The organism is Pseudarthrobacter sp. NamE5, assembly GCF_005796225.1.
Classification (GTDB): Bacteria; Actinomycetota; Actinomycetes; order Actinomycetales; family Micrococcaceae; genus Arthrobacter.
This window is the reverse complement of record NZ_VAHO01000006.1, coordinates 113,863-169,531: the sequence shown is the minus strand read 5'-3', so window position 1 is coordinate 169,531 and position 55,669 is coordinate 113,863. Positions and strand designations below refer to the sequence as shown.

Genomic DNA, 55,669 nt, shown 5'->3' with positions numbered 1-55,669 from the left:
AGGCTGAAGGTAAACAGGGAAGACGCAAATATCTACGATACGGCAAAACAACCTACGTGTCTACCCCATGTCCGGCCGGATTGCAAGCACCGGTTTTTCCTGGGCTACAGCCTCAGGGCGACGCCTTACCGCTGTGCAGGTCCCGGCGTTGGTGAACACGGCGTCCCGGACTGCATCCCTGGACTCCTCGGCAGGATGCGCGCCGGCTTCCGCCGCCGAGCGGTTGATTGCCAGCTGATTGCTGCACCGCCGGTGGAGGGTAAGTATCCGGAGCCGGATTGGACATCGTAATCCTCACGGAGCTTATCCAGCCATTCCCTTCGCCGGCTTTCCGTCTCCCTGCACAACTGTCCACCGCCCCACCCTACGTAAGCCGCCGCCGTCGCGCCTTCCCGGATGATGGGGACCTCTCCCCTTGATCTTCCCCGGAATGCTCAAGGCAGCCCGTGCGTTTGAATAGTTAGGTGACCAGGGTCACGATAGCCTTGGTGGCTTACATCGGATCAGAGCGGAAGAGATAACCATGGGCAACTCTCCAGGCAACAGCGACGTTGTCATCCTTGCGGGCGCGCGGACTCCTACCGGGCGCATCAATGGCCAGCTGGCCAGCTTCACGGCGGTGGACCTTGGCGCACATGCCATCAAGGCCGCGCTGGCCGCCAGCGGCGTCGATGCTGCCGATGTTGAGGCAGTGATTATGGGCCAGGTCCTGCAGGCCGGGGCTGGCCAGAATCCTGCCCGGCAGAGTTCCATCGCCGCCGGAATCGGCTGGAATGTCCCTGCCGTGACGGTGAACAAGGTGTGCCTCTCCGGGCTGACGGCCGTCATTGATGCGGCAAGGATGATCCGTGGCGGCGAGGTTGCGGTTGTCGTGGCGGGCGGTCAGGAGTCCATGACCCGGGCGCCGCACCTCCTTCCCGGTTCGCGGCAGGGCTGGACCTACGGGTCCATCCAGGCCCTGGATGCCGCCGCGCATGACGGCCTCACCGACGCTTTTGACGGCCAGTCGATGGGCCTGTCCACCGAAACGCGCAACCTTACCCTGGGCATTGACCGCACATCGCAGGACAACGTGGCCGCCCAGTCGCACCAGCGCGCGGCGCTGGCAGCCAAGAATGGAACCTTCGACGACGAGATCGTCCCCGTCAGCGTCAAGCAGCGCAAGGGCGATCCCATCGTTGTGGACACCGACGAGGGCGTCCGCCCAAATGCCTCCGTTGAATCGCTGGCCGGCCTGCGCGCAGCCTTCGTCACGGACGGCACCATCACCGCCGGCAACTCATCCCCGCTGTCCGACGGAGCAGCCGCCCTGGTGCTCGCGTCGCGCGGTTACGCCGAAGAGCACGGACTGGAATACCTGGCAGTGGTGGGAAAGCCGGGACAGGTTGCGGGCCCGGATAACTCGCTGCATTCCCAGCCTTCCAACGCGATCATGAACGCGCTGGGCCGGGCGGGCTGGACCACGGCTGACCTGGACTTCATCGAAATCAACGAAGCCTTCGGGTCCGTGGCCGTGCAGTCCCTCAAGGACCTCGACTACCCGCTGGAACAATGCAACATCCACGGCGGTGCCATCGCTCTGGGCCATCCGATTGGGGCGTCGGGGGCACGCCTGGCCGTGCATGCAGCGCACGAACTCAAGCGGCGCGGAACCGGGAAGGCCGCTGTGTCCCTGTGCGGCGGCGGCGGGCAGGGCGAGGCACTCCTGCTGTACCGCGACTAATGGCGGGTGCAGCAACGGAGGGAACGGACGGCGTCGGGCGGGAACGTTTCCTGGCCGACGCCGCCGCCCGTGGTCTCCAGGTGGACGTAGTCAAAAGGCCTGCCGCCAGGAGCCTGGCCGAAGCCGCCGGCATCCTGGGCATCACCCCGGCCGATATCGTCAAGTCCCTGGTGGTCAAGCACAAGGACGGCACATTCCTGTTCGCGCTGATCCCGGGTGACCGCCAGATCTCGTGGCCCAAGCTCCGGGCCCTGGTGGGCGTCAACAAGCTGTCGCTGCCGCCAGCCAACGTGGCGCTCGATGCCACGGGCTACGAGCGGGGAACCATCACGCCCCTGGGCAGTACCACCAGCTGGCCGGTCTATGCGGACGCCACCATCACAGGCCGGCGGATCTCCATGGGCGCCGGTGCCCACGGCTACAGCGCGTTCGTTGACGCCGATACTCTCACCTCAGCGTTGGGGGCCGTGGTTGCGGACATCAGCGACCCCGCCTAGCCGCTTCCAGGCAGCCGCTGTTAAAGCAAAAGCCCCGCCCACAAACGTGGACGGGGCTTTCGAAGGAATAAAGCGCTGTTACTTGAGGGTAACGGTGGCGCCTGCAGCCTCGAGCTGCTCCTTGGCCTTCTCGGCAGCTTCCTTGTTGGCGCCTTCGAGGACAGCCTTCGGTGCGCTGTCAACCAGGTCCTTGGCTTCCTTGAGGCCCAGGGAGGTGATGGCGCGGACTTCCTTGATCACTGCGATCTTCTTGTCGCCGGCAGCTTCGAGGATGACGTCGAAGTCGGTCTTCTCTTCAACCTCTTCAGCAGCTCCGCCACCGGCGGGGCCGGCAACTGCAACAGCAGCAGCGGTAACTTCGAAGGTCTCTTCGAAGAGCTTGACGAACTCGGAGAGCTCGATGATGGTCAGTTCCTTGAAAGCTTCAATGAGCTCTTCGTTGCTGAGCTTCGCCATGGTAGGCGTCCTTCCTGTTGTGGTGTCCAGCGGCACGGGGCCGGGCAGCACACCTGAGTCTTGTGGGGTAAAGAGAATCAGTTCTCTTCGGCTGCGGGAGCTTCAGCGGCAGCTTCGGCTTCAGCGGCGGGAGCTTCTTCAGCGGCGGGAGCCTCGGCAGCTGCCGGTGCACCGTTCTCTTCTTCAAGCTTGAGGCGCAGTGCGTCGATGATGCGTGCAGCTGCGGCGGCGGGTGCCTTGAGGACGCCTGCAACCTTGGCGAGCTGCAGCTCGCGGGACTCGAGGGCAGCCAGTGCGGCGACCTCGGTGGCGTCCAGAGCCTTGCCCTCGAAGTAACCGGTCTTGATGACCAGCTGCTTGTTGGCCTTGGCAAAATCCGTCAGGCTCTTGGCAGCGGCAACTGCGTCACCCTTGATGAACGCAATTGCAGTGGGGCCGGCAAGCTGGCCGTCGAATGCTTCGACACCGGCTTCCTTGGCTGCAATGGCGGTCAGGGTGTTCTTGACGACCGCGAACTTGGTGTCCTGGCCGAGAGAAACACGCAGCTGCTTGAGCTGTGCAACGGTGAGCCCGCGGTATTCGGTCAGGACAGCGGCGTTCGATTCCTTGAAATCGTTAGTGATTTCAGCTACTGCTGAAACCTTAGTAGGCGTTGCCATAACCCTCCTTCCGGGGATAGTGCCGGTATTCGACGGTCCCCGCTCGGATGAGCTAAAACTAAAAACGCCCCGCGCAGATGCACGGGGCTTGGCTCAACATGAATAATTACATGGAGCTATGCTTCGTTCACCTGCGTTGGCCGCCCTGCGTTGAGGGTCCTTCGTCCGGAAAACCACTTCGGTCTCCCGAGCACAACTGCAGAGTTGAGCCATGATCAGGAGAGTGGGTTTCCAACAACCGACGGTCTTTGGTAGTTCAAGTCTACGGGAGGGCCCACTGTCCGCCAAATCGGTGCATCAGCTGGTGCTGGCGCGAAGCCGCGGGAGCTCCTTTTGCCAGATTCCGGTGACCCCGGCCGTCTGGAAGCCCAGTTGTTTGTTCACCGTCAGGAGGTACCGGTTCTCGGGCGCATTCCAGGTGTAGATGACCCTGGCATCTGGGAACTGCTCGCTGAGCCGTTCCATGTTGGCCACCTTAATCAGCAGTCCCAGCTTGTTCCCGCGGTGCTCCTGCAGGACCAGCGTGTCGTCCTGGAATACAACGTCGGTGCGGTGGGCCAGCACCGTGATCGTGGTCAGTCCCACGAGGGCCCCTGTGGCGAGGTGTTCGACGGCGGTGACCACCGTTCGCCTGCCCTGTGCGATCGCGACGTCTTCGGCCTCCCGCAGGATGTCGCCGTCGAACACCATGTCCTGCTCAACCGGCGCCTGCAAGGAGGGGTCGACGTCGGCCCCCGCCTGGTTCTCGAGGGCCGCGACTGCCTCGAGCCAGCGGTCCGGGCAGCGGTCCGTCCAGTGGTGCAGCCGGTACCGGCCGTTGTTGGCCTCCTCCGCCTCGGCCTGCAGGTCCGCCACCAGCTTGGTATCCAGCGGCAAGGTGCAGGAGCTGAACTGTTCGATGTGCTGCAGGGTGTATCCGGTCTTTTGCGCGAACTCCACCTCACGGCTCTCCAGCGGCACGAACCCCTGGCCGGAACCAGGGACAAGCTGGGCCCGCTCAAATTCGTGCAGCGAGGCGCCCGGGTGGTTGGTGTCCACGAGGATCATCGTCCGGCCTTCCGCACGGGCCAGCTGTTCCGCGGCCTGGAGCAGGCGCCTGCCGACGCCCTGGCGCTGGAATTCCGGCAGGATGTCGAGGGTGAACTCCGCGAGGTCCAGATTGTCGGTAAGGGGAAGGGCGATGTCCACCGTGCCCACAATCTCCCCGTCCACCTTGGCCACGAGGATCAGCTGCCGCTCATACGGGTCCGCGAATTCAAGGAGCTTTTCCTGCGGGCCGTAAGCGAGGTCGTCGCTCCCCCACGTATGCATCCGTACCTTGCGCCCCACCTCGACGGCGGCAAGGAAGTCCGCGGCATCGGGTGCCTCAAGTGAATCAGGGATCCACAGCTGCTCGATCTTGACGTCTTGTCCCATAGGCGCATCATCCCAGCCGTTTCTGCCATTCGCCTTCAAGGCCAGCGGGCCTGAATCCAAGGGCAACATTTATGGCCAGCATATGTTGGTTTTCGGTGGCATTCCATGTCAAAACACAGCGTGCCGACGGCCATCGTTCCTGGGCCTGCCGAAGATTGGCGACTTTGGTGAGCATGCCCAGCCGGTGTCCGCGGTGCTCCGCCGCCACGAGTGTGTCCTGCTGGGCGATGGACGCCGGAACCTCCGGCCGCCAGTTCAGGACCGTATAAGCAACCAGCTCCCCGGTGGTACTGTGCAGGGCGGCCGCCACCACTGTCTGCACACCGCCCCGGGCCAAGCTCGCCTCCTCTTCGCGGACCCGGGCCGCGTCCCAGTCCTCGAGCTCCCAGTCAAGGCCGGCAGTGGGGACATCGGTGCTCATCCTGGCCTTGAGCTCCGCATAGGCGTCCAGGAGGTGGTCGGGACAGCTGTCGCCCCAGCCGATGATCCGGTAGTCCCCTGCCCGCACCCGGGCCTCGGCCTCCAGTCGCTCCAGCAGTTCGGCGGGGACAGGAAGGTCAAGCCTGCTGGAGCGCTCCACCTGCTCCAGCTCATATCCGTTGGCGGAAGCGAAGGCGACGGCTGGGTGATGGAGCGGCAGGCCGCCAGCCCCTGATTTCGCTTCCATCAGGGCCCCGTCCGCGCCTTGCATTGGGATCTCGTGGTAGCCGTCCAAAGAGGTCCTGCCGCGTTTCCGGGCTACGGTTTCAGCGTGCGCCAGCAGTATCCGGCCAATGCCCTGCCGCCGGTGGGCGGGGGCGACGAGGACATCGATGCCGGCAGTGTGCGTGTTCTCATGCAGCGGGAGGGTCACCGAGCACATGCCTACAGGCTCGCGGCCCAGCCGGGCAAGGTACAGTTGCCGTTCCTCGTAGTCGTTGCCCCGCCAGTACTCCGCGGCCTCCTGCAGCGTGCGGCACCTGTCCATGGTGCCCCACAGGGCCAGTTCGTGTGCCACCCGCATCTTATGGCACAGCCTGAAGTCGGCTGTGGGGGCGGCAGAAAATGGCACTGCGCCCCTGCCTGGGAGCGCGCCGCCGTCGAAATGATTGAAGACGGCGACGGCGGAGATCGTCAGGGCAGCGGGCTTGCCTGTGGAGGCACCCGGCTCCGGTTCGGCCACTTGTACAGCTTAGGCAGGAACAGTCTTTCCGGGATAGCTTCTACCGGGTTAAAGGAAAGACCGCCCGGCACAGGCCGGGCGGTCTTTCCTGCTGCGGACGGGTCCGCGGCGGTTGCTTACACGAGGACTTAGGCCTCGATCAGAACCTTGGTGACGTTCGGGTCAACGGAAATGCCGGGACCGAACGTGGTGGCGACAGTAGCCTTCTGGATGTAGCGGCCCTTTGCAGCGGACGGCTTCAGGCGGAGAACCTCTTCCAGTGCTGCTGCGTAGTTCTCGGCCAGCTTGTTGGCGTCGAAGGAAACCTTGCCGATGATGAAGTGCAGGTTGGAGTGCTTGTCGACGCGGAAGTCGATCTTTCCACCCTTGATGTCGTTGACGGCCTTGGCGACGTCGGGGGTCACGGTGCCCGTCTTCGGGTTCGGCATCAGGTTACGCGGACCCAGGACCTTACCGAGGCGGCCAACCTTGCCCATGAGGTCAGGGGTGGCGACGGCGGCGTCGAAATCGGTCCAGCCACCGGCGATCTTTTCGATCAGATCGTCGGAACCAACGAAGTCGGCGCCGGCAGCGATTGCTGCCTCTGCCTTGTCACCCGTAGCGAAAACCAGGACGCGGGCGGTCTTACCGGTGCCGTGGGGCAGGTTGACCGTGCCGCGGACCATCTGGTCAGCCTTACGGGGGTCGACGCCGAGGCGGAAGGCAACCTCAACCGTGGCGTCGAACTTGGACGGGTTGGTGTCCTTGGCGAGGGTTATTGCCTCGAACGGCGCGTAAAACTTCCCCGCGTCGATCTTGGCGGCTGCTGCCTCATATGCTTTGCTGCGCTTTGCCATGCTGCTTATTTCTCCTTGTGCAGTTGTGGTCTGCGGACCGCGCTGGGCCCTGCCACAGTTGGTGCTCCGGCCCGTTATCCGTGCCGAATGCCCAACATTTCAATTTATGTGGTGCCGGTTGTCCCGGCGGTGCCGCCCGTCGTCGTGATTTCACGAACACGGAAGGCTGCGGGGGCAACTAGCCCTCGACGGTGATGCCCATGGAGCGGGCGGTGCCGGCGATGATCTTCGCTGCGCCTTCGAGGCTGGTGGCGTTAAGGTCTTCCATCTTGGTGGAAGCAATCTCGTTGACCTGGGCCTGGGTCAGCTTGGCAACCTTGACGGTGTGTGGGGTAGCCGAACCCTTGGCAACGCCTGCAGCCTTCTTGATCAGCTCTGCAGCCGGCGGGGTCTTGGTGATGAACGTGAAGGAACGGTCCTCATAGACGGTGATTTCCACGGGGATGACGTTTCCGCGCTGGGCTTCCGTCGCAGCGTTGTACGCCTTGCAGAATTCCATGATGTTGACACCGTGCTGGCCAAGCGCAGGACCGATCGGCGGAGCCGGGTTAGCGGCACCTGCCTGGATCTGCAGCTTGATGAGGCCGGTGACCTTCTTCTTGGGAGCCAATGTAGGGTCCTTCTCTCAATAACGTCCTGGGGCACAGGAGCGTGCCTCAGGTTTTTGGCCGCCATGGCAAGGCGGCCGGCCGTTCCGGTACCGCTAAGCGGGCAGCGCCGGGACGAATTCTTGGGGTTGTCAGATCTTGGTGACCTGGTTGAACGCCAGGGTGACGGGCGTTTCGCGCTCGAAGATGGAGACCAGCACCACGAGGGTTTGGGACTCGGGCTTGATCTCGGAGATCGTGGCGGGAAGGGTCTCGAACGGGCCTTCCTTGACGATGACGGACTCGCCAACTTCGAAGTCGACGGCCACGGGAGCCTGGTTCTGCTTGTTGACCGGCTTGCCCTTTTCGGCCTGCTCTTCCTCGAATACCGGGGCGAGCATGGAGAAGACTTCATCAAGGCGCAGCGGCACGGGATTGTGGGCGTTGCCCACGAAGCCGGTCACACCGGGGGTGTGGCGGACGGCGCCCCACGAGGCGTCCGTCAGGTCCATCCGCACCAGCACGTAGCCCGGGATGCGGACGCGGTTAATGACCTTGCGCTGAGCGTTCTTGATCTCAACGACTTCTTCCATAGGGACCTGGATTTCGAAGATGTAGTCTTCCATGTCCAGGGTCTGGATGCGGGTTTCCAGGTTGGCCTTCACGCGGTTTTCGTAGCCGGCGTAGGAGTGGATGACGTACCAGTCACCTTCCTGGCGGCGCAGCTTGGCCTTGAACTCCTCGGCGGGATCCACGTCTGCCTTGGCGGCGGCAGCGGAGAGGGCGTCCGTGGACTCCTCCCCGGAGTCGTCGCCGGCCTCTGCGTCGAAGTCGGAATCGGCGTCAGCGGATTCGGGCACGGAGGACTCAACCCCAGACTCGTCACCGGCTTCTGCCGTGATGTCCGCGGACTCTTCCAGCCCGGCCTCGGTTACCTCGAGCTCCTGCTCAGACACTTGGTCTCCTGCTTCCTCATTGCCTAACATGCCTATTTAAATGGCTCAATTCCGCACACTGGTGTTTCCCTCCGGCTTCCCGGAAGGAACACGCAGCCTGCGGACCGTGCAGCCTCAGCTGTCCGTGGTGCCGGTTCCGCCGAAGATCCAGCCGACGGCGGTTCCGAATCCGATGTCCAGCAGGCTGACGATAACCATCATGATGCCCACGAACACCAGCACCACGAGCGTGTAATTGATCAGTTCCTTGCGGGTTGGTGCAACAACTTTCTTCAGTTCGCCGATGATCTGGCGGATGAAGAGTGCAATGCGGGCGAAGAAGTTTGCCTTGGCGTCCTTCTTAGCTGGGCGGCCCTTGGAGCTGCTGGCAGCTGTTTCGGTCACCTGGTCCTCGCTCATTCTTGCAATGTTGGATTACCCGGCCCTGATCAGAACCATGGTTGCTGCGCTTGCCCCGGATTTTTGCCCGGGGCAGCTTGCGCAGGGCAGACAGGACTCGAACCTGCAACCTGCGGTTTTGGAGACCGCTGCGCTACCAATTGCGCCACTACCCTATGGTGTGAATTCCACGTTTTACAACGAACACCAGCCTGTTACTGGGGCGCACGCCATCATCCGTGTTTCAACACCGGTGAACCAGTCTACGCAACAACTTCGCGTTCGTCGAACCAGCCCGTTTCCGGACCCTCCCCGCTGCCCGGCCTGAGGTGGACTGGCACCCAGTCACAATTCAAATCCGGCAACCCGGAGGGCCCGGTGAACAGCATAGAGTAGAACTCGTCGAATCCCACATTCCAGCCGCCAGGCTGCACAGCGAAGAACGGACCTGCCATGTCTGCCGCCCGCGTTTCCCAGCGCATATCCGCAATTGCCGAATCCGCCACCCTTGCCGTTGATGCCAAGGCGAAGGCGCTGAAGGCAGCGGGGCGGCCGGTTATTGGTTTCGGTGCGGGTGAGCCGGACTTTCCCACTCCCGACTACATTGTCCGGGCAGCCATTGAAGCGGCAGGCCAGCCGAAGTACCACCGCTACTCCCCTGCCGGCGGGCTTCCGGAGCTGAAGAAGGCCATTGCCGAGAAAACCCTGCGGGACTCGGGCTACGCCGTCGATCCCGCCCAGGTCCTGGTCACCAACGGCGGCAAGCAGGCGGTCTACAACACGTTCGCCACCCTGGTGGATCCGGGCGACGAGGTCATCGTGCCCACCCCGTTCTGGACTACCTACCCCGAGGCCATCCGGCTCGCAGGCGGTGTCCCCGTTGAGGTCTTCGCCGGTCCCGAACAGGACTACCTGGTGACGGTTGACCAGCTTGAGGCGGCCGTCACCGAGAAGACGAAGATCCTGCTGTTCGTCTCGCCGTCCAACCCCACCGGTTCTGTCTATTCTCCTGAGCAGGTGGCAGAGATTGGCCAGTGGGCCGCGTCCAAAGGCCTGTGGGTAGTCACCGACGAGATCTACGAGCACCTCACCTACGACGGCGTTCCGTTCACCTCCATCGCCACCGCCGCCCCGGAACTGGGCGACAAGGTAGTCATCCTCAACGGCGTGGCCAAGACATACGCCATGACCGGCTGGCGCGTCGGCTGGATGATCGGCCCGGCCGACGTCATCAAGGCCGCCACCAACCTCCAGTCCCACGCCACGTCGAACGTCTCCAACATCATGCAGGTTGCTGCCCTCGCGGCGGTGTCCGGCCCGCTGACCGCTGTGGACGAGATGAAAGTGGCGTTCGACCGCCGTCGCAAGGCCATCGTCGCCGGGCTGAACGCCATCGACGGAGTCGAATGCCCGACGCCGAAGGGCGCCTTCTACGTGTACGCGGACGTGCGCGCCTTGCTGGGCAAGGAATTCCCGACGGCGTCCGGCACCGCGACGCCGCAGACCTCAGCCGAGCTTGCCGCCCTGATCCTCGACGAGGTTGAGGTGGCAGTGGTTCCCGGTGAGGCCTTCGGCCCCTCCGGCTTCCTGCGCCTCTCCTACGCCCTGGGCGACGACGACCTGGCCACCGGCGTGCAGCGGCTGCAGGACTTCCTGGGCAAGGCCCAGTAGGACCCTCTCTCACTTAACGCGGGAAAAACCCGGACGCTCTATCACTCTGCTTCAGGGAAGTGATAGAGCGTTCCGGTTTAAGGCGCATCAAGTGATAGAGCGTTTGGGATTAAGCAACACCAAGTGCAAGAGCGTTTGGGAAAAACCACGCATCAAGTGAGAGAGCGTCCGGGGGCGGGTTAAAGGAGGCGGCGCTCCGCGGCCCACTTGGTGAGCTCGTGCCGGCTGGAGAGCTGCAGCTTCCGCAGGACCGCCGAGACGTGCGTTTCCACCGTCTTGATGCTGATGAACAGCTCCTTGGCCACTTCCTTGTAGCTGTAGCCGCGCGCGATGAGGCGCATGACCTCCAGTTCCCGGGCGGAGAGCTTGTCCAGTTCGTCGTCAGCGATGTCAGCCGGAGCCGTGCCGAACGCGTCCAAAACAAAGCCTGCCAGCCGCGGTGAAAAGACGGCGTCTCCCCCGGCAACCCGGTAGACGGCGTCAGTAATCTCCGCTCCGCTGATGGTCTTGGTGACGTAGCCCCGGGCCCCGGCCCGGATCACGGCCACAACGTCCTCTGCCGAATCCGAGACACTGAGGGCGAGGAAACGCGTGCTGGACAACAGGGCAGCCGAGCCGGCGATGACTTCCCTGCCGCCGCCGCCCAGGCCGCCTGGCAGGTGCACGTCCAGCAGCACCACATCCGGCCGTTCCTGGGCAATCACGGCGATGGCGTGCTCCACCGTTGCTGCCTCGCCCACCACCTTGATGCTAGGGTGCAAGTCAGCTTTCAACCCGGAGCGGAAGATCGCGTGGTCATCCACGAGCACCACGCGGACAGGCCTTCCGGCCCCGGGCGTCCCGTTGCCGGTTCCCTGCATCGAATTCATGGTCTTCCTTCCGTAGTGGCCGGCTGCACCCTGTCTGGCTGCACCGGCGGAAACTTCTCCGCCTGCGCAGCCGGGAAGCTCAGCCGCACTTCCGTACCGTCGCTGGTGCTGGTGATGGTGGCACTGCCGCCGTGCCGGTTCATCCGGCCGATGATGGATTCCCGCACGCCCAGCCGGTCTTCCGGGACGTGCAGCAGTTCGAAGCCCGGGCCGCGGTCCTTGATGAAGACTTCCGCCCGCGCACCGGATACCTCCAGGTACACCGACACCGTGCCTCCGCCGTGGCGGGAGGCATTGAGCATGGCCTCGCGGCTGGCCTGGATCAAGGCCTCGTGGCCCTCGGTGACGGCGGTATCCCCCACGCTGACCACCTCCACCGCGTTGCCCAGCAGGTCCTCCACCTCCGCGGCCACGGCCTTGATCCGGTCTGACAACTGCCCGGCATCCTTGCCGGGGTCATCGAACAGCCAGCTCCGGAGTTCCCGTTCCTGCGCGCGGGCGAGGCGGACGACGTCGTGTTCGTTGGCCGCGCGCCGTTGGATCAGTGCAAGTGTCTGGAGCACCGAATCGTGAAGGTGCGCGGCGATCTCCGCGCGCTCGGTTTCCCGGATGCGGCCGGCCCGCTCAGCCTCCAGGTCCCGCCAGAACTTCAGCCCCCACGGGAGCAGGACCAGCACCACCCCGCCAAGAACGGCGACGGACGCCAGCAACGCCAGCCAGGTCTGTTCCCATGAACCGGAGCCGGACACCATGACCAGCACGCCGGCCACTACCAGCGCCAGCCCGGCCGCGAGCCGTGCCCAACCGCCGGCCTGGTCAGCTTTGGTCTTGTCCACGAGGCCTGCGCGCCGGGTCTCATCGAGCTGCATCCAGGCTATGGATGCACCACCAAGAACAGCAGCCGCCGGAATCAGGGTTTCCAAGGGGACGTCCACGCCCAGCAACTGCACAGTCAGGATGCCCGCCACCAGCAGCAGCGCAACGCCGAGCAGGATCTCCTTCCCGTACCGCATGTCCTGGAGCCGCAACCATGGCGAACGTGCCGCTTCCACAGCCGGTCCGTCACCGCCGGGCCCGCCGGCTCCGCCGGAGGCAGTGCCGCCGCCCGCCTGGGCGGTGCCCCTGCCTGCGTCGGCTCGTCCCCTTGGCCCCTGGCCGGCCTCGCCACCAGGGTGGGCTTCGGAGGGCAGCCCCGCGGCCGTCAATGGCGCACCGCTCACGGCGGGAGCAATGGGCGACGCCGGCCGGCGCCCCTGCCGCCGCGCGTTTTCATACGCGGTGGGAACCATGATCCACAGCCAGGCGTAAAAGACGACGCCTACACCACCGGCGAAGGACGCAAGCACCATCACCAGGCGTACGGTGTTCACCGGCAGCCCAAGATGCACGGCCAGGCCGGAGCAAACGCCCGCAATGAACCGGTCGCTGCGGCGGACCAGCGGCGGGCGTTCCGGGGCGGATGTCATGAATCAATCCAAGCACGGATCAGGGTTTTCTGAACGCGCTTTAAGCCTGAACCGGGGGCCTCTCAGGGACAGTTCAGGGTGTCCCCCAGTAGAGGGCGCTGTACCGCGAACGGAAGGATCGAAGCATGAACCCGCACACTCCCACCCCGAACGACAGCACGCCCACGGAACCCCCCGCCAACCGGGAAAACGAAAACCCAACAGAGCCCCTTTCCAGCCGGGAAAACCGCACTGAGCCCCTGCTGCCGCCACCACCGCAGTCTGCGTCATCGCAGGACTCCACTCATGGATCAACGAGCGAATCAGCAAGTGAACCACGGCGGCAGGATCCCGGCCCGAACGATCCGCCACCCCGGATTCCCCCGGTGCAGGACGGCCCGGCCGCCGGAAGCTACTCCTACCCTGGCGCGCCAAACCAGCAAACGGATTTCTTCACCTGGGTGCGCAGCCAGGGAATCACCCGCGGCCAGGACCGCTGGGTGGGCGGCGTCTCCAACGGAATCGCGCAGCGCATGGGAATCGATCCGCTGATTGTCCGCGGCGTCTTCATCATCCTTGCCCTCTTCGCCGGCATCGGCGTGCTTTTCTACGGCCTGGCCTGGGCCTTCCTGCCCGAGCCCGACGGCAGGATTCATGTCCAGGAAGCCGGCGCAGGCCGATGGACCAGCGGCATGACGGGTTCCCTGATCACCGTGGTGCTCGGATTCAGCGGCCTGGGCAACGGCTTCTGGGGCTGGAACAATCACGGCTTCGGACCCTTCCTGTGGACCGTGTTCTGGGTCGGCGGCGCCATCTACCTGATCTACTACCTGGTCCAGCGGAACAAAACCGCTGCAGGAACCCCGCAGGGTGCAGCCGCGTCCGGCACCACCGCCGCCTACTCAACCGGCACCACCGGTCCAACAACTCCGCCCTATTCGGATATCGCAGGCAGCGGCCCGTTCAGCGGCAATCCGTACGGAACCAGCGGGTCCGGCGGTTCGGGATGGGGCACCGGAGGATACGGTGGCAGCAGCCCATCGCCTGTTCCTCCGCCCGCACCCAAGGTGCGGCCAACCGGTCCCGGGGCCCCCGCCGTCGCCATCGCCGCCGGCAGCGCCCTGTTGGTGGGCGCGGGGCTGAAGGCGCTGGACCTCACGAACATCATCGACCTCGGCGATTCAGCCAACGCCATCGCATGGGCCAGCGCCGCAGCCGTCCTCGGCATTGGCATCGTCCTCCTCGGCCTTCGCGGCAGGACATCGGGCATCCTCTCATTCTTCGCAGTGGCAGCCCTTATCACGGGAGGAATCTTCAACGTGGTGGGCAACAATGGCGAGCGCGTCCGGTTCCAGGACTTTGACTGGACACCCACGAGCATCCAGCAGGCAAGCGACGGGTTCGACATCACCGCCGGCAGCGGAACCGTTGACCTGACGGAACTGGCCCTGGAGGCCCCGCTTGAATCGGAAGTTCGCGTCCCGCTGGACGTCACGGCCAGCAACGTCACGGTGCTCATCCCGGATGACGTGCCCGTGGAGGTCAGGGCAGACATGACCCTCGGCAACCTGAACGAACGCGGGGACCAGCGCGGAGGCATCACCACCCGCGAAAGCAGCTACAACACCGACAAGCCCGGCAGCCACCTGGTGATCCAGATTAACGGCACCGTCAGCAACGTCACCATCCAGGAAGGTAACTGACATGAGCAGCCAAACACCGGCACCGGACCCCTACGCTCCGGGAAGCACGACGGCGGGAGGCGACTTCCCTGCCCAGCCTTCCGGGGCGCGGGTGGGAACCATCGTCTGGGGCCTGATAGTCCTGGCCCTCGCCGCGCTGATCATCATCGCGCAACTGGGCATCGTCACCCTGAACGGGACCTACGTCCTGATCGGGCTCATGATCGGGGCAGGCGCGGCACTGGTGGTCGGGGGTCTCCTCTCGGCCCGGAAACGTGACAACGGCACCACAACAGGGAAGTCTTAAGCCATGGACAAGTTCTTCAGCATCGTCAGGGGCATGGGCCTGAAACGCGGACCGCAACGCATCCTTGGGGGCGTGCTCGGCGGAATCGCAGCGAAGCTCAACGTGGACGTGGCCTACGTCCGCATCGCGTTCCTCCTCTTTTGCCTCCTCCCCGGCCCGGCCTTCGTCTTTTACCTCCTCGCCTGGGCCATCCTGCCGGACCAGCGGAACGTTATTCCGCTGCAGTCCTTCCTTGAACGGCGGGCCCTGAACCGCCCGTAAACTTCCTCACAAGGCCGTCTGGACAAGGGCCCCGCTCCTGCTGCCTGGAGCGGGGCCCTTGTGTAACCGGTTTGTGTCGTACCGCACACACCGCACTAGACTCTATGTGAGCTCAGCGTGGCGCTCTGCCTGTATACCCTCTCCCCAGGATTTGAGCGAGACATGAAAATTGGAATCCTTACCAGCGGTGGCGACTGCCCCGGATTGAACGCCGTGATCCGCGGCGCCGTACTCAAAGGCATAGCTATCCACGGCCACGAATTCGTCGGTTTCCTCGACGGATGGCGCGGCGTTGTTGAGGGCGACATCATCGACATCCCCCGGACCATGGTCCGCGGCATCGCAAAGCAGGGCGGCACCATCCTCGGCACCTCCCGCACCAACCCCTTCGAAAACGGCGGCGGCCCCGAGGTCATCAAGGCCCACATGGACCGCCTGGGCATCGATGCCATCATCGCCATCGGCGGTGAAGGAACCCTGGCCGCCGCCAAGCGCCTCACCGACGCCGGGCTGAAGATCGTCGGTGTTCCCAAGACCGTGGACAACGACCTCGACGCCACCGACTACACCTTCGGCTTCGACACCGCCGTCCAGATCGCCACCGAAGCCATCGACCGGCTCCGCACCACCGGCGAGTCCCACCACCGCTGCATGATCGCCGAAGTCATGGGCCGGCACGTCGGCTGGATCGCCCTGCACGCAGGCATGGCAGCAGGAGCCCACGCCATCCTCATCCCTGAGCAGAAGGTCAGCATCGAGCAGATCACCGAGTGGGTGAAGGAAGCCCACGCCCGCGGCCGCGCACCGCTGGTTGTCGTGGCCGAAGGCTTTGTTCCGGAACATATGGAAACCCCCCACTCCGAACGCGGGCTAGACACCTTTGGCCGCCCCCGCCTCGGCGGCATCGCAGACCAGCTCGCCCCCGAGCTCGAAGCCCGGACCGGCATCGAAACACGCGCCACCATCCTGGGCCACATCCAGCGCGGCGGCGTCCCCTCCGCCTTCGACCGGGTCCTCGCCACCCGGCTTGGCATGGCAGCCATCGACTCCGTGGTGGAGGGCTATTGGGGCACCATGGTGGCGCTCAAAGGCACGGACATCGAGCATGTTGGTTTCCAGGCAGCACTCGGCCAGCTCAAGACCGTCCCGCAGAAGCGCTACGACGAAGCCGCCGTCCTGTTTGGCTGAGCAGTCCTGCCTGGCCGTGGTGTCCTGTTCGGCTGGGCCTGCTGTCCGTCCTAGGCTGGGAGCATGACACTGGATCCCGGTTCCGCCGCCATCATCCAGCTTGCCTGGGCACGGCGCCTGGGCCTGGAGGACAACGCTTTCAGCTCAGCACTGGCGAGCGGACAACGGATCGTGCGTGCCGACGAGTCAGTACGCACCGTGGAGTTCATCCGGCTGTTCGGAAGCTCTGCCCTGGTGGGTCCGCAGTGGATCATCGACGCCGCTGCAAACATCCCGGATGAGGAGATGGCGCAGCACGTCACGCTCCTGACCCTCACCCGGTCCCATGGCGGCCACGGACTGGGCGCTGCGGCACTCTTCTTCGCGGATGACCTGCCCGTCAAGCAGCCGGCAAAGGACATGACCGTCTCCCACGGGAACCCGGAGGCGATCGAGCTTGAAAGCCGCTGCCCGCCCGATGACGTCAACGAGGTTGGCTTGTCGGACCTGGAGAACCGCTACACGGTTGTCCACGAGATTGACGGCCGCAGGGTGCCGCTGGCGTGCGGGGCGTATGCGGAGTGGGAAGGGCTGCTGGCCCACCTGGGTGTCCTGGTGGATCCGGAGTGGCGGCGGCGGGGCCTGGGAACACTTGCTGCATCCATCGCCGCCCATGAAGCACTGACTGCAGGGCTGACCCTGCAGTGGCGGACCGACGTCAGCAATACCGGCTCGCTGGCGCTGGCCCGGAAGCTGGGATTGTCAGCCGGCGGAATCCAGACCAGCGTCCACCTTGGTTGACAGCGCCTTACCGGACGGGGCGGCTTCGCCGCGCCCGCCCCAGCCGGCAACGGGCTGGGGTTTAGCGAAGAACAGGGCCACCGCGGCCCCCGCCAGTACCACTGCAGCGGGCAGCAGGATCGACTGGCCCATCGCCGTCGAAAATCCGCTGTGCAGGGCCTCCGGCAGGGAGCCTGTCAGGGCCATCCCTTCACCCGCTGCTCCCGCCGGTCCGCCCGCCGGCAGCTCCGCAGCCAGCCGTGCCTGGATGAGCACGGCGATGGCGGCGCTGCCCAGCACTGCGCCAAACTGGCGGGTGGTGTTGTAGACGCCGGAACCTGCTCCGGCCTGACGCGGCGGCAGGTTCCTGGTTGCGGTGGTGCTCAGGGGAGCCCAGATCCCGGCGTTTGCAAAGCCAAGGACGGCACTCGGCAACAGGAACATCAGGATGGGCGTGCCCGGCTGCATGAGGACGGAATTCCACACCAGCGCCGCTGCCATAAGTACCAGGCCGCCCGCCGCCAGGTACTTGGGGTTGACCCGGTCCACGATCTTCCCGACCACCGGCGCCAGCCCGCCGGAGATCAGCGCCATGGGCACCATCAGGAGCGCGGACTGAGTGGGGGTAAGGCCGCGGACCATCTGGTAGTAGAAGATCAGCGGCAGGCTGAAGGCGGTCACGGTGAAGCCCACCGCTGTGATCCCGATGTTGGCGAGGGAAAAGTTCCGGTCCCGGAACAGTCCCAGCGGCAGGAGTGGCTCGCCCCTGTTGAACCGCTGCCACAGCACGAACGCGGCCAGCACGGCGACCCCGGCAATAATGAGTCCCCACACGCTGACCGGCCCGGCGATGGTGCCCCAGTTGTACGTCTCGCCTTCCTGGATTCCGAAGACGAGCAGGAACAGTCCGACGGCGCTGAGCACGACGCCGGGGATGTCGAACCTGTGTGGGTGGGTGCTGAGGCTAGGGACGTTCCGCAGCACCAGGACGAAGCCTGCGACGCCGATGGGCAGGTTGATGAAGAAGATCCACTGCCAGCCAAGACCGTCCACCAGCAGGCCGCCCAGGATGGGGCCCACCAGGGTGGCCATGCCGGCAGTGGCACCCCAGATGGACATCGCCGCACCCCGTCGGTCCGGCGGGAAAATTCGGGTAATGACCGCCATGGTCTGTGGCGTCATGATCGCGGCTCCGAGACCCTGCAGCACCCGCGCCGCGATGAGCGTTTCAACGTTTGAGGACAGCCCACACCACAGCGAAGCGAGGGTGAATACCACCAGGCCCGTGAGGTAGAGCTTCTTGGGTCCGAAGCGGTCTCCCAGCCTGCCTGTGACCAGCAGGGGGACGGCGTAGGCCAGGAGGTAGGCGCTGGTCACCCAGATCACCGAGTTGATGTCCGCGCGGAGGGCTTCCATGATCCGTGGGTTCGCCACGGCCACGATGTTGGTGTCCAGCAGGATCATGAAGAAGCCGATCACCAGCGACCACAGGGCCGGCCAGGGCTTTGCTACGTTTTCCACCCGGTCATCCTTGATGGGTTGTCGGCTGCCGGGCGGAACCCGGCGAAACTAGCCCAGGAGATCGAGGATCTCCTTGCGGGCGAACATTTGGGCGGCGGCCCGGGCGGACGGGGTACCGGCGTCAGGATCGGCCCCGGCGTCCAGCAGGACGCGGGCCACGTCAGGGTAGCCCTTGAACGCGGCCCCGGCCAGCGGAGTCTGGCCCCGGTCGTTGGTGCCGCCGGCGTCAGCGCCATGCTGCAGCAGCAGCTGAACGGTCCCGGCATGGCCATGGTAGGCGGCCAGCATCAGAAGCGAGTCCCCGGCGGCGTTTGTCAGGGTGGCGGGAGCCCCGGCGTCGAGATAGGCACCCAGCAGCGCGGTATTCCCCTCCCTGGCAGCCTGGAAGAGCGTCTCCGCCAGGGCCAGCGTCTCGTCGTCGGGCCCTGCCGTTGGATTGGCGGTGTTCTCGGTCATGTGCGTGGCCCCTTGAGGAATCCGGTCTGGCGCCCCACGACCTGGCCGGCGTCAGGGGCAACGATGATTTCCTGGGCGGCAGGATAAGGCTCATCACCGTCCAGGACCGTCAGTATTTCACCCGGGCCGACGGATCGCTTTATGACTGCCAGGGCAACCGGGCCCATCTCGTAGTGCTGGGCCACGGAGGTGACCGTTCCTACCTTCCGCTCCCCCAGCAGGACCGGACTTCCGGCCTGGGGCAGCGTGTGCTGCGAGCCGTCCAGCTGCAGGAAGACGAGGCGGCGGGGCGGGTGCCCGAGGTTGTGGACGCGTGCGATGGTTTCCTGCCCCTTGTAACAGCCCTTGGCCAGGTGGACGGCTGTGCGGAGGAGGTCCAGTTCGTGCGGAATGGTCTTGTCGTCCGTCTCGGCACCGATCCTTGGCCGCCAGGCAGCCACCCGCAGCGCTTCCGCCGCAAGCGTTCCCGCGAGCGGGCGCTCCGCCACCCTCTGCTCCAGTTCGGCGGCGGGCACCAGGTATTCGAACCAAGGGCGTTCCAGCCCGGGGTGGCTTGCCTCGGGAACAGTCGCGTAGGAGTACCCGCCTGCCCCCACGTGCGGCCACGGGTCCTGCCAAAACAGCAGGTCCTGCCACTCCGGCACAGTCTTGGTGCTGCCGATGACCGCCCGGTCTGCGGAGACATCCGCGATTTCGACCCGCAGCATGAACTTCATCCTGTTGAGGAACTCTGCCAGGGGTGCGGCCTCGGCGGCCTCGACAATCAGCCAGGTGGTCCCGCCGTCATCAATGACGCGGGCGTCAAAGTCGATCCTGCCCTGGACGCTCAGGAGGAGCAGTTCGCTGGACTCAGCCGGGCGGAGACCGGCAACCTGCTGAGAGGAGAGGGTGTTGAGCCAGCTTAGGCGGTCCGGACCGGCCACGGTGACAAGGCCGCGGTGGGAGAGGTCGACGACGGCGCTTCCGGCCGCGAGGGCGCGCTGCTCACGGAGGGGCTCACCGTAGTGGGCGGCGACGCCGGCGTCCGCGCCGGCCGCTTCGACGGCGCCAGGGCGCGACAAAAGGGGACTGGGAGTAGTCATATTCAGTAGAAGTCCTTGGGGCTCAGCAGTATTCCGGGTTTACGCGGCAAGGCCGGTTTGACCTGCAATTGTCGCCGGCAGGACCGGAGGAGTCAGGACACCCTTTTAAGGAAGGCCGAGGCGTGCGCTTCCAGGCCTTTTCCTTCCTTGCCGCCCACGGCTACGTCCCAGCGCCACAAAAGGTTGCCGTCCACCAGGCCGAAGATCCGGGTGGCGGCACTGTAATCCTTGGAATGGCTGCCCCGCATCACCATGTCCGTGGTGAGCTGGATCTGCGGGCCTTTGATCTGCCCGTAGTACAGCTCGGAAATTCCGCCCGGGTGCGAAATGGACACCGAGATGTCGAAGCCGCCCTCGCTGTTGCGCAGCGCCTCCACCTCGTCCGCACTCTTGAGCGCTGGAACGATGTCGGCGGGGACCAGGCCGGGACCGCCGTCGGCATCAAGCTGCTTGCGCTCAAGCGCCCAGAAGCCGGTCTCGACGGTGAGCGGCCGCAGGCGCGTGCCGTCGTCGTCGGTCAGCCAGCTCTCCGCGCGGTACTGAAGGTAGGGCAGCCCGTTGTGCGTAAAGGAAACGTGCTGCATGAAATGCTCGGAGTCCTCGTCCCCGCTGCCAAGGCGGCCGCGGCCCTCCCACTCACCGATGAGCCAGGAAAGCGGAACAAGTTCCGGGGTCAGATCTGTTGGAATCTCAATGGGCACAGCAATTACCCCTGCTAACGGCTAGCTCCGGAAATTAGCGGCCTACTTCTGGCCCTTGAAGAGGCGGTAGACCACAAAGCCGGCAAACCAGGCCATGGCGAGGCTGGCGATGCCGAGCAGGACAAGGAAGAAGATTTCAAAAGCAAGTACGGACATGATGCCATCCTAACCCGTTAGTAGATGAGTAGTTTGTCTATGAAGTAGGCAAGGGATCCCACCGCTGCAACAGGGGCAAGGCCCATGCTCAGGGCGGCAGGAATGTTCAGGGGCGCCCCGCGGAGGGTGGCCAACCGGCGGAAGCTGGCCAGCACTGCCCCCACCACCAAGCCGAAGACGGCGGCCGGCAGGACGGCTATGTCCGACAAGACCAGCCCGGCCAGCGGCCCGGCCAACCCCGCCATGACGATGCTGAGGGGCGCCACGATGCTGTCCGGCCAGCGGATCAGCCCGGCAAGCAGGGCCGCCGCGGCGCTGATGGCCGCCACGAGCAGCATCTCGCGGACGCCGTTGAAGCGTGCACCTGCTATCCATCCTGAACCCAGGCAGGCTAGGAGTACCCCTGCGCAGCACCCGAGTGTGGATTCCAGCCGCTGGGCCTGACCGGTACCCCGGATCAGCTGCACCACAAAGACCGCCATCATGCCCAGGGCAATGAACGAGGGGGTCCAGTCCAGGTATCCGGGTGCGGGCGCCCAGCCGGCAGCGATTGCGGCCCCGGCACCCGGCAGCGCAATTACGGCGGCCAGGGTCTTCTTGGCCGGAATCCGAAGGAAGTGCGGCCAGCCGAAGCCGATGGCGGCGGCAATGGCCACAGCCAGGGTCACCAGCACCTCCCGGGAGGTGTAGACCCCGGCAACAATGGCGGCAAGGCCTGCCATCCCCACAACCCCAATGGTCCAGGAGCCCAAAGACCGGGCAGGCGCCTGCAGCTCCGCGGTCATGCGGAACCCGGCCTGGACTTAGTTTCTGCACTCACTGCGCTGCAATCCCATCCTGGCGTCGACCTGGAAAGGCGGGGCCGCCCTTCGCCGGAGGGCGTCGGGGCCCTGGCTTCAATCCTGCCTTATGTGAACCGCATATGTCGCAAAACGTACCCTTTTCGGGGCCGGATCCGTGGCCCAGGACACGCTGCCGGGTATACTCAAGGCTCAGCTAAGCTCCCTGCCAAGGTGGCCGGCCGCGCTGTACCCGTGGCCCGAAACCGGAGCAGGAAGCCAGTACCGGCCGGTGAGAATCCGGTTCAGTCGCCCAATGATGCGCGGACGGCCCTTGGAGGAACAATGTCGCACATCCTGCTCTTGACGAACAGCACTGGCTCTTCGGTAGACATCCTGCCTGCCTTGGAATTGCTGAACCACCGGGTCCACATCCTCCCTGCCGAGCCCACTGCGCTGCTGGAGACTGATCCCTGCGACATCGTGCTGCTGGACGCACGCAAGGATCTGGTGGGCGCCCGCTCACTGACCCAGCTCCTTAAGGCCACCGGCCTGAGCGCCCCGCTGGTCCTCATCCTTACGGAAGGCGGCATGGCTGCCGTTTCCTCCGCCTGGGCAGTGGACGACATCGTCCTGGATTCGGCCGGCCCAGCGGAAGTGGAAGCCCGCATCAGGCTTTCCGTTGCCCGTGCCGTCCCCGAGCAGGAGGACACACCTACGGAGATCCGCGCCGCCGGCGTCATCATCGACGAGGCGAGCTACACAGCCCGCGTCAACGGTGCACCGCTGAACCTGACCTTCAAGGAATTTGAGCTGCTGAAGTACCTGGCGCAGCACCCGGGCCGCGTTTTCACCCGCCAGCAGCTGCTCACCGAGGTATGGGGCTACGACTATTACGGCGGCACCCGCACGGTGGACGTCCACGTCCGGCGCCTGCGCGCGAAGCTGGGTGCGGACCATGAGAACCTCATCAGCACCGTGCGCAACGTGGGATACCGCCTTACCCTGGTGCGTCAGCAAGAGGACGAGCTGACCGAGGCCTGAAGCGTCCGCCTGGCTTCCCGTATAGCCTTGCCTCATGACTCCAGCGCACCCTGAGAAGTGGCCTGTCCATGCTGAACGCGGCGGTGTTGACCGTCAGCTCCTGAAGGACTGCCGGGATCTCCTGGCCGCTGCGGAGGAATCGGACGGCAACCCCTCCATTTCGGAGCAGACCCTGGTGACCATGAGGGCCGGGGACAGCGCCGAACATTCGCTGCTGACCCTGGCGCTGTATGCCCCGGACGAGGACTCAGACCCCGTCAGCGGCCAGGACCTCGCAGGGTTCGCGGTGGTAGTGGAAGCACCGGACGGCACCGGAGTGCTGGAAATCGCGGTGCACCCCAGCTACCGGAACCAGGGCGTGGCGGACCGCCTGGTGGGCGCCCTCAAGGAGAGCCGGGGACTGGCGGGGCTGAAGGCCTGGTCCCACGGCAATCATGAAGCTGCAGCCGACCTCGCTGCCCGGTACGGCTTCGGGCCCATCCGGGAACTGTGGAAGATGAGGCTGACGACGGCGGGTGCGGACCTTCCCGAGGTGATGCTGCCGGAGGGGGTGTCGCTGAGGGCCTTTGTCCGCGGCCGCGACGAGGACGCCTGGCTGGAGCTGAACCGGGCTGCTTTTGCCCACCATCCCGAGCAAGGGAGCCTGACCCGTGCCGACCTTGAGGCGCGGATGGCAGAGGACTGGTTCGACCCTGCCGGTTTCCTCCTCGCCGAGGACGGGCAGGGACGCGTGCTTGGCTTTCACTGGACGAAGGTGCATCCCCGGCACGGCGCGCATCCCGCAATCGGGGAGGTCTACGCCGTGGGTGTGGCACCCGAAGCGCAGGGCATGGGCCTCGGCAAGGCACTCACGGTAGCCGGCATCAAGTACCTCCAGGAACTGGGGCTGCACGCCGTCATGCTGTACACCGACGCTGACAATGCACCCGCTGTGGCCCTCTACCGGCGGCTGGGCTTCACGCGCTGGGACATGGACGTCATGTATGGACCGGTGGCAGCCGGTTAACCTTGCTGACATGGAGGGCGCAGGCTGGAAATCAGCGGGCTTGGGCGCAGGGAATGCTTGTAAGGTTGAAGCAGAACCGCGCAGGCCGGAAGCGCCAGCATCAACCGCCAGGTAAAGGAGATGCCATGAACCCGGAACCTTCCGGAACAGCCACGTCCCAGGACGTTGCGGTGCCGGTGCGTGCCCGCTTCGGTTCGTCGGAGGTTCCGGCGTCACGGGCCACCCAGGACCGCATCGACATTCCCGAGTTCGCCCCCAACCTGCAGCCCGAAGGCGACATCCGCCCGGACCGTTTCCTTGACCGTGAGCTGAGCTGGCTTGCCTTCAACTCCCGGGTCCTGGAACTGGCCGAGGATCCCACCCTGCACCTGCTGGAGCGCGTCAGCTTCCTCTCGATCTTCGCCTCCAACCTTGACGAGTTCTTCATGGTCCGCGTGGCCGGCCTCAAGCGGCGGATTGCCACCGGCCTGGCAGTCCCCTCCCCTGCCGGCCTCAGCCCCGTGGAGGTCCTGGAACAGATCAGCGAGGAAGCACACCGGCTCCAGCAGCGGCACGCGCAGGTTTATGCGGAGCAGATCCGGCCCGCACTGGCGTACGAGCACATCCACCTGATGCAGTGGGATGAACTGGACGATGCCGCCCAGCAGCAGCTCAGCGTGATGTTCGCGGAAAAGGTGTTCCCCATCCTGACGCCCCTGGCGGTGGACCCGGCGCACCCGTTCCCCTACATCTCAGGCCTCTCGCTGAACCTCGCCGTGGTGGTGCGGAACCCCATCAGCGACAAGGAATTGTTCGCGCGCGTCAAGGTGCCGGACCAGTTGCCGCGCCTGATCTCCATTGATGGTCCGCGCGCAGGCGCCGTGCCCGGGCGCGTGGCCCGCTTCATTGCCTTGGAAGATGTCATCGCGGTGCACCTGGACAAGCTGTTCCCCGGCATGGAGGTCCTGGAACACCACACCTTCCGCGTTACCCGCAACGAGGACGTGGAGGTCGAGGAAGACGACGCCGAGAACCTCCTGCAAGCCCTTGAGAAGGAACTCCTGCGGCGACGCTTCGGCCCGCCGGTGCGTCTCGAGGTCACCAACGACATCAACCCCAACATCCGGGCACTCCTGATCCGCGAACTGGGCGTGGAGGAATCGGAGGTGTACTCGGTACCGGCTCCCCTGGACCTCAGGGGACTGTCCGTCATCGCCGGGATCGACCGCGCGGACCTCCACTACCCCAAGCACGTCCCGCACACCTCCCGTTTCCTCAACGAGTCCGAAACGTCCAAGGCCGCCAACGTCTTCGCTGCCATGCGCCGCCGGGACATCCTGCTGCACCACCCCTATGACTCGTTCTCGACTTCCGTCCAGGCCTTCCTGGAGCAGGCCGCGGCCGACCCCAAGGTGCAGGCGATCAAGCAGACCCTCTACCGCACGTCGGGTGACTCCCCTATCGTGGATGCGCTGATCGACGCGGCGGAGGCCGGCAAGCAGGTACTGGCCCTGGTGGAGATCAAGGCCCGCTTCGACGAGCAGGCAAACATCTCCTGGGCACGGAAGCTTGAGCAGGCCGGCGTGCACGTGGTCTACGGCATTGTTGGCCTCAAGACCCACTGCAAGCTGTCCCTGGTGGTGCGCCAGGAGGTTGACGGGCTGCGCCGCTACTGCCACATCGGCACCGGCAACTATCACCCCCGGACGGCGCGCTACTACGAGGACCTGGGCCTGCTGACCGCCAACGACCAGGTGGGTGAGGACCTGTCCAAGCTGTTCAACCAGCTCTCCGGCTACGCCCCGAAGTCCACCTTCAAGCGGCTCCTGGTGGCGCCGCGCTCGGTTCGCTCAGGCTTGATCGACCGCATTGAGACCGAGATCCGCAATGCGCGCGCCGGAATACCCGGCCGCGTGCAGATCAAAGTGAACTCCATGGTGGACGAGGCCATCATCGATTCCCTGTACCGTGCCTCCCAGGCGGGCGTCAAGGTGGACGTGGTGGTCCGCGGCATCTGCTCCCTCCGCCCGGGAGTGGCGGGCCTGAGCGAGAACATCACCGTCCGCTCCATCCTGGGCCGGTTCTTGGAGCACTCCCGCGTGTTCGCCTTCGCCAATGCCGGTGACCCCGTGGTGTACATCGGCTCGGCGGACATGATGCACCGCAACCTGGACCGCCGGGTGGAGGCCCTGGTCCAGCTGGCCAGCGCCGACGACATCAACTATGTCCTTGACCTGCTGCGGCGCTATATGGCACCGGAAACGTCCAGCTGGCACCTGGACCACGAGGGAAACTGGCTTCGGCACCACCTTTCCGACGACGGCAGGCCGCTTGAGGATGTCCAGTCCTTTCTGCTGGCGTCCCGCCCCCGGCAGCGCAGCCTGAGCCGCCGGTAAAGGGCCACTGTTTTGTCGAGCGACGTTGAAGCCACTGTCCTGTCGAGCGATGCACTCGTAGCAGACCAGACAGACCATCCGGGGGAACCAGTAGCAGTAACCGCTGCCGGAGCGCTGCCCTGGCGGCTGGTGAAGGACCGGCTTGAAGTGCTGCTGATCCACCGGCCGCGCTATGACGACTGGTCCTGGCCGAAGGGCAAGATCGACGACGGCGAAACCATCCCTGAGTGCGCTGTCCGGGAAATCCAGGAGGAGATCGGGCTTACGGCGCAGCTGGGTATCCCGCTGCCGCCCATCCACTACCACGTGCCGTCCGGCCTCAAGGTGGTCCACTATTGGGCCGTCAAGGTAAACGGGGCACGGCTGGTGCCGGACGGCAAGGAGGTGGACAGCGTAATGTGGTGCGTCCCCGAAAAGGCGGCGTCGCTGCTGTCCAATCCCTCCGACGTCGTACCCTTGAAGGCCCTGCAGGAAGCGCACAGGCGCGGGGAGCTGGATACGTGGCCGCTCGTTGTCCTCCGCCACGCCAAGGCGAAGCCGCGCTCATCCTGGAGCAAGGCTGAAGGCGAAAGGCCCCTCGCCGCCACCGGAACACGGCAGGCGAAGGCTGTGAGCAGGCTTCTGCATGCCTGGAAACCGCTGCGCGTGGTGACCAGTCCCTGGCTCCGGTGCGTCGCAACCGTCGCCCCCTATGCAAAAGCCGCCGGCGCGAAGGTGAAGCTCGCAGAGGCGCTCACCGAACACCGGCATCAGCGCAGCCCCAAGAAAACTGCAGCCGTCATCGAGGCCCTTTTCGACAAGCAGCGCGCGGTGGCCGTCTGCACGCACCGCCCGGCACTTCCCACGGTGTTCAGGCAGCTCGCCCACCACATGCCTTCGCACCTGCGCGTCCTCCTGCCGGCCAAGGAGCCCTACCTGTCGCCCGGTGAGCTGGTGGTGTGCCATGTGGCGCCCGGCGGACGGAAGAGGATCGTCGCTGTAGAGCAGTTCAAGCCGTTTGACGACTGACCCCGGCTGGGGTCCGGTTCCCGGACGCCCGGCCCAAGCCGGATAGACTTGGGGCGTGAGCATCCCAACTCCCTATGAAGACCTCCTGCGCGATGTCCTGGCTTCCGGCACCCATAAATCGGACCGCACCGGCACCGGAACCACCAGTGTTTTCGGGCGGCAGATGCGCTTTGACCTGGCCAAAAGTTTCCCGCTGATTACCACCAAGCGGGTGCACTTCAAGTCCGTGGCAGTTGAACTCCTGTGGTTCCTGCGCGGCGACACCAACATCAAGTGGATGCAGGACCAGGGCGTCACCATCTGGAACGAATGGGCCGACGAGGACGGCGACCTGGGACCCGTCTACGGTGTCCAGTGGCGCAGCTGGCCCACGCCTGACGGCGGGCACATCGACCAGATCGCGGAGCTCATCGAAAACCTCAGGTCCAACCCGGACTCCCGCCGGCACATTGTGTCTGCCTGGAACGTCTCGGAACTTCACGACATGGCGCTGCCCCCGTGCCACGCGTTCTTCCAGTTTTATGTGGCCGACGGCAAGCTGTCCTGCCAGCTGTACCAGCGCTCCGCGGACATGTTCCTTGGCGTGCCCTTCAACATCGCCTCCTACGCACTGCTGACCTGCATGGTGGCCCAGCAGGTGGGACTGGAACCCGGCGAGTTCATCTGGACCGGGGGCGATGTGCACATCTACGAGAACCATATGGACCAGGTCCTCAAGCAGCTGGAGCGGGAACCCTATGAGTACCCGCAGCTGAAGATCACCCGGAAGCCGGCGTCGATTTTCGACTACTCGCTGGAGGACTTCGACGTGGTGGGCTACAAGCACCACCCCACTATTAAGGCGCCGATCGCGGTATGAGCACCGAAAACTCCACTGATCCCCAGTCCTTCACCGAGGAACTGGCAGCGTCCATCACCGGCGTGGGCCTCGTCTGGGCCCAGACCCCGGACGGCGTCATCGGCAAGGACGGGGACATGCCCTGGCACCTGCCGGAGGACCTCAGGCACTTCACGAAACTGACCACCGGGCACCCGGTGATCATGGGCCGCAAGACGTGGCTGTCCTTCCCCGAGAAGTACCGGCCCCTTCCCGGGCGCACGAACATTGTCATTACCCGGCAGAAAAGCTGGGCCGGTACGCCTGAGGCGGAGGGCGCCGTCGTGGTTCCTTCGCTGGATGACGCGCTGCTCGAATCACAGTTCGTGGACGGCGGCGACACCGTGTGGATCCTTGGCGGCGGCGAAATTTTCCGCCAGTCCACCGAACTCGCCAACGTAGCTGTGGTCACCACTATTGACGTAAAGGCCGACGGCGACACGTTCGCTCCCGAGCTTGGCACCAGTTGGGAAGCCACCGCTTCCGTCCCGCCCGACGGCTGGCTGACGGCCGCCAACGGCACACGCTACCGATTCACCAAATGGTCAAGGACTGAGGGCTAGGAATGCTGAAGAAACCGGAAACCCTCTTCGTCCTGGGTTACATGCTGCTCCCCCTGCTGGCCCTGCTCTCCGCGATTGTTGGGCTGACGATGATCCTGGGGGGCAACAAGATCGCCGGCGCCATTGTGCTTGTGGTGGTGACGCAGGTCTTCGCGTTCGGGGCGTTCTTCGCGCTGCGGGCACGCAAGACTGCGGTGATCGAGGAATCAGACCGCGGCTGACAGGCAAGGGGGCATGGGGAGGACACCCCATAGTGCTCCCGGCGGGCTCTTACTAAGCTGGGGCCTGCAGCCCCGCATGGGGCTGTCATGGAATGTCATGAAACGGATGGGGGATGCCGGGGTGGCAGGAACATTGTGGGGCGCCGACGTCGCGCAGCTGCGCACGCTCGCACAGCAGTTCAGCAAGACTGCGGACCTGTTGCTGCAGCAGTCGGCGCAACTGAGCGGCCAGATCAATAACAGTCCCGCCTGGAAGGGCCAGGACGCCGCCCGTTTCCGTTCAGACTGGAACAGCAGCCACCGGATGATGCTGCAAAAAACCGCGTCCCGCCTGAAGCAGGAATCCAGGCTGCTCCTCACGCACGCCGACGAACAGGACCGGGCAAGCAACGCCGGAGGGACAGGCGGCCCAGGTGGATCCGGGCCGGGAGGGACACCAGGAAGCACAGGTCCTGGCGGGAATGCTCCCGGGCAGGCAAGCAACAACCCGTGGGGCCCGGACTGGCTTGCAGACCCGGACTCGCCCTTCCGCGACGGCTGGGACATCTACGGCCTCACCAAAGCCTTTCCAAACCTCCGTGCAGGCCTCTTCGACATCGCAGCAATGCTGCACAGGTCGCGGATCGGCGACTTCCTGGATCCGGTGGCCTGGCGGGCCTTCCAGAACTCCAACGAGTTCAGCAAATTCTTCAACCTTTCCAACAACCTTTTCGAAGGCAGGTTCCACGAGGTCCTGGACCTTGCCGAGGGGTCCAGGGCGTTCCAGTACATCGACGTCTTCAGTAAGGGACTGGGCGTTGTCGGCGTGGGTCTGGACAGCCTGGATGCCGTCAACAACCTCCAGGAAGGCGACTACGGGGCGGCAGCGTACTCCACCACCAAGGCCCTGCTGGGTGCCGGCTCGTTCCTGCCGCCTCCCGCCGGGACAGTCTGCATGGTGGCCAGCGGCGCCCTTGCCCTCTATGACAACGTGCCCGTCATCCAGGACTCCGTGAACTACGTCGGTGACAAGATTGCGGACGGGGCGGAGGCCGTTGGCGGAGCCGTCAGTGACGGTGTCGACGCTGTCGGCGACTTTTTCGGCTTCTGAGGAATTAAGGGGAACAACCAGTGACTGAAACTACTACAGCCGCCCCGTCGGCTGCCCAAGAGAGCTTTCCTGACGCCATCGGTTTTGGCTTCGCGGAACTCCTGGTGCTCCTGAACCTGCGGCGCAACCCCGCTGCCGAAGAGTCGGCCAGGGCCCTGCGCCTTGAAAGGGAACTCGACGACGCCTCGTTGCTGTCTGCCGGTGCTTCATCCCTGGTGGCACGCGGCGCCGCTACGGCCGGCCCCGGCGGCGAACTGTCCGTGAAGGGGCCAGTCGCGGCCGTCGCCAGTGCACTGACGGGAGCCACCAGAAGGGTGCAGATCAACCTCCTGACAGCGGATTCCACTGATAATGTCCTGTCCGTCGAGTCGCCGGAATATAGGATTCTGCTGCAGCCCCGCGCCTACCTCAGCTGGTTCGCGATGGCCCAGCGACCCGATACCACGCCGGCAGAAGCCAACTTCTTCATCATCCGCAAGCATCTCGAGGACAACCCGGCCGGCGGGGCCACCATACGGCTGCTGCAGGACGGCGCCGGCAAGCAACTCCTCATCAAACGCAACGGAACGGACTGGACAGTAGGGTACGGCGTCCCCGATGCGCCCTCTGAACCCATCCAGGAAATTCCGGGCCTTACCAGCGAACAGGTGCTGGACCACATCCGATCGATTCGACAGGACTAGCGTGCAGAACGGCTTTCCAGGCAGCAACCCGGGTTCCGATTCCGAGGAACAGATCCGTTTCAACCATGACCAGGCGGTGGCGCACGGGGAAAAACGTGTCCTTTTCCGTACCGTGGACGGGCGACTCCACAGCTATGCCAGGGATGAACTGGGGGTAGTCACCGCCAGTTCCCACCCGCAGGTGCGGTCTGCGGGCGGCTTTGCCGCGATGGCGGTCTTCTTCGCGGCCCTGGCAGTCTTTTCCGTCCTCCTGGTGGCAGGACCCACCAGCCGCGGACAGGACCCGATGTGGGGCGCCCTGGTCCTTACCGTGGCGGGCGTGGGCGGCGTGCTCTATGCGGCGCGGATGGCGGGTGTGGCCGCAAAGGCCAAGCGCCTGCGGGCAGAGCGGGGCATCCCGGAGCCCACTGCCCGCCAGTTCGACAGGCCCTGACTGCTGGGTCTGTCGAACTGCCCGCCGCAAGCCACGGGACCAAGGCGCTTGCCGCCGTCGTAATCTGCCGCTGCGGGAGTGACGTAACCGACTGCGCCCATTCGGTTGCGACGTCTAAAATGGACGGATGACTACAGCAGCTACCCCTTCCGTCGGCCTGGTCGGATGGCGCGGCATGGTCGGTTCCGTCCTCATGCAGCGCATGCAGGACGAGGGCGACTTCGCCAACATCAACCCGGTGTTCTTTTCCACCTCCAACGCGGGAGGTGCCGCGCCGTCGTTCGCTGAAGGCGCGGGCAAGCTCGAAAACGCGTTCGACGTCGAGACCCTGGCCAAGCTGCCCATTATTGTCACCGCCCAGGGCGGCGACTACACCAAGCGGGTTCACGGCGAGCTGCGCAGCCGCGGCTGGGACGGCCTGTGGATCGACGCCGCCTCCACCCTTCGTATGAACGATGACTCGATCATCGTGCTGGACCCGATCAACCGGGACGTGATTGACAAGGGCCTGGTCAACGGCACCAAGGACTTCATCGGCGGCAACTGCACGGTCTCCTGCATGCTGATGGGTCTCGGCGGCCTGTTCAAGAACGGACTGGTGGAGTGGGGCACCTCCATGACTTACCAGGCTGCCTCGGGCGGCGGCGCACGGCACATGCGCGAACTGCTCAGCCAGTTCGGCACGCTCAACGCCGAGGTCAGCACGGAACTGGACGACCCGGCGTCGGCCATCCTGGACATTGACCGCAAGGTCCTGGCCCACCAGCGCACGGAAATCGACGCCACCCAGTTCGGTGTTCCCCTGGCCGGCTCCCTGATCCCCTGGATTGACGCGGACCTTGGCAACGGGCAGTCCAAGGAAGAGTGGAAGGCCGGGGTGGAGACCAACAAGATCCTGGGCACTTCCGACGAGAACCGCGTCATCATGGACGGGCTGTGCGTCCGCATTGGGGCCATGCGCTCCCACTCCCAGGCGCTCACCCTCAAGCTCCGCGAAGACCTGTCCGTCGCCGAGATCGAGAAGCTCCTGGACGCGGACAACGAGTGGGCCAAGGTGGTTCCCAACACCAAGGAAGCCTCCATGGCCGAGCTGACCCCGGTGGCCGCCTCCGGCACCCTGGACATCCCCGTCGGCCGCATCCGCAAGATGGAGATGGGCCCGCAGTACATCAGCGCCTTCACCGTGGGCGACCAGCTTCTTTGGGGCGCCGCCGAGCCGCTGCGCCGCATGCTCAACATCGCCACCGGGAGCCTGTAACCCCAGGCTTCCCCACACGAAGGCCCTGACCCGCCCAACCGTTGCTGCCCGGCACCGGCCCAGCGGGTCAGGGCCGGCTGCGTTTAACATCCTTTGTGGGCGCTCGCACTCCCGTAATGGACTGCGAGAGCGTTGGCGGAAAAGGCACGTTAAGTGAGAGAGCGTCGCAGTCAGCTCTGCAGGAACGCGAGGTAGCGCCCGGCGGCACGGTCGAAGGCAGACCGCGCGGTGGCCCCCAGCGGCCGGGCACCGTCAAAGAGTTCAGGCACGACGCCGGCGCCTGGACCCGTGCCTTCCCGAGCCCACGTGCCGATCACCTCTCCCCCGGCCACCAAGGTCTTTTTGAAGACGCCATTGCCGCCGGGCACGATCCTGTTCGCATGCTCCACTGCCAGGACCAGGCTCCGGTCCTGGTACCCCAGCAGGAACTCGTCGAAGCCGGGAAGCAGGAGGACTGACCGCGAGCCGGGGACACTGCCGTTGAGCAGCGCCCCCGTCTCCGGGGACAGCCAGTAGCTGGTCCCCTTGAATTCCAGCTCCACCAGCTGGTCCTTGACGTCCTCGAATGCCGCCCGAACCTCCGTCAGGGATATTTGCGTCCACCAGGCGAAGTCCCGGACGGTGGCAGGGCCATGGCTGCGGAAGTAGCGCAACGCAAACTCTGCCACCCCCTCCCGCCGCTCCAGGCAGCGGGACACCCGGATCCAGTCATCGAAGGCCGCAAACAGCTGCTGGTTTCCAGACAGTGGCCCCAGGACCAGCCAGCCGTGCCGGCAAAGCGTCCCCAGGATGTGGATGCCCCGCTGGCCCTGAGTGGGCTGCCCTGCTGCGTCGAAAATCCGGAACAGCTCCTGCCTGCCCGCGGCTGTACCACCGGCCAGATGGTCCAGCGCTATGTCACGGCACTTTTCGATGTCGGCCCACGTGATGCCGAGCTCCCGGTGCCGGGAGGCAATGCCCTTGGTGAGCCGCTCCGCGGTGAGCTGCAACATCCAGCCCAGGTCCTCCGGCGCCACCAGGTGCAGGGTGCCGCGCATGGGCCAGGAGCGCACCACCGCACCGGAATCGAGGGCAGCCCGGACGTCGCTGAGTCCCGCTCCGGGCACCCTGGTACCCACTGCCCACATGGCTGCCGGCAGGTCCTGGGCCTGCAGGGCGGTCATCCAGCGGACAGTCCCGGCGATGGCGGACTGCACATCGGCCGCCCGCCCGACAGGCGGCACAACCGGGGCAGGCACCAGCCGCTGGGACACCAGTCGAAGCCTGCCGAGGACCGCACCGGTAAGACGCTTCCCAGTCATGGCCCCCATCCTACGGCCGGACGAAGTCCGTCAACACGGCCGGTTAGGGTAGGAGCATGACTTTGGGGAGTTTGTGGCAGTTGCTTGATCCAGGAACAAAACGGTGGATGGCGGGCGGAACGGCGTCCGTCCTGGCAGGAACAGGGCTGGGCCTGGCCTCCCTGTCCGCCTTTGTGCAGAGCGGCCGCTCCGATCCTTTGCTGCTCCTGCCCTCCCTCGCCCTGAGCCTGGGCGGCGGCTACGCCGCGCTTTTCCCTGGAATCAGCGTGAATCGGGGCCAGCTGCGTGTTCTCCGCGACTGGCGGCAGCACCCCCGCGCCGGGAAGGTCCTCTGGATCCTGTCGCTCGCCGTCGCCACCTGCGGCCTGGCGACCTGCATTGCGGCCGGGATGGTAAGCCCGCAGGCCCCAGGCCTGCTCGTCTGGCTGTTCATGGGGCTCTACCTGGCCAGCGCCGGCTGGGCCTCTGCCCTGATGGGACTAACCGTCCCCGCCGCGGTCGAGGCCGGCAGCAGGAACGGGCATTCTACAGTTCCAAGCCAATGAGCAGCGGTTCGGGGTGCAAAGTGATCCCAAACCGGCGTTCGACGCCGGCGCGCACCTCGCGCGCCACGGCCACCACGTCCGCCGCCTTGGCTGAACCGCGGTTGGTGATGGCCAGGGTGTGCTTGGTGGACAGCGATGCGCGTCCGCCGGAGACGCTGTCCGGCTCGAGGCCAAAACCCTTGCCATACCCGGCCTGGTCTATCAGCCAGGCAGCGGACAGTTTGACTTGCCCTTCCTGGCCGGCAGGATAACGCGGCGCCGTCTCCGGCAGCGCCCCGGCCACCTCGCCCGGCACAATTGGATTGGTGAAAAAGGAGCCGGTGGAATAGGTGTCCCGGTCCGCCGCGTCCCACACCATGCCCTTGGACGCACGCAGCCTCAGTACTTCCCGGCGCACGTCCGTGGCGTAGGCCCGCTTTCCCTGCTCCACACCCAGCGCGCGCGCCAGCTCCGCGTACCGGATGGGTGCACTCATCCGCCCGATCGGCAGCTGGAACTCCACGGTCAGCACAACATACCGTGGCGAACCGTTAACGGTGGTCTGCTTCAGGATCGAGTCCCGGTAACCAAACTTCAGCTCGGAGTTGGTGAAAGTTTTCACGGCGTTCCGCTCGCGGTCCCAAGTGCGGACAGCGGCGATGGTCTGGGACACATCCGAGCCATAGGCGCCAACATTCTGCACCGGAGTGGCCCCGGTGGAGCCAGGAATGCCGGCCAGGGCTTCAATCCCCGACCAGGCATGGAGAACCGCGTGTTCCACCAGCTTGTCCCAGTTGTGGCCCGCCTGCACCACCACGGCCACGCCGCCGCACGAATCCTCTGCGTTGACCGTGAAGCCTTCCGAGGCGATCTTCACCACGGTACCGGGGAACCCGTCGTCGGAAATCAGCAGGTTGGAGCCTCCGCTGATGATCAGCAGCGGCTCCTCCGCGGCGTCGGCAGCGCGGACGGCGTCGATGATCTCGGCCTCGGTGCGGGCCTCGATGTAGGTGCCGGCAGGACCTCCGACGGCGGCCGTGGTCAGTTCGGAAAGCATCCTGGGAGTCACCAGACCACTGTACTAGGGAAAGCGTTGCGGCTTCGTGGTACCTGCTGCTGCTCCTCAGCTGCAAAATACAGTAACAAGATCTGTAGAAGATATTTACAAACTTGTCATACCTGAGTACCTTCAACCCCAGCGGATCACACACCTGGGTTCGCTTCCCGCTATCGCATAGGACAGCTATGACCATTAACAGGACTCTGGCCACAAGCCTCATGAGCCTCTCCACCGCCGCACTGATTACCCTCGCCTCGGCAGGGGGAGCCACGGCGGCACCTGCTTCGCCGGAGAACAAGGAAGTTCCCGGCGTGACCAGCACCAGGATCGCCGGCACCTCCAGCGCTGACTACTGGACGCCTGACCGGATGCGGGCTGCCATACCCGGCGATGTACTCGCGAAGAAGGCCCTGCAACGCCAGAAGGACAATTCCATCCACGCCGAAGAAGCCGCCGGCAAGGGAGCTGAAACCAAAATCAAGGGTTCGGAGCCGGCAGTCCAGCCCATGGCAAATGCCAGCGAGAATCCGGTACCGCACATCGGCAAGGTGTTCTTCACCCTGGGCGGAGCGGATTATGTCTGCTCGGCCAACTCGGTGGCCTCCACCAATAGGAATACGGTCTCCACGGCGGGCCACTGCCTCAATGAGGGACCCGGAGCTTTCGCGACGAGGTTCACCTTTGTTCCTGCCTACCTCAACGGCGCAGCCCCTTACGGTAAGTGGACGGCCAAGGCCCTCTTCGCGCCAACTCAGTGGAGCTCGACGGGCAGCATGGAGTACGACACGGGGTTCGCGGTGATGTCGCAGCTGAACGGCCGCAATCTTGCTGACGTCGTGGGTGCCTCCGGAGTGCGGTTCAATGCAGCCCGCGGCCTCAGCTACAAGGCATTTGGCTACCCGGCAGCAGCACCCTTCAACGGAGAATCGCTCAAGAGCTGCTCAGGCACCGCAACCAACGATCCCTACAACCCGCAGTTCAACTCCCAGGGCATCCCGTGCAACATGACGGGTGGATCCTCCGGCGGGCCCTGGTTCATCGGAACGTCGTCCGGCGGTTACCAGAACTCGGTCAACAGCTACGGCTACGGGAGCAATTCCACCAGGATGTACGGACCGTACTGGGGCTCCGTCATCCAGTCGTCCTATAACGCGGCCGCTTCGTCCTACTGATCGCGGCTTACTGATGGCGGCCGGGTTGCCTTAAAAGGCTGAGGGAGGCTGCCCAACCGGGCAGCCTCCCTCAGTAGTTCTTTATAACTGCTTCGATGGCGAAGCGATTAGGAAAGCGCTACGACGGCCTGGGCCTTCATCAGGACCTTCTGGCCAGCGGAAACAACGGTGAGGTCGATGCGCGCAGTGTTGGCCTCGGCGTCGAGCTTTCCGATGATGCCGCTGACCTCAATGGTTGCGCCTGGCTCAGTTGTGCCGGTGGTATCGGCAACCAGGACGGGCTTGGTGAAGCGCGTCTGGAAGTCGACGACGGCGGCCGGATCCCCGGCCCAATCGGTCACCAGCTGCACAGCGGAACCCATGGTGAACATGCCGTGCGCGATCACGCCGGGCAGCTCGACACTCGTGGCGAAGGCCTCGTTCCAGTGGATCGGGTTGAAGTCGCCGGAGGCGCCGGCGTACTTGACCAGGTCGGTGCGGGTGACCTCGACGGTTCGGCTGCCGATCTCCTGGCCTGGGCTGAGTTCGTGGATGCTGAGGCTCATGGTTACTGTCCCTCTCCTCGGACCAGGATGGATGACGTGGTGGTGGTGACTGGTTCCCGGGATTCGCCTGCGCCGAGGGCGAAGATTTCGGAGCGGGTGGTGATCATCGCTCCCCCGCCCATCGCCCGGATGCTGTCCACGTGGAGTTCCGCCACCAGTTGATCGCCGGCGAAGATGGGGCGGTGGTGGGTGAAGCGCTGGTCGGCGTGGACCACGCGGGAGAAGTCGATGCCGGCTTCCGGGTCCTCGATGAGCTGGGCGTCGGCCCGCTGGGCGATGATGATGGCAAAGGTCGGCGGGGCCACCAGGTCTGTGTGGCCCAGGGCTTTGGCGGCTTCGACATCGAAGTGTGCAGGGTGGGTGGCTTTCACGGCGCGGGCGAACTCGCGGATCTTCTCGCGGCCGACGTCATATACCTCTGCGGCAGGGTAGGTGCGGCCCTGCAGGTCCGGATTGATAGTCATGGGCCCAGCCTATCGTCAGGCTCTTGAGCGGCAGAAAAGGTGAAGAGTCGGGGAAGGTGGGTGTTGTTGAGGCTTAGCGGCGAAGTTTCTTCCGAATCGCCTGACCCCGGACCACCATGCCGGCGACATGCAGGACAAGTCCCAGCCCGATAACCGGCAGCGACGCCATGGCCAGCCAGGAGTTGCCGCTGGTGTTGCCCACCAGGTTCAGGATGACGCCGACGGCGATCAGTCCCATGGCGCTGAAGACCAGCACTTTGTAGCGGGTTGGCGCGGTGGCCCAGAATTCGTTCAGCACCCTGCAAGTCTACCGGGAGTCAGAACAGCGCTTCCTGGACCGCGGGTACCTCCGAGCGGTGGTCTCCGAGTTCTATGGTGCGGCCCTTGAGCCGGCCCAGGTCCACCACGAACTCCAGATCTGCGCCATCCAGGCTTGCCAGGGCGAAGCTGCCGCAAACGGACCGGATGGTGAAGCCGTGGGCATCTGATTCCAGGGAATGGGGGTAGGCATGACGCGCCGTTTCCGAGCACAGCCGGTCGGCGAGTCCGGGCCTGCTCCAGGTCTCGTCCACGAGCTCAAAGCCGTCTTCACCCGCGGTGGACGCCACCTGGCGGGCGAAGGCTGCGAGGGCGGAGTTACGGGCCTTGATCCGGTCGGCGGGGGCCGGGGCTGCCAGGGCCGCTGCCTTGGCGGCAGAACGCACCTGTTGGGGCAGGCCGCCGTCGCTCGTTACCAGGTCCTCCAAGACCCGGACCACCCGCCCGTCCGCGGCGCGGGCGATGTAACTGGCGGCCACGGCGCCCTGCTCGGCAAGCCGCTGCCACTTGCGCAGGTCCGAGGCCGTCCCCACCTTGCTGGTGCCGTCGGCAAAGGTTGCGACGTAGAGCCAGTGCGGCTGCATCAAGTAGCTGCGCAGGCCGGGCGGGACACCGCCGCCGCGGTGGAAATCGTGCATCAGCCGGAACTCGTCCTGCACGAAGCACCTGTCGCACTGGTATCCCCGGACCGAGGGAGAGCTGTTCCTGCACAGCACGTGGTCACGGCGCGCTGGGCCGTGCACCCGGTAGTGGCCCAGGCAGGACTTCCCTTCCGCGGCGAGCCGGAAGCCCAGTCGCGTGCCGTCGTCGAGCGCTGTTTCCCTGAAGGTGCCATCCGGTGCCTGCAGGCGCAGCACGGGAGGGGATCCGAATGAACCGGCGCGATCATCGTGCGCGGGCCAAGAGACCCCGTGGACCAGATAAGGCGTATCGGTCACGGGGTCTCCTGGGATAAAAAGCGCGGGTGCTACAGCGCGGGCTGCACCCCAAAGGCTACCGCGAGCTTCATGATCTTCTCGGCGCGGCCCAGGCGGGGCAGGTCCGAGCCGTCCCTGATGACGCGGCCGTTGGCTTCGAAGTCAGCCATGAAATCGGTGGCCCAGGCGACGTCCGACGGCGTGGGGCTGATGACCTCGTTGATGACGGGGGTCTGGTCGATGGCCAGGCAGAGCTTGCCGGTCATGCCCATCATCACGGTGATGCCGGTCTGCTCACGCAGGATGGGGTGGTTGGTGCCCACGGTGGGGCCGTCGATGGGGCCCGGGAGGTTGCCCACGCGGCTGGCAACCACGAGCTTGGCACGCGGGTAGGCCATGGCTTCCGGAGTGGCCGCCATGCCGGTGTCGCGGCGGAAGTCGCCGGAGCCGAAGGCGAGGCGGAAGGCGCCCTGGGCCTTGGCGATGTTGTTGGCTTCCTCGATGCCGACGGCGGATTCCACCAGCGGGATCACGGGGGTCTTGCCGTCCATCCGGTGGAAGCTTTCGGTGACCTGGTCCGCGGATTCGGTCTTGGCGAGCATGACGCCGAGCAGGCCAGGGGTGCCGCGGAGGCCAGCGAGGTCATCGGCCCAGAAGGGGCTGGTGGCGTCGTTGATGCGGACCCAGGCCTTGCCGCCGGCGGTCAGCCAGTCGATAACGTTGTTCCGGGCCTGGTCCTTTTGGGAAGGGTCCACCGCATCTTCAATATCCAGGATGATCGAGTCGGCGCGGGAGACTGCCGACTGGTCGAAAAGCTCCGGCTTCATGGCATTCACGAGGAGCCAGGAGCGGGCGATCTCTGCGGGGATATTGCGTTCCGGCCTTACGGTCTCGGTGGCGATGGTAGACGTCATGTATCTACCGTATCCGCCCGGCAACCGGCACGCCGCAGAAAATGGCCAGCTTGTGAGGATCAATACGAACTAAACAGGATATGACTCGGGTCCTGGCAAAAGCCGGTAGCAGCAAGTGTCGTTATGGGGTGCCAAAACGACACTTGCTGCTACCTAGTTGGGATGGGTCAGGGGATGCTGCTGCCCCGCGCAGTAACCCACAGTTTGTACCAGTCCGCGCGGCTCATGGCCTGCGCCACGCGGGCCGCGTCCGAGCAGGCCCGGATGCGGCCGGGATTGGTGGTCCCGATCACCGGCGCAATCCCCGCCGGGTGCTTCATCAGCCAGCCCAGCAGCACCGACTCCCCCGTGCTGCCGTACTCGCCGGCCAGTTCAGCCACGAGATCCGCGGTGGCTGCCTCGGCGGACGTGGGGCTTTCCGGTTCCACGCCGGTGTACACGCCCTTGGCCAGGGAACCGTAGGCCTGCAGGGTTATGGAGTGCCGGGCGCAGTACTCCAGGGTGCCGTGCGGGAAGCTGTAGTCCAGGTGCTCGGCATGGTTCACCAGCACCTGGCTTTCCAGCCAGGCCCGCTTGAGCAGGCTCATCTCAAGCTGGTTCGCCAGCACCGGCGTTTCCAGCCGGTCCTGCAGCGCCTCGATCTGCGCACCGGACATGTTGGACACGCCAAGCTGCCGGACCTTGCCTTCCGCCATCAGCTGCCCGACGGCGGCCGCCACCTCCGCGGGGCCCGTCAGGGGGTCCGGGCGGTGCAGCAGGAGGATGTCCACGTAGTCCGTCCGCAGCCGCTTCAGGCTTTCGTTGACGCGCTCCAGGATGGCTTCCCGGCTCAGGTCGTAGTGCGTTTGCAGTCCGCGTTCGTTCAGCCTGATGCCGCACTTGGTCTGCAGCCGGATCCGGTCCCGGAGGCCCGGCGTGGCAGCCAGCACCTCACCGAACACGGCCTCGGACTTGCCGCCGCGGTAGATGTCGGCATGGTCGAACAACGTGATGCCGGCATCCAGGGCGGCCTCGACGGCGGCAGCAGCCTCGTCCACATGCTCGCCGGCATGCGGCTCGCCAGACCAGCTGCCACCCAGGCCCATGCAGCCGTAAATCACTTCCTGCATCAGCACAGCCCCCGCATCAGCACGTTACCCCAGTCCGGCCGTCCCAAGGGGCGGCCGCCGGAGATCAGCGCAGCCATGCGGTGGTGTTGGCCGGCAGCTTGCCGTCCTCAAGAGGTGCGCTGGTGACCAGCACCCCGCCCGCCGGAAGGTCGACGGCGGTGTCCCCGAAGTTGGTCACTGACTGCCAGCCATTGGGGCGACGGAAGTGCAGGACCTCCGGGTTGCCGGTCTCCACCCACTCCAGCTCCTCGTCCGTCAGCAGTTCATGACGGAGCTTCAGGGCCTTGCGGTAGAGCTCAAGGGTGGAACCTTTTGTTCCGTCCTGCGCCTCGACGGCGTACCTGCTGAACCAGCCGGGCTGGGGCAGGTGTGCGCCGCCTTCGCCGAAGCCGAAGGAGGTTCCCTCAACCTTCCAGGGCAGCGGGACACGGCAACCGTCGCGGCCGATCTCCACGCCCTTGTTGCGGAAGAAGGAGGGGTCCTGGCGTTCGGATTCCGGAATCTCGGCCACTTCCTGCAGTCCCAGTTCCTCGCCCTGGTAGAGGTAAGCCGAGCCGGGCACGGCGAGCATCAGCAGGGTGGCTGCGCGGGCGCGGCGTTCACCGAGCTCCACATCGAGTTCCTCCTTGGGGCCGCCGGCGAGCAGCCAGTCCTTGCCGTCCTGGCCCTTGGTGCGTTCCTTGCCCTTGGACACCTGCGGCAGGCCGTAACGGGTGGCGTGGCGGACAACATCGTGGTTGGAGAAAACCCAGGTGGAGGAGGCGCCAGTGGCGGCCGCCTCGGCCAGGTTCCGGGTGATGATCTCCTTGTACTCGGCGGCGTCGAAGTCGGCCTGCAGCAGGTCGAAGTTGAAGGCCTGGCCAAGCCCCTGCGGGCTGGCGTAGCGGGCCCGGCGGGTGGCGTGGACCCATGCCTCGGCCACCGCGGTGCGCGGCGGGTTGTATTCGTTGAAGACCTCGCGCCATTCGGCGTAGATTTCATGCACTTCGTCACGGTCCCAGAAGGGGTGCGTGCCGTCGTCGAACCCGTCCACGCCCGTGTTGGCCGCGCTCAGCTCCAGCTTGGACAGCAGCGGCTCGGTGAGGTCCTTGGTGAGCGCGTGTGCCACATCCACGCGGAAGCCGTCCACGCCGCGGTTGGACCAGAAGCGCAGGGTCTTCAGGAAGTCCTCGCGGATTTCCCGGTTGGACCAGTTCAGGTCGGGCTGTTCCTTCGCAAAGATGTGCATGTACCACTGGCCGGGGGTGCCGTCCGGCTCCGTGATGCGCTCCCAGGCCGGGCCACCGAAGACCGAGTCCCAGTCCGACGGCGGGAACTCGCCGCCGGGGCCCTTGCCGTCGCGGAAGATGTAGCGGTCCCGGGCCGGAGAGCCCTTGGGAGAGGCCAGGGCCTCCTGGAACCACTTGTGCCGGTTGGACGAGTGGTTGGGGACGATGTCCGCAATCAGCTTAATGCCTGCCTCGTGCAGGGCAGCGGCCATCTCGTCGAAGTCCTCGAGGGTGCCCAGCTTGGGATCCACGTCGCGGTAGTCGTCCACGTCGTAGCCGCCATCCGCGAGCGCCGAGGGGTAGAACGGGCTCAGCCAGACGGCGTCGATCCCCAAGGATTTCAGGTACGGCACCTTGGAGGTGATGCCTTTGAGGTCACCGATTCCGTCACCGTTGGAGTCGGCGAAGCTCCGCGGGTAGATCTGGTAGACGGAGGCCTGGCGCCACCAGTTGGGATCGGCCAGGCGGTCGGAATCGGAAAGGGTTGCCAGGGTGGCGGTTGTACTCACAACGCTCCTTTTATTTAGTCTCTAAATTTTTTGCGACCAGTATGTGCCGGGTGGGCGGGCAAGGTCAACAGCAAGCTCGGGTCGCTCACCGACGCCGCCTTAGGCCCTGAGCCAGGCGGTTGATTCTCTTGGCAGCCTGCCGTCCTCGATCCTGCCGCTGGAGATCAGGACCTCGCCGTCAGGAAGTTCGACGGCGGCGGTACCGAAGTTCGCAACGACGTGCCAGCCGCCCGGGCGCATAAAGTGCAGCACCTGTTCGTCTCCCCCTTGCCTCCATTCCAAGGTCTCGGGACCTTGGAGTTTGCGGCGCAGCGCCAAGGCCTGGCGGTAGAAGTGCAGGGTTGAGTTGCGGTCGCGTTCCTGGGTGCTGGCTGCATACCCGGCAAACCAGTCCGGCTGGGGCAGGTGGGCGCTGTTGGTGCCGAAGCCGAAGGAAGGACCGGACGGTTCCCAGGGCAGAGGCACGCGGCAGCCGTCCCGGCCCAGTCCGTCGTACTCGGCGCCCCTGAAGAATGACGGGTCCTGGCGCCGGTCAGCCGGGATGTCTGCTACCTCATGCAGCCCCAGTTCCTCTCCCTGATAGAGGTACGCGGAGCCGGGAAGAGCGAGCATGAGCAACGTGGCGGCCTTGGCGCGACGGATGCCTCCTTCCATGTCGAGGGCTTCGAGGGGACCGCCGGCTTTGACCCATTCCACCCCCGGTTTCCCCGGCCGCCCGTTGAGCGGTTCAAGGCCGTACCGGGTAGCGTGGCGGGTGACGTCGTGGTTGGAAAACACCCAGGTGGTGGTGGAGCCCGTGAGGCGGGCCTGTTCGAGGTTGTCGCTGATGATGGTGCGGAACTGGGCAGCGTTAAAGTCGGCCAAGAGCAGGTCGAAGCTGAAAGCCTGCCCCAGTCCTTCCGGGGAAGCATACTTGGCGCGCCGCGCGGCGGTCTCCACCCAGGCCTCCGCCACTGCAAACCGCGGCGGGTCATATTCGTTGAATACCTTGCGCCATTCGGCGTAGATCTCATGGACTTCGTCCCGGTCCATCAGCGGGTGTGTGCCGGAGGTACGGTCCATCGCCTCCAGTTCCTGCCTGCTGGGAAGTTCGGCGCGGAGGTCCTTGACCAGGAGGTTGGCCACGTCCACGCGGAAGCCGTCCACGCCCCGGTTCGCCCAGAAGCGCAGAGTGGTGAGGAAGTCCGCACGGACCTCCGGGTTGTCCCAGTTCCAGTCCGGCTGTTCCGGAGTGAAGGTGTGCAGATACCACTGCCCATCGTCCACCTGCGACCAGGCCGGGCCGCCGAAAGCGGCTGTCCAGTCCGCGGGCGGCAGCTCGCCATGTTCACCCACTCCGTCCCGGAAGTGGTACCGCTGCCGGGCCGGTGACCCCTTGGGCGCGGCCAGGGCTTCCTGGAACCAGGCGTGCCGGTTGGAGGAGTGGTTCGGGACAATGTCCACGATCACCTTGATTCCCGCGGAATGCAGGGCCGCGGCCATCGCGTCGAAATCTGCCAGGCTGCCGATCCTGGGATCGACGTTGCGGTAGTCATCTACGTCGTAGCCGCCGTCGGCCAAGGCCGAGGGGTAAAACGGGCTGAGCCACACGGCGTCGATCCCCAGGCTCTTCAAGTAAGGCACTTTCGAGGTGATGCCCTGCAGGTCGCCGATCCCGTCACCGTTCGAGTCGGCGAAGCTGCGCGGGTAGATCTGGTAAACCGCAGCCTGTCTCCACCAGTTGGTGGCGTCGGTGGGTCCGTGGTCGGCGTCGTGCGTCTGGCAGGCGAGGATGGACAAGCAGTTTCCCCTTTCCGGGGCGCTGGAGTTATTGATGGCTGGCAAAGGCTCAGCCCTTGACGGCACCCTGTGAGACACCGGCCATAACCCATCGCTGGGTGAAGAGATAGGCCACGATGGCCGGAGCCATGGCCATCAGGTAGGACGCAAAGGACACGTGGTAGTTGTTGCTGAACTGAGTCTGGAACAGATTTTGTCGAACGGGAAGGGTTTGCAGTGCCGGGTCGGAAATGATCAGCGAAGGCATCATGAAGTCGTTCCAGGCGTACAGGAAGGCGAAGATCCCCACGGTGGCGCTCATTGGCGCCAGCAGGGGAAAGATCAGTTTCCAGAATGTCTGCCAGGTCGTGGCGCCGTCCATGCGGGCGCTCTCTTCCAATTCCATCGGGATTGACCGCAGGAACGCCGTGAACAGCAGAACACTGAAGCTCAACTGAAACATGGTGGCGAGCAGAATCACACCCATGGGGTTGTCCAGGCCAAGGCGGCCGGTCAACTGGATTTGCGGCAGCGCAACGACCGGAAACGGGATGAACATTGCTGCGAGCAGGTAGTAGAAGGAGTACCGGAACAACCGGCGTTCCCAGTTGCGCACGATCGCGTACGAGGCAAACGCTGCCAGCACAATGGTCGCTACTACAGTTCCCGCGGTGACCAGCAACGACATTGCGGCGCCGACGGGGAAATTCGTCAGCGTCCACGCTTGGACAAAGCCGTCCACGCTGAACGGTTCAGGGAATGAGAAGGCGTTGCCGTCCACAGCCTGCCCTTGGGTTTTGAAAGCCATGGACAGGCTCACGTAGAGCGGAAGCAGAACCGTGAGCGCACAGAGGACCAGGATGGCGGTACCCGGCCAGTTCACCCGCTCGACCTTCAAACCTGAGCGCCGTCGCCCGCCACTGGCGGAGACGGATTCGGTGCGGTGGATTCCCTCAGCGGTGAGGGTGGATGGTGTGGTCATCAGAGTGTGTTCCGTCCGCGAGTCAGCGAAAGCTGCAGAAGAGAGATGAGGACAGCGACGATGAAGAAGATCGTCGCGTTGGCCATCTGGTAGGCATAATCGCCACCGTTGAAACCGGCGATAACGGTCATCGCAATGCTTCTTGTTGAGGTTCCCGGGCCGCCGTTCGTGAGTCCAACAATGATGTCGTAGGCGTTAAGGAAACCCTTGAATCCGAGAATAATGTTGATCACCACATAACCCGCCACGAGCGGAGCGGTGATCTTCAGGAGTTGCTGGGCCTTGCTTGCGCCATCGATCTCCGCGGCCTCATACACGTCCCCGGGGATCGAGACGAGACCCGCGATATAGATCAGCAGTGCCCCGGGCACCGCCTGCCAGGCGGTAACCACCACGATGGCAACCCACGCAAGGTCAGGGTTTGCAAGGAGGCTTGTCTCGAGCCAGGAAATGCCCGCCGCCGCCCCTGCAGAGGGCAGCGAGTTTGAGAACAGGAAATTGAAAACATAGGCGATGATGATGCCGGAGACCACCATCGGTATGACGAAGATGGTGCGCAGCGCTGATTTCATGCGGATCTGCGAGGTGAGCCCTACGGCGAGGAGGAAGGCCACGACGTTCACCACCAGCACGGTGACGATCGAGAAGCCGAAGGTGAACAGGTAGCTCTGCAGAATCGCAGGATCGCTGGCAATTGCGATGTAGTTGGTCAGGCCAGCGAACTTCCAGTCACCGATTCCGATGGAGTCTGTGAAGCTGAAGAAGATGCCCACAAGGCCGGGAACCGTAATCGCCAAAGTGAAGAGAACGAGGCTCGGCAAGAGGAAAAAGTAGAAAACCGGTTCGACCCGACGCCTGCGGCGGCTTTCGGGGCGTCCCTGCCCCCGCCTGGTTGTTGTGGTTATGGACATGTGTCTGGCTCCCTTGTTCTGCGCTACTGGCGAAAGGCCAGGCGCGCCCAGTCTGCGTCGAGTGTGCGGAAGGTGGCTGCAGGATCTGCGCCCAACACGAGCGCCTGGGTGTAGTTCATGATGGGGATTGTGCGCGGCACCAGCACCGACGGCCCCTGATAAACACGGCCCTTTTCGTAGTACTCGACCATCCCCTCGATTCGCGGGTCCGGGGCTGCCTCGGCCTCGACAGTGGGGGTGAAGCCCAGCTGCGACTTGTTGTACCCTTCTATGATTTCCGGCTGGTAGAGATACTCCAGGAAGTCGCGCGCAGCGTCCTTGTGTTTGGAATCCTCCGGAATCCACGCCGCGAGATCGACGTTGGCCCGCACCTTCAGGTCATCGGGATTCTCCGTCATCGGAAGCGGGAAAGTGCCGAGCTGGAGATCCGGGGCAGTTTTCGCGATCTCGCTGAATGCCCACGGGCCCTGCAGGTACATGGCTGCCTTGCCCTGCGCGAACGCAAGGTTTCCGTCGCCATAGCCTCGGCTGGCAGCGTCTTTGTTCACATACGTGCCCGCCAGTTTCAGCATTTTCTCGACGGGCTGTTCAAAGTCCTGTTGGAATGACGCTGGCGAATCCGGTCCGACCTCCGTGCCCGCCTCGGCAATCTTCTCGAAGAAGTCGATGGTGTCCACCTCGCCGCCCACAGAGTAGTCGAACCACCCCTGGGCTACCGTCCAGTCGTCCTTCCAGGTGGCGTAGAAGGGCGTCACACCAGCGGCTTTCAGCGCCTCGCACGCTGCCAGCAGTTCAGCCCAGGTCTTAGGCACCTCGACGCCGTGGGCGGCGAAGATCTCCTTGTTGTAGATCACGGAGGACGCCATGATCGAGTAGGGAAGGGCGCTGGTCCGGTCCGGATAGGAGCCGTACTGGTCCATCAGGGGCTGGAGGTCCTTCCGGATCCGGGTGGAGGCCTGTGTTCCGGACAGGTCACTCAGCGCGCCGCGCTGCACGAACCTGGCCGTTTCCATGTTGTAGTTTGCCAGCGCAATGTCCGGCGGATTGCCCCGGACAAAACTCGCTGAAACGACGTCAACCCCGGAGGTGTCCAGCACGACTTCCGTCCTGTCCTGCGAGGCGTTGTAGTCGGCTACGAGCTTCGTCATGAAACCGATGGCCTCCCGCTTACTGAACGTGAACCGGATGGTCTCCTTTTCGGAGTCTCCGGTGCAGCCTGAGAGGAGGCCGGCGAGCAGGGGCAGGCATAAAGCCAGCACCGCCATGCGTAGTGTGCGCGTCAATTTCAAAGACACCCTCGTCCTTTCGTGGTGCGGCAGAAGGCCGCGTGATCACGGCGGACGGCTAAACCTTGCCGCGGTCTTTATATAGGAGATAAATTTACCTCCTATCGTTAGTATGGGGGGCCTCACCACAGGCGTCAAGCACTCCGGAAAATGATTCGTCAGCTATATTTATGGCCTAAATTTGAACATCGCCTGGATAGTCCTACGAGCAGGCCAGAATGGGAGCGCCGGATAATGACTCAGACTGCACCGTCAACTCAGCTGGTGCGGAGGGTCAACGCCAGTGCGATGCTCAAGGCGATGCGAGGTGCCGGCATCGTGACAGGTACCGACCTCATGGCGGCCACCGGGCTTTCCCGGGCCACGGTTATCTCGATCTGTGATGAGCTCGTCCGCCTCGGATGGCTCCGGGAACTGGAGAACCAGCGGATTGCCGAGGAATACCTGAAGGGCAGGCCTGCGCGCAGGTTCGTTTTCGACGACGGCGCAGCCACCGTTTTAGGCATCGACATCGGGGCCAATAAGATCACTGCCATCGTCGCCGACATGGCGGGAAAGGCCCTCTCCCGGGTAACCATGCCCTTCCGGGCCTACAACCTTCCTGCTGCCGAGCGCGCCGATGTACTGGACCGCATCACCGCAGAGGCCTTGGAGAAGGCGGCAGTGTCCGCGGACTCCGTCCTGGCCGTATCCGTGGGAGTCGCCGCTCCGGTGAGTCGTGAGGGCGATGTCCTGACGGTCCAGGAATTCTGGAAATCTTTCGATGTCCGCCGGCTTGTCTCCGAGCGGCACGGCTGGCATGTGCTTTTGGAAAACGACGCCAACCTTGCCACCCTGGCCGAGCGCTGGCGCGGCATGGCCCAGGGCGTCGACAACCTCGTCGTCATGCTTACCGGGGACCGTCTGGGCGCCGGCATACTGGAATCCGGCCGCCTGCTGCACGGACAGCTTGGCGGCTTTGGCGAGCTGGGATACTTGGGCAACGTCGAAGGTGTCGGCGACACACTGGGCATCGCTCACTATGTAGCGCTCTGGGGCCAGGAAGCGCTCGCCTCCGGCGTTAAAACTCAGCTGCACGAGCTGTGCGGCGGTGCTCCGGCGAGCCTCACGGCCGAGATGGTGTTTGCCGCGGCCGGCGACGGCGACCACGTCGCGCAGGGCGTTCTCAACCGGGTTGCACATCGCATGGCCCGTGTGATCGGTTCCGTGAGCACGCTGGTAAATCCCGAACTCGTCGTCCTTGCAGGAGGCGTGGCAGCCTCTGCTCGCGCACTCATCCCTGTCATCGAGCAGGAGCTGCCGAAATATACTTTCACTCCGCCCAGGGTGGAGGCCTCTTCCCTTGGAGATGGCATCGTTTCCATCGGCGCTATCCGCCTTGCACTGGATTACGTCGAAGAGCACGCCCTGGACCTTCATCCCGCTTCCTTGCCGAAACCTGCCCGGTCCCTATCCTGACCTGGTCCAGGCAGATTTCCACGGCCACCTGAAGATCCGGGACCTCCGGGGCGTGCCCTTCGCTACTCCCCCGGCGGCCGCAGTAGACGCTAGGGCTGCAGGGCGGCGGCGATAGGCAAGCTGCCGTCACAGAACTCGACGGTCCTGCCCGCGGTTTCCGGCAGGTCCAGCACTGCCACGGCAACACTTGCCGTGTTGCTGCGGGAGGTTTCGCGGCTGCCCTCCGGTGAGGGGTCGACGTCGATCAGGCCGCTGCCCGGCTTGTCGGTCAGGGAGCCGGGACCCAGGATGGTCCAGGCCAGGTCCGTCCCGCGGAGGTAATCATCAGCGGCCGCCTTGGCCTCTGCATAGGGAAAGAAGGCGTTGTCCTCGGAGATGCCGTGTTCCTTTCGCGCGCCCAGATAGGACACCATAACGTAGCGGCTGACCCCGACTTGCGCCGCGGCATCCATTGAGCGGATGGCGGCATCGCGGTCCACGGCATAGGTGCGCGCCGGGTTCCCGCCGCCTGCGCCTGCCGACCAAACGACGGCATCGTGGCCCTTCAGCGCTTCGGCGATGGCCGCCGTCGCAGCATTCTCCACGTCCAGGACCGACGGCGTTGCGCCCGTTTCGGCAACAGCGGCGGCATGGTTGGGGTTCCGGAAAAACGAGGTGACACTGTGGCCTTCCTCGGTAAGAAGCCTGGACAGGTGCAGCGCCACTTTGCCGTGGCCGCCGATGATTGCGATTCGGGTCATGCACCCATTCTGCCCCTCCAGCCCGTTATTGGCCGTGCAGGACTGCCCGCGGGCCCGTGATGGATGAGGTGCACAGGCCGGGCCCGGTTAGAGTCGATGTCTGAAGCCTTGACGTGAAGCAGGGACTGGCGGGGCAGGGGCCGCTACCGGGTGCCGCCTTGTTAAGCATCGGCTCGATCCGGGAGTCGAGGAGCAGGTGATAGGAAAAACATGAAGAGATTTGTCCTGTGGGACCTGCCGCGGGTGGCTTTCCCCCTTGTGGTATCGGTGTATCTGCTCAACCAGGCTATGCACGATGGCCTGGATTTGCGGGTCTACTGGGCAGGGGCAAGGGAATTCATTGGCGGGGGCGATCTGTACGCAGAAGGGCTGCCGGGCACGCCATTTGGGGGCATGTCCTTTACCTACCCACCCTTCGCCGCTGCGCTTATGGCCCCGCTTGCCCTGCTGCCGGTTGAGTTGGCATTGGTTTTCCAAACACTCCTCAACCTGATTTTTGCAGGCGCCGTCGGCTTGCTGATCGCCCGGTACCTGCACTCCAAAAGCGTTTTTTCCGTTGACTCCGGACGCAGCCGGATCTGGCTCACTGCTGCCGCCGTTACGGGCCTGGTGCTTCTTCTGGGCCCTTGGCGGAACTCCCTTGCGCTGGGGCAGATCAATCCGCTTCTCCTGGTGCTGATCGCCGTTGACCTGCTGGGAAGCTCCCGCCGCCGCCCCGATGGGCTTTTGCCGCGGGGAATACTTACTGGGATTGCTGCCGGCATAAAGCTCACTCCGCTGGTGTTCCTGCTCTATTTCGTGGTGCGGGGTGACATAAAGAGTGCCTTGAGAATGGGAGCGACGTTCGCCGGCACCGTGGCGCTTATGGCGGTGCTGGCCCCTGTATTGTCGGCCCAGTACTGGCTGGCCTCGCTTGGCCAAACGAACCGCGTGGGCGACCTCTCACGCTTCGAGAACGTATCCATTCGGGGACTCATCGCCAGGCTGGAGGTGGAACCAGCGGTTGGCACCTTGCTATGGGTTGCCGCCTCCGTTGCCGTCGTCGCCCTGGGCGCGCTTGCTGTCTTTGTTTCGCGCCGTGACACTGACCAATGGGGTGCTGTAGCCGCTACCGCAATCGTTATGTTGCTGGTCTCGCCCGTTTCCTGGGGCCATCACTGGGTTTGGGTGGCGATCATGATCCCGGCGGTCATGGGGCGCTTCGCGGAATCGGCCCCGGCCTGCTTCGTCTGGTGGCGGCTGTTGTGCTCGCCGGCCGGAGTCCTCAGCCTTTTGCTCCTGGCGTGCTTTGCCCTGCAGCCCCTTGAGGCTGCCCAGGCATCGGGTTCCCCTAGCCCCTATTCGTCCATTTCACCCCTGTCGGAGATGTTCGTGCAGAGCGGTCTTTTCGCAGCCATCCTGGTGCTGGGCTGGTTGGCTGTCAGTTATTCAGGCAGCGCCAGGCGCGGGCAGTTGGTAGCCAAGTAGCGCAGGCGCGTTGCGTGGTGGAGTTTCACGGCATCAATAATCAACTCATGGAGCCGTTCCCTTCACCCTGTGGTGCACGGCCTCCGATGCCGGAGAGAAGCAGAAAACCCCGGACTCTCAAGGAATCCGGGGTTTACCTGTAGCGGTGGGGAGGCTCGATCTCCCGACCTCACGATTATGAGTCGTGCGCTCTAACCAACTGAGCTACACCGCCACGAATGAGAAAAACCTGTGTCAAGCCGGTCAAACCGCCTTGACACAGGCCCTCATTCAGAGCCCCCCACCGGAATCGATCCGGTGACCTCGTTCTTACCAAGAACGCGCTCTACCACTGAGCTAGGGGGGCAACGAGTAAATACTCTACCGGAAGATTTTCCCACCAACAAATCGGGATCCGAAGGCAGCCGGAGCCCTGCAACGGGCCTGCTTCTGATCCCAACAACTCACGTTTTCCGCGCCATTGCTGGGGTTTACGGGCAAGCTGCCGGCCGCGGCGACCCTGCATACGGCCGGTTGCACACTCGATCGAAGGCCCTGATGTGTCGAGTCACACACCCCACTGGAGGTTTTGGGTAGAACCGGAACTCACGCCGCCCGGCAGGTCCGGTAGCTACCCAGAAATTTGAAGGGTTAAACGCCGGTGGGCCGGCTCGAAAGCCGGCCCACCATGGAACCTGTCAGATCAGCTGACCCTGTTTACCATTTGCCCTTGCGGTTGAAGTCGCGGTGTCCGCTTTCGTCGCCGTGGCGGGGCTTGCGGGACCCGTCGCCGTGGCCGCCGAAGCGGGAGTCGCGGTCGCTGAAGGAACGCTCGGAACGCTCGCTGTACGAACGTCCGCCGCGGTCAGCAGAGGAACGCTCGCCGTCGTTTTTCCGGAACTCCTTCTTGAACCCGCCGCTGCCCTTGAAGTTGCCGCCACGGTCACCGCCGCGGTTGCCCTGGTACGCGCCACGCTCACCCGAGGGCTTGCGGCCGTTATCCAGTTCGAGATGGATAAGCTCGCCGCCGATCCGGGTGCGGGACAGCGCGCGCAGCTGCTCCGGGCTCAGGTCCGCCGGGAGCTCCACCAGGGAGTGGTCCGAGCGGATGTCGATGCCGCCGATCTGCGCGGACGAAATGCCGCCTTCGTTGGCAATGGCGCCCACGATGGAGCCGGGCATGACGCGCTGGCGGCGACCCACGGCGATCCGGTAGGTGGCGTTGCCCTCGGTGAGCGCACGGGTGGGCCCGCGGGAGCCGAAGCCGTCCTTGGAGCGCTCGCGCTTCTGGAACTCCGGAGCTGCCGGCAGTTCCTTGACCAGGAGCGGCTGGCCGCCCTGTGCCATGACGGCCAGGGCCGCGGCGATCTCCGACGCCGGAACGTTGTGCTCCTCCTCGTAGGAGGCGATGAGGTCGCGGAACGGGGCCACGTCCTCGGAGGCAAGGGTTTCCGTGATGCGCTCCGCGAACTTGCCCAGGCGGAGGGTGTTTACGGTTTCAGCCGTGGGCAGGTGCATCTGCTCCACCGGCTGGCGGGTTGCCTTCTCGATGGAACGCAGCAGGTACTTCTCGCGCGGCGTCATGAACAGGATCGCCTCGCCGGAGCGGCCTGCGCGGCCGGTGCGGCCGATGCGGTGCACGTAGGACTCGGTGTCGTGCGGGATGTCGTAGTTGATGACGTGGCTGATGCGCTCCACGTCAAGGCCACGCGCGGCGACGTCGGTAGCCACGAGGATGTCGATCCGGCCTTCCTTCAGCGCGTCCACGGTACGCTCGCGCTGCTGCTGCGGGATGTCACCGTTAATCGCCGCGGCCTGGAAACCGCGTGACTTCAGCTTGTCAGCCAGGTCCTCGGTAGCCATCTTGGTGCGCACGAAGGCAATGACGCCGTCGAACTCTTCCACCTCGAGGATGCGGGTCATGGCGTCGAGCTTGTGCGGGCCCATGACCTGCAGGTACCGCTGGCGTGTGTTGGCGCCGGTGGTGGTCTTGGACTTGACGGAGATCTCGGCCGGGTCGTTCAGGTACTGCTTGGACATGCGGCGGATCTGGCTGGGCATGGTGGCGGAGAACAGCGCAACCTGGCGGTCCTCGGGCGTCTGCTGGAAGATCTGCTCCACGTCGTCGGCGAAGCCCATGCGCAGCATCTCGTCAGCCTCGTCCAGCACCAGGTACTGGAGCTCGGACAGGTCCAGGGAACCCTTGGCAATGTGGTCGATCACGCGGCCGGGGGTACCGACAACCACCTGTGCGCCGCGGCGCAGGCCTGCGAGCTGCGGGCCGTAGGCGGATCCGCCGTAGACGGGCAGCACTGTGAAGTCGTCAATGTGCTTGGCGTAGGAAGTGAAGGCCTCGGCCACCTGGAGTGCGAGCTCGCGGGTAGGAGCCAGCACCAGGGCCTGCGTCTTGCGGGACGGGCCGTTGAGGTCATGGAGTTCGGCCAGGCGGGACAGTGCCGGTACTGCGAATGCTGCAGTCTTACCGGTGCCCGTCTGGGCCAGGCCAACGACGTCGCGGCCTTCCAGCAGCAGCGGGATGGTTGCTGCCTGGATGGGCGACGGCTTTTCGTAGCCGACGTCCTGCAGGGCGGCGAGGACACGGCCATCGATACCGAGGTCGGCGAAGCGGACGCCGTCTTCTTCGCTTTCAACCTTGGCGGCGGGTGCGTCAACGGATTCTGAAACGGCCTCTGCTGCGGGGGCAGCGGGCTCGGTGGATTCGCTTCCGGCGGCGGCTTCGACAGTGGTGTCGTTCTGATTTTCGGGCATAGGGAAAGATTCCTCATCCATAGGGGGCCAGGCGGCACTACCCGAGGTGAGCGGAGCCGCAGTACGTGTGCCGTGGATGCCGGGCAAACATTGACCGGCCGGTCACAGAAGTCCGGCGCTTTCGCAATCCCATGGCAGGACTTCGCGCTGCATCTCTTGGCTGCTATCCCAGCAGTCTGTACAGCGTTTTCTTTAGCCGGCTCTCCCTATGAAAATGCCCGCATCACAGCTGCGGGCCCCAACACTTGCCAGTCCTGCCTCAAAAATTGGGCAGGAATAAGGGATTTCCGGAGTGGGGGATGTTTCAAGTGTAGGGCACGCACCGCGTCCACCGGTAATTGAGGGCACGACGGCGGCGGTGAGCTTGCGCACATGCCTCGCCTGCAGCGCGCCCAGGCCTTGCCGCTACCGCGCCAGCTGCCGCTCCAGTGCCGCAAACTTCCTGCTGAACTCCGGCTGCTGGAGGCGGATGTCGCCGTCGGCCTCTGCATCCCGCAGCGCCTCCATGGACTCCAGGTCCGGTTCACTGAACCACTTGCCCACAGTGACGCCGTGCTTCGGGACGTACAACTTATGGATGTGGTCCCCGGCGCGGATGGTGCCCACGCGCACCACCCGAAGATAAGCGCCCACGCGGCCCTCTTCCGTGAAACGCTTCACGAACCTGGGCTCCCCCATGCGGCGCTGGAAGGTGGAGCACGGCGTCCGCGGTGACGTCACTTCCACCTCCACGTCCATGCCGATCTTCCAACGTTCCCCAATGACGGCGCCGGTGGCGTCAAGACCCCCGACACGGAGGTTTTCGCCGAAGAACCCCGGCGGCAGCTCCCGCTGAAGTTCCGCGGCCCAAAAGTCGGCGTCCGCCTGCGAGTAGGCGTAAAGGGCCTGGTCCGGACCGCCGTGGTGGACCCGGTTCGCCTGGATATCACCTTGGAGGCCCAGCTTGTGAATCTTCACCGGCCCTTCCACAGGGCGCTTGTCGATGGCCGTCACGCCCACGTTCGACGTATCCGGCAGGAGCTGGTGGACACGGCAGACGGCGAGGACAGCAGCGGTTTCCATGGCTCAAGTGTAGGGTCCGCGGCTGCCCGAGCCGGCAACTTCACCGGATAAGTGCTTCTCCCCTGTTCCTTACTCGCAGCAGGCGTCCGCAGGGGCTACGCTGATTCGAGGATTTGCAATTGGGGGGTGCAGCGCTGTGCCCGATTCATGTGGACTATTGAGGGGGACGCCATGGACCCGGACAAAAAGGACCCGGGCAGGGATCCGGAGCACGGGCCAGCCGCCGGCGACGACGGGCCTGCCGGTCAAGGCGGCCAGGACGCCGGGACCGGAAGCGCCGCCAAGCCCCCTCCGTGGCAGGTGCCCAAGCCCGAACTCCGCCCAGAGCTGCTCAATGAACCTATAACGCCGGTGGACCCGTTTGCGCGGGACCGCGAAAGGCAGCTGGACGAGGCAGCGGCACGGAAGAAGCGCTCCCAGCGCCGCACCGTCGTCGTAGGCCTCGGCGTTACCGCCCTGCTCGCCGGCACCATCACCGCCGTCGTGGCAAGCAACCAGGACGATCCCGAGTATGCGCAGGTGTGCTTCAACGACGAAACCGGCGAGCGCGTGGAGGATGCCAGCTGCGACAGCTCGGCCGGGCGCTCCGGCGGCATCTACGCCTGGTACTTCTTTTCCCGCGGCGCCTACGTCCCGCCAATCGGCCAGAACCGCTCCACGGCCCCCAACTACACCAGAACGGTGCCCAGCGGCGCCAAGGTGGCCACCGGCTACAGCACCAAAGGCGGCACCGTCAGCCGCGGCGGCTTCGGCACCAGCGCCAAGAGCGGCACCAGCGGCGGCGGCAAAGTCTCGGGGGGCTGAGCGTGAAGCGTTTGCTGTCTGAACCCAGGCCCGGGTGGAAGCAGAAGATCGAGGAACAAGGCCTGGTGTTCTCCACCACCACGATGGACGACGGACGCAGGATCGAGTACTGGAACGAGTCCGCGTACTACGAATTCACCGTGGACGAGGTGGAAACCCTTGAGGTGGCCGCGGAGGACATGCACAAGATGTGCCTGGAAGCCGCACGGTTCCTCGCCACCGGCGCCATGGGTCATCTCGGGATCGG

Annotated in this window: 56 protein-coding genes and 3 tRNA genes (1 of these 59 cut by a window edge); 25 read left to right on the top strand and 34 right to left on the bottom strand. The window is 64.9% G+C overall.

The genetic code is table 11. From position 1 onward, the window contains the following. Positions 1 to 523 precede the first annotated feature (523 nt). Together FDW84_RS09855 and FDW84_RS09850 are read left to right on the top strand one after the other, a co-directional pair. Positions 524 to 1,723: an acetyl-CoA C-acetyltransferase gene (locus FDW84_RS09855; RefSeq protein ID WP_138608947.1), complete on the top strand. Its 1,200-nt coding sequence runs from the start codon at positions 524 to 526 to the stop codon at positions 1,721 to 1,723. Further along, positions 1,723 to 2,220, top strand: coding sequence for an aminoacyl-tRNA deacylase (locus FDW84_RS09850; RefSeq protein ID WP_138608943.1), 498 nt, complete (start codon positions 1,723 to 1,725; stop codon positions 2,218 to 2,220). Before FDW84_RS09855 ends, FDW84_RS09850 begins: the two co-directional genes overlap by 1 nt. A 78-nt stretch (positions 2,221 to 2,298) precedes the next feature. Here FDW84_RS09850 and rplL read toward each other — a convergent pair whose 3' ends face one another. The 9 genes from rplL to FDW84_RS09805 form a co-directional block, all read right to left on the bottom strand. Further along, complete coding sequence (gene rplL / locus FDW84_RS09845; RefSeq protein ID WP_138133151.1) at positions 2,299 to 2,676, bottom strand: 50S ribosomal protein L7/L12; 378 nt, start codon at positions 2,674 to 2,676, stop codon at positions 2,299 to 2,301. 77 nt (positions 2,677 to 2,753) lie between these two features. Continuing rightward, positions 2,754 to 3,335: a 50S ribosomal protein L10 gene (gene rplJ, locus FDW84_RS09840; protein WP_018769122.1), complete on the bottom strand. Its 582-nt coding sequence runs from the start codon at positions 3,333 to 3,335 to the stop codon at positions 2,754 to 2,756. A gap of 297 nt (positions 3,336 to 3,632) precedes the next feature. After that, complete coding sequence (locus FDW84_RS09835; protein ID WP_138608940.1) at positions 3,633 to 4,751, bottom strand: GNAT family N-acetyltransferase; 1,119 nt, start codon at positions 4,749 to 4,751, stop codon at positions 3,633 to 3,635. A gap of 7 nt (positions 4,752 to 4,758) precedes the next feature. Continuing rightward, the gene (locus tag FDW84_RS09830) at positions 4,759 to 5,913 is read right to left on the bottom strand and encodes a GNAT family N-acetyltransferase (protein ID WP_240721467.1); all 1,155 of its coding nucleotides are present in this window, start codon (positions 5,911 to 5,913) and stop codon (positions 4,759 to 4,761) included. A 128-nt stretch (positions 5,914 to 6,041) separates the two neighbouring features. Further along, positions 6,042 to 6,749, bottom strand: coding sequence for a 50S ribosomal protein L1 (gene rplA / locus FDW84_RS09825; RefSeq protein ID WP_138608938.1), 708 nt, complete (start codon positions 6,747 to 6,749; stop codon positions 6,042 to 6,044). A gap of 178 nt (positions 6,750 to 6,927) precedes the next feature. Next, positions 6,928 to 7,359 (bottom strand): 50S ribosomal protein L11, encoded by a 432-nt coding sequence (rplK, locus tag FDW84_RS09820; protein ID WP_003803853.1) that lies wholly within the window; start codon positions 7,357 to 7,359, stop codon positions 6,928 to 6,930. A gap of 129 nt (positions 7,360 to 7,488) precedes the next feature. Then, the gene (nusG, locus tag FDW84_RS09815) at positions 7,489 to 8,292 is read right to left on the bottom strand and encodes a transcription termination/antitermination protein NusG (RefSeq protein ID WP_138608936.1); all 804 of its coding nucleotides are present in this window, start codon (positions 8,290 to 8,292) and stop codon (positions 7,489 to 7,491) included. Positions 8,293 to 8,406: 114 nt separating this feature from the next. Further along, positions 8,407 to 8,691 carry a preprotein translocase subunit SecE gene (gene secE, locus FDW84_RS09810; RefSeq protein WP_138133147.1) on the bottom strand — a complete coding sequence of 95 codons (285 nt, stop codon included), beginning with the start codon at positions 8,689 to 8,691 and terminating at the stop codon, positions 8,407 to 8,409. A gap of 82 nt (positions 8,692 to 8,773) precedes the next feature. Then, positions 8,774 to 8,846 (bottom strand) — tRNA-Trp (locus FDW84_RS09805). 277 nt (positions 8,847 to 9,123) lie between these two features. Between FDW84_RS09805 and FDW84_RS09800 the strand changes: the two genes are divergently transcribed. After that, entirely contained in the window at positions 9,124 to 10,341 is a 1,218-nt protein-coding gene (locus FDW84_RS09800) for a pyridoxal phosphate-dependent aminotransferase (protein ID WP_138608935.1), read from the top strand. Between the two features lie 179 nt (positions 10,342 to 10,520). Here the strand turns inward: FDW84_RS09800 and FDW84_RS09795 are convergent, their stop codons facing one another. Together FDW84_RS09795 and FDW84_RS09790 are read right to left on the bottom strand one after the other, a co-directional pair. Next, on the bottom strand, positions 10,521 to 11,210 hold the full coding sequence (locus FDW84_RS09795; protein WP_171046739.1) for a LuxR C-terminal-related transcriptional regulator: 690 nt from the start codon (positions 11,208 to 11,210) through the stop codon (positions 10,521 to 10,523). Then, on the bottom strand, positions 11,207 to 12,676 hold the full coding sequence (locus FDW84_RS09790; protein ID WP_138608933.1) for an ATP-binding protein: 1,470 nt from the start codon (positions 12,674 to 12,676) through the stop codon (positions 11,207 to 11,209). Before FDW84_RS09790 ends, FDW84_RS09795 begins: the two co-directional genes overlap by 4 nt. Before the next feature lie 125 nt (positions 12,677 to 12,801). On the opposite strand from FDW84_RS09790, the gene FDW84_RS09785 reads away from it, so the two are divergent. The 5 genes from FDW84_RS09785 to FDW84_RS09765 all read left to right on the top strand — a co-directional run bounded on the left by FDW84_RS09785 (position 12,802) and on the right by FDW84_RS09765 (position 16,873). Continuing rightward, positions 12,802 to 14,358, top strand: a complete 1,557-nt coding sequence (locus FDW84_RS09785) for a PspC domain-containing protein (RefSeq protein ID WP_138608931.1) — start codon at positions 12,802 to 12,804, stop codon at positions 14,356 to 14,358. A gap of 1 nt (position 14,359) precedes the next feature. Beyond that, on the top strand, positions 14,360 to 14,644 hold the full coding sequence (locus FDW84_RS09780; RefSeq protein ID WP_138608929.1) for a hypothetical protein: 285 nt from the start codon (positions 14,360 to 14,362) through the stop codon (positions 14,642 to 14,644). Positions 14,645 to 14,647: 3 nt separating this feature from the next. Continuing rightward, the gene (locus FDW84_RS09775) at positions 14,648 to 14,905 is read left to right on the top strand and encodes a PspC domain-containing protein (RefSeq protein ID WP_138608927.1); all 258 of its coding nucleotides are present in this window, start codon (positions 14,648 to 14,650) and stop codon (positions 14,903 to 14,905) included. Between the two features lie 162 nt (positions 14,906 to 15,067). Further along, the gene (locus FDW84_RS09770; protein ID WP_138608925.1) at positions 15,068 to 16,093 is read left to right on the top strand and encodes an ATP-dependent 6-phosphofructokinase; all 1,026 of its coding nucleotides are present in this window, start codon (positions 15,068 to 15,070) and stop codon (positions 16,091 to 16,093) included. A gap of 63 nt (positions 16,094 to 16,156) precedes the next feature. Next, the gene (locus FDW84_RS09765; RefSeq protein ID WP_138608922.1) at positions 16,157 to 16,873 is read left to right on the top strand and encodes a GNAT family N-acetyltransferase; all 717 of its coding nucleotides are present in this window, start codon (positions 16,157 to 16,159) and stop codon (positions 16,871 to 16,873) included. Here the strand turns inward: FDW84_RS09765 and FDW84_RS09760 are convergent. The 5 genes from FDW84_RS09760 to FDW84_RS09740 form a co-directional block, all read right to left on the bottom strand. Further along, positions 16,835 to 18,373 (bottom strand): DHA2 family efflux MFS transporter permease subunit, encoded by a 1,539-nt coding sequence (locus FDW84_RS09760; protein ID WP_138608921.1) that lies wholly within the window; start codon positions 18,371 to 18,373, stop codon positions 16,835 to 16,837. The two genes, FDW84_RS09765 and FDW84_RS09760, sit on opposite strands and share 39 nt — an antisense overlap. A gap of 48 nt (positions 18,374 to 18,421) precedes the next feature. Beyond that, positions 18,422 to 18,829, bottom strand: coding sequence for an ankyrin repeat domain-containing protein (locus tag FDW84_RS09755; protein ID WP_138608919.1), 408 nt, complete (start codon positions 18,827 to 18,829; stop codon positions 18,422 to 18,424). Continuing rightward, the gene (locus FDW84_RS09750) at positions 18,826 to 19,911 is read right to left on the bottom strand and encodes a CAF17-like 4Fe-4S cluster assembly/insertion protein YgfZ (protein ID WP_171046738.1); all 1,086 of its coding nucleotides are present in this window, start codon (positions 19,909 to 19,911) and stop codon (positions 18,826 to 18,828) included. Before FDW84_RS09750 ends, FDW84_RS09755 begins: the two co-directional genes overlap by 4 nt. Before the next feature lie 92 nt (positions 19,912 to 20,003). Beyond that, positions 20,004 to 20,612: a nitrobindin family protein gene (locus tag FDW84_RS09745; RefSeq protein WP_138608917.1), complete on the bottom strand. Its 609-nt coding sequence runs from the start codon at positions 20,610 to 20,612 to the stop codon at positions 20,004 to 20,006. Positions 20,613 to 20,785: 173 nt separating this feature from the next. Continuing rightward, on the bottom strand, positions 20,786 to 21,553 hold the full coding sequence (locus tag FDW84_RS09740) for a permease (protein WP_138608915.1): 768 nt from the start codon (positions 21,551 to 21,553) through the stop codon (positions 20,786 to 20,788). 339 nt (positions 21,554 to 21,892) lie between these two features. On the opposite strand from FDW84_RS09740, the gene FDW84_RS09735 reads away from it, so the two are divergent. The 11 genes from FDW84_RS09735 (at position 21,893) to asd (ending at position 32,105) form a co-directional block, all read left to right on the top strand. Then, complete coding sequence (locus FDW84_RS09735) at positions 21,893 to 22,591, top strand: winged helix-turn-helix transcriptional regulator (protein ID WP_138608913.1); 699 nt, start codon at positions 21,893 to 21,895, stop codon at positions 22,589 to 22,591. A 34-nt stretch (positions 22,592 to 22,625) separates the two neighbouring features. Further along, positions 22,626 to 23,597, top strand: coding sequence for a mycothiol synthase (gene mshD, locus FDW84_RS09730; RefSeq protein ID WP_138608912.1), 972 nt, complete (start codon positions 22,626 to 22,628; stop codon positions 23,595 to 23,597). A 125-nt stretch (positions 23,598 to 23,722) separates the two neighbouring features. Then, positions 23,723 to 25,972 carry an RNA degradosome polyphosphate kinase gene (locus FDW84_RS09725; protein ID WP_138608909.1) on the top strand — a complete coding sequence of 750 codons (2,250 nt, stop codon included), beginning with the start codon at positions 23,723 to 23,725 and terminating at the stop codon, positions 25,970 to 25,972. 39 nt (positions 25,973 to 26,011) lie between these two features. Further along, positions 26,012 to 26,980, top strand: a complete 969-nt coding sequence (locus FDW84_RS09720) for an NUDIX hydrolase (protein ID WP_138609054.1) — start codon at positions 26,012 to 26,014, stop codon at positions 26,978 to 26,980. Between the two features lie 55 nt (positions 26,981 to 27,035). Further along, positions 27,036 to 27,839 carry a thymidylate synthase gene (locus FDW84_RS09715; protein ID WP_138608907.1) on the top strand — a complete coding sequence of 268 codons (804 nt, stop codon included), beginning with the start codon at positions 27,036 to 27,038 and terminating at the stop codon, positions 27,837 to 27,839. Then, a complete protein-coding gene (locus FDW84_RS09710) occupies positions 27,836 to 28,420 on the top strand; it encodes a dihydrofolate reductase (protein WP_138608905.1) in 585 nt (194 codons plus the stop codon). The genes FDW84_RS09715 and FDW84_RS09710 overlap by 4 nt, the downstream gene beginning before the upstream one ends. Before the next feature lie 2 nt (positions 28,421 to 28,422). Further along, positions 28,423 to 28,641, top strand: coding sequence for an NF038396 family protein (locus FDW84_RS09705; RefSeq protein WP_138608903.1), 219 nt, complete (start codon positions 28,423 to 28,425; stop codon positions 28,639 to 28,641). 97 nt (positions 28,642 to 28,738) lie between these two features. Beyond that, positions 28,739 to 29,731, top strand: a complete 993-nt coding sequence (locus FDW84_RS09700; RefSeq protein ID WP_240721466.1) for a WXG100 family type VII secretion target — start codon at positions 28,739 to 28,741, stop codon at positions 29,729 to 29,731. Between the two features lie 20 nt (positions 29,732 to 29,751). Beyond that, positions 29,752 to 30,414 carry a hypothetical protein gene (locus tag FDW84_RS09695; RefSeq protein ID WP_138608901.1) on the top strand — a complete coding sequence of 221 codons (663 nt, stop codon included), beginning with the start codon at positions 29,752 to 29,754 and terminating at the stop codon, positions 30,412 to 30,414. A gap of 1 nt (position 30,415) precedes the next feature. After that, a complete protein-coding gene (locus tag FDW84_RS09690; RefSeq protein ID WP_138608899.1) occupies positions 30,416 to 30,847 on the top strand; it encodes a hypothetical protein in 432 nt (143 codons plus the stop codon). Positions 30,848 to 30,974: 127 nt separating this feature from the next. Continuing rightward, the gene (asd, locus tag FDW84_RS09685) at positions 30,975 to 32,105 is read left to right on the top strand and encodes an aspartate-semialdehyde dehydrogenase (RefSeq protein WP_138608897.1); all 1,131 of its coding nucleotides are present in this window, start codon (positions 30,975 to 30,977) and stop codon (positions 32,103 to 32,105) included. A gap of 170 nt (positions 32,106 to 32,275) precedes the next feature. On the opposite strand, the gene FDW84_RS09680 is transcribed toward asd, so the two are convergent. Further along, positions 32,276 to 33,406, bottom strand: coding sequence for a winged helix DNA-binding domain-containing protein (locus FDW84_RS09680; RefSeq protein ID WP_138608895.1), 1,131 nt, complete (start codon positions 33,404 to 33,406; stop codon positions 32,276 to 32,278). Between the two features lie 56 nt (positions 33,407 to 33,462). Between FDW84_RS09680 and FDW84_RS09675 the strand changes: the two genes are divergently transcribed. Further along, complete coding sequence (locus FDW84_RS09675; protein ID WP_138608893.1) at positions 33,463 to 33,951, top strand: hypothetical protein; 489 nt, start codon at positions 33,463 to 33,465, stop codon at positions 33,949 to 33,951. Here the strand turns inward: FDW84_RS09675 and FDW84_RS09670 are convergent. Further along, entirely contained in the window at positions 33,932 to 34,999 is a 1,068-nt protein-coding gene (locus FDW84_RS09670; RefSeq protein WP_138608891.1) for a UDP-N-acetylmuramate dehydrogenase, read from the bottom strand. The two genes, FDW84_RS09675 and FDW84_RS09670, sit on opposite strands and share 20 nt — an antisense overlap. 176 nt (positions 35,000 to 35,175) lie before the next feature. On the opposite strand from FDW84_RS09670, the gene FDW84_RS09665 reads away from it, so the two are divergent. Continuing rightward, positions 35,176 to 36,162 (top strand): trypsin-like serine peptidase, encoded by a 987-nt coding sequence (locus tag FDW84_RS09665; protein ID WP_138608889.1) that lies wholly within the window; start codon positions 35,176 to 35,178, stop codon positions 36,160 to 36,162. 107 nt (positions 36,163 to 36,269) lie between these two features. Here the strand turns inward: FDW84_RS09665 and FDW84_RS09660 are convergent, their stop codons facing one another. The 11 genes from FDW84_RS09660 to FDW84_RS09610 all read right to left on the bottom strand — a co-directional run bounded on the left by FDW84_RS09660 (position 36,270) and on the right by FDW84_RS09610 (position 47,152). Next, a complete protein-coding gene (locus FDW84_RS09660) occupies positions 36,270 to 36,707 on the bottom strand; it encodes a MaoC family dehydratase (RefSeq protein WP_138608887.1) in 438 nt (145 codons plus the stop codon). Positions 36,708 to 36,709: 2 nt separating this feature from the next. Then, positions 36,710 to 37,171: an FAS1-like dehydratase domain-containing protein gene (locus FDW84_RS09655; protein ID WP_138608885.1), complete on the bottom strand. Its 462-nt coding sequence runs from the start codon at positions 37,169 to 37,171 to the stop codon at positions 36,710 to 36,712. 73 nt (positions 37,172 to 37,244) lie between these two features. After that, complete coding sequence (locus FDW84_RS09650) at positions 37,245 to 37,469, bottom strand: DUF3188 domain-containing protein (RefSeq protein ID WP_138608883.1); 225 nt, start codon at positions 37,467 to 37,469, stop codon at positions 37,245 to 37,247. Positions 37,470 to 37,488: 19 nt separating this feature from the next. Beyond that, positions 37,489 to 38,427 (bottom strand): DUF2797 domain-containing protein, encoded by a 939-nt coding sequence (locus FDW84_RS09645; protein ID WP_138608881.1) that lies wholly within the window; start codon positions 38,425 to 38,427, stop codon positions 37,489 to 37,491. A gap of 29 nt (positions 38,428 to 38,456) precedes the next feature. Continuing rightward, positions 38,457 to 39,320, bottom strand: coding sequence for an HpcH/HpaI aldolase/citrate lyase family protein (locus FDW84_RS09640; RefSeq protein ID WP_138133122.1), 864 nt, complete (start codon positions 39,318 to 39,320; stop codon positions 38,457 to 38,459). A 167-nt stretch (positions 39,321 to 39,487) separates the two neighbouring features. Next, positions 39,488 to 40,429, bottom strand: coding sequence for an aldo/keto reductase (locus FDW84_RS09635; RefSeq protein WP_138608879.1), 942 nt, complete (start codon positions 40,427 to 40,429; stop codon positions 39,488 to 39,490). Positions 40,430 to 40,493: 64 nt separating this feature from the next. After that, positions 40,494 to 42,206 (bottom strand): glycoside hydrolase family 13 protein, encoded by a 1,713-nt coding sequence (locus tag FDW84_RS09630; RefSeq protein WP_138608877.1) that lies wholly within the window; start codon positions 42,204 to 42,206, stop codon positions 40,494 to 40,496. Between the two features lie 99 nt (positions 42,207 to 42,305). Further along, on the bottom strand, positions 42,306 to 43,985 hold the full coding sequence (locus tag FDW84_RS09625; protein ID WP_205754742.1) for a glycoside hydrolase family 13 protein: 1,680 nt from the start codon (positions 43,983 to 43,985) through the stop codon (positions 42,306 to 42,308). Positions 43,986 to 44,034: 49 nt separating this feature from the next. Continuing rightward, positions 44,035 to 44,946 carry a carbohydrate ABC transporter permease gene (locus FDW84_RS09620; RefSeq protein ID WP_138608875.1) on the bottom strand — a complete coding sequence of 304 codons (912 nt, stop codon included), beginning with the start codon at positions 44,944 to 44,946 and terminating at the stop codon, positions 44,035 to 44,037. After that, entirely contained in the window at positions 44,946 to 45,857 is a 912-nt protein-coding gene (locus FDW84_RS19890; RefSeq protein ID WP_138608873.1) for a carbohydrate ABC transporter permease, read from the bottom strand. The genes FDW84_RS09620 and FDW84_RS19890 overlap by 1 nt, the downstream gene beginning before the upstream one ends. Before the next feature lie 23 nt (positions 45,858 to 45,880). Next, complete coding sequence (locus FDW84_RS09610; RefSeq protein ID WP_138608871.1) at positions 45,881 to 47,152, bottom strand: ABC transporter substrate-binding protein; 1,272 nt, start codon at positions 47,150 to 47,152, stop codon at positions 45,881 to 45,883. Between the two features lie 222 nt (positions 47,153 to 47,374). Here FDW84_RS09610 and FDW84_RS09605 point away from each other — a divergent pair, with 222 nt between their 5' ends. Further along, on the top strand, positions 47,375 to 48,601 hold the full coding sequence (locus tag FDW84_RS09605; RefSeq protein ID WP_138609048.1) for an ROK family protein: 1,227 nt from the start codon (positions 47,375 to 47,377) through the stop codon (positions 48,599 to 48,601). 89 nt (positions 48,602 to 48,690) lie between these two features. On the opposite strand, the gene FDW84_RS09600 is transcribed toward FDW84_RS09605, so the two are convergent. Further along, positions 48,691 to 49,341: an SDR family oxidoreductase gene (locus tag FDW84_RS09600; protein WP_138608869.1), complete on the bottom strand. Its 651-nt coding sequence runs from the start codon at positions 49,339 to 49,341 to the stop codon at positions 48,691 to 48,693. Positions 49,342 to 49,551: 210 nt separating this feature from the next. Between FDW84_RS09600 and FDW84_RS09595 the strand changes: the two genes are divergently transcribed. Further along, complete coding sequence (locus FDW84_RS09595) at positions 49,552 to 50,808, top strand: glycosyltransferase 87 family protein (RefSeq protein WP_138608867.1); 1,257 nt, start codon at positions 49,552 to 49,554, stop codon at positions 50,806 to 50,808. 140 nt (positions 50,809 to 50,948) lie between these two features. Here FDW84_RS09595 and FDW84_RS09590 read toward each other — a convergent pair. The 4 genes from FDW84_RS09590 to FDW84_RS09575 form a co-directional block, all read right to left on the bottom strand. Beyond that, positions 50,949 to 51,022: transfer RNA gene (locus tag FDW84_RS09590), tRNA-Met, on the bottom strand. Positions 51,023 to 51,082: 60 nt separating this feature from the next. Further along, positions 51,083 to 51,154 (bottom strand) — tRNA-Thr (locus FDW84_RS09585). A 350-nt stretch (positions 51,155 to 51,504) separates the two neighbouring features. Then, on the bottom strand, positions 51,505 to 53,556 hold the full coding sequence (locus FDW84_RS09580; protein ID WP_138608865.1) for a DEAD/DEAH box helicase: 2,052 nt from the start codon (positions 53,554 to 53,556) through the stop codon (positions 51,505 to 51,507). Positions 53,557 to 53,961: 405 nt separating this feature from the next. Continuing rightward, positions 53,962 to 54,618, bottom strand: a complete 657-nt coding sequence (locus FDW84_RS09575) for an MOSC domain-containing protein (protein WP_138608860.1) — start codon at positions 54,616 to 54,618, stop codon at positions 53,962 to 53,964. 171 nt (positions 54,619 to 54,789) lie between these two features. Here FDW84_RS09575 and FDW84_RS09570 point away from each other — a divergent pair, with 171 nt between their 5' ends. Beyond that, positions 54,790 to 55,422, top strand: a complete 633-nt coding sequence (locus FDW84_RS09570) for a Tat pathway signal protein (protein WP_138608858.1) — start codon at positions 54,790 to 54,792, stop codon at positions 55,420 to 55,422. 2 nt (positions 55,423 to 55,424) lie between these two features. Continuing rightward, positions 55,425 to 55,669, top strand: partial view of a glutathionylspermidine synthase family protein gene (locus FDW84_RS09565; RefSeq protein WP_138608856.1) — the start only. It continues 967 nt past the right edge of the window; 245 of the gene's 1,212 nt are visible here — the first part of the coding sequence; its start codon is at positions 55,425 to 55,427; the stop codon falls past the right edge of the window.

Bases quoted from the DNA above. Each gene is read 5' to 3' on its own strand.
- FDW84_RS09855 (WP_138608947.1), top strand. From the start codon at position 524: ATGGGCAACTCTCCAGGCAACAGCGACGTTGTCATCCTTGCGGGCGCG.
- FDW84_RS09850 (WP_138608943.1), top strand. From the start codon at position 1,723: ATGGCGGGTGCAGCAACGGAGGGAACGGACGGCGTCGGGCGGGAACGT.
- rplL (WP_138133151.1), bottom strand. From the start codon at position 2,676: ATGGCGAAGCTCAGCAACGAAGAGCTCATTGAAGCTTTCAAGGAACTG.
- rplJ (WP_018769122.1), bottom strand. From the start codon at position 3,335: ATGGCAACGCCTACTAAGGTTTCAGCAGTAGCTGAAATCACTAACGAT.
- FDW84_RS09835 (WP_138608940.1), bottom strand. From the start codon at position 4,751: ATGGGACAAGACGTCAAGATCGAGCAGCTGTGGATCCCTGATTCACTT.
- rplA (WP_138608938.1), bottom strand. From the start codon at position 6,749: ATGGCAAAGCGCAGCAAAGCATATGAGGCAGCAGCCGCCAAGATCGAC.
- secE (WP_138133147.1), bottom strand. From the start codon at position 8,691: ATGAGCGAGGACCAGGTGACCGAAACAGCTGCCAGCAGCTCCAAGGGC.
- FDW84_RS09800 (WP_138608935.1), top strand. From the start codon at position 9,124: ATGTCTGCCGCCCGCGTTTCCCAGCGCATATCCGCAATTGCCGAATCC.
- FDW84_RS09795 (WP_171046739.1), bottom strand. From the start codon at position 11,210: ATGAATTCGATGCAGGGAACCGGCAACGGGACGCCCGGGGCCGGAAGG.
- FDW84_RS09790 (WP_138608933.1), bottom strand. From the start codon at position 12,676: ATGACATCCGCCCCGGAACGCCCGCCGCTGGTCCGCCGCAGCGACCGG.
- FDW84_RS09785 (WP_138608931.1), top strand. From the start codon at position 12,802: ATGAACCCGCACACTCCCACCCCGAACGACAGCACGCCCACGGAACCC.
- FDW84_RS09780 (WP_138608929.1), top strand. From the start codon at position 14,360: ATGAGCAGCCAAACACCGGCACCGGACCCCTACGCTCCGGGAAGCACG.
- FDW84_RS09775 (WP_138608927.1), top strand. From the start codon at position 14,648: ATGGACAAGTTCTTCAGCATCGTCAGGGGCATGGGCCTGAAACGCGGA.
- FDW84_RS09770 (WP_138608925.1), top strand. From the start codon at position 15,068: ATGAAAATTGGAATCCTTACCAGCGGTGGCGACTGCCCCGGATTGAAC.
- FDW84_RS09765 (WP_138608922.1), top strand. From the start codon at position 16,157: ATGACACTGGATCCCGGTTCCGCCGCCATCATCCAGCTTGCCTGGGCA.
- FDW84_RS09755 (WP_138608919.1), bottom strand. From the start codon at position 18,829: ATGACCGAGAACACCGCCAATCCAACGGCAGGGCCCGACGACGAGACG.
- FDW84_RS09750 (WP_171046738.1), bottom strand. From the start codon at position 19,911: ATGACTACTCCCAGTCCCCTTTTGTCGCGCCCTGGCGCCGTCGAAGCG.
- FDW84_RS09740 (WP_138608915.1), bottom strand. From the start codon at position 21,553: ATGACCGCGGAGCTGCAGGCGCCTGCCCGGTCTTTGGGCTCCTGGACC.
- FDW84_RS09735 (WP_138608913.1), top strand. From the start codon at position 21,893: ATGTCGCACATCCTGCTCTTGACGAACAGCACTGGCTCTTCGGTAGAC.
- mshD (WP_138608912.1), top strand. From the start codon at position 22,626: ATGACTCCAGCGCACCCTGAGAAGTGGCCTGTCCATGCTGAACGCGGC.
- FDW84_RS09725 (WP_138608909.1), top strand. From the start codon at position 23,723: ATGAACCCGGAACCTTCCGGAACAGCCACGTCCCAGGACGTTGCGGTG.
- FDW84_RS09710 (WP_138608905.1), top strand. From the start codon at position 27,836: ATGAGCACCGAAAACTCCACTGATCCCCAGTCCTTCACCGAGGAACTG.
- FDW84_RS09705 (WP_138608903.1), top strand. From the start codon at position 28,423: ATGCTGAAGAAACCGGAAACCCTCTTCGTCCTGGGTTACATGCTGCTC.
- FDW84_RS09700 (WP_240721466.1), top strand. From the start codon at position 28,739: ATGAAACGGATGGGGGATGCCGGGGTGGCAGGAACATTGTGGGGCGCC.
- asd (WP_138608897.1), top strand. From the start codon at position 30,975: ATGACTACAGCAGCTACCCCTTCCGTCGGCCTGGTCGGATGGCGCGGC.
- FDW84_RS09680 (WP_138608895.1), bottom strand. From the start codon at position 33,406: ATGACTGGGAAGCGTCTTACCGGTGCGGTCCTCGGCAGGCTTCGACTG.
- FDW84_RS09675 (WP_138608893.1), top strand. From the start codon at position 33,463: ATGACTTTGGGGAGTTTGTGGCAGTTGCTTGATCCAGGAACAAAACGG.
- FDW84_RS09665 (WP_138608889.1), top strand. From the start codon at position 35,176: ATGACCATTAACAGGACTCTGGCCACAAGCCTCATGAGCCTCTCCACC.
- FDW84_RS09660 (WP_138608887.1), bottom strand. From the start codon at position 36,707: ATGAGCCTCAGCATCCACGAACTCAGCCCAGGCCAGGAGATCGGCAGC.
- FDW84_RS09655 (WP_138608885.1), bottom strand. From the start codon at position 37,171: ATGACTATCAATCCGGACCTGCAGGGCCGCACCTACCCTGCCGCAGAG.
- FDW84_RS09640 (WP_138133122.1), bottom strand. From the start codon at position 39,320: ATGACGTCTACCATCGCCACCGAGACCGTAAGGCCGGAACGCAATATC.
- FDW84_RS09635 (WP_138608879.1), bottom strand. From the start codon at position 40,429: ATGCAGGAAGTGATTTACGGCTGCATGGGCCTGGGTGGCAGCTGGTCT.
- FDW84_RS09620 (WP_138608875.1), bottom strand. From the start codon at position 44,946: ATGACCACACCATCCACCCTCACCGCTGAGGGAATCCACCGCACCGAA.
- FDW84_RS19890 (WP_138608873.1), bottom strand. From the start codon at position 45,857: ATGTCCATAACCACAACAACCAGGCGGGGGCAGGGACGCCCCGAAAGC.
- FDW84_RS09600 (WP_138608869.1), bottom strand. From the start codon at position 49,341: ATGACCCGAATCGCAATCATCGGCGGCCACGGCAAAGTGGCGCTGCAC.
- FDW84_RS09595 (WP_138608867.1), top strand. From the start codon at position 49,552: ATGAAGAGATTTGTCCTGTGGGACCTGCCGCGGGTGGCTTTCCCCCTT.
- FDW84_RS09580 (WP_138608865.1), bottom strand. From the start codon at position 53,556: ATGCCCGAAAATCAGAACGACACCACTGTCGAAGCCGCCGCCGGAAGC.
- FDW84_RS09575 (WP_138608860.1), bottom strand. From the start codon at position 54,618: ATGGAAACCGCTGCTGTCCTCGCCGTCTGCCGTGTCCACCAGCTCCTG.
- FDW84_RS09570 (WP_138608858.1), top strand. From the start codon at position 54,790: ATGGACCCGGACAAAAAGGACCCGGGCAGGGATCCGGAGCACGGGCCA.